At 72.8% G+C, this 49,065-nt stretch carries 45 protein-coding genes and 1 pseudogene; 23 read left to right on the plus strand and 23 right to left on the minus strand.

All coding sequences use genetic code 11. From position 1 onward, the window contains the following. Positions 1 to 132: 132 nt before the first annotated feature. Both NFX44_RS31950 and NFX44_RS31955 read right to left on the minus strand, forming a co-directional pair. Complete coding sequence (locus NFX44_RS31950) at positions 133 to 1,002, minus strand: hypothetical protein (RefSeq protein ID WP_262287326.1); 870 nt, start codon at positions 1,000 to 1,002, stop codon at positions 133 to 135. A 39-nt stretch (positions 1,003 to 1,041) separates the two neighbouring features. Next, positions 1,042 to 2,883 carry a phosphoenolpyruvate carboxykinase (GTP) gene (locus NFX44_RS31955; protein ID WP_262287327.1) on the minus strand — a complete coding sequence of 614 codons (1,842 nt, stop codon included), beginning with the start codon at positions 2,881 to 2,883 and terminating at the stop codon, positions 1,042 to 1,044. A gap of 136 nt (positions 2,884 to 3,019) precedes the next feature. Here NFX44_RS31955 and NFX44_RS33315 point away from each other — a divergent pair. From NFX44_RS33315 to NFX44_RS31965, 3 genes and pseudogenes are all read left to right on the plus strand, one after another. Then, positions 3,020 to 3,115, plus strand: a pseudogene (locus NFX44_RS33315) (GtrA family protein); the annotation flags it as partial. A 272-nt stretch (positions 3,116 to 3,387) separates the two neighbouring features. Further along, on the plus strand, positions 3,388 to 3,924 hold the full coding sequence (locus NFX44_RS31960; RefSeq protein WP_313724666.1) for a GtrA family protein: 537 nt from the start codon (positions 3,388 to 3,390) through the stop codon (positions 3,922 to 3,924). A 63-nt stretch (positions 3,925 to 3,987) separates the two neighbouring features. Continuing rightward, positions 3,988 to 4,692, plus strand: coding sequence for a GtrA family protein (locus NFX44_RS31965; RefSeq protein WP_262287329.1), 705 nt, complete (start codon positions 3,988 to 3,990; stop codon positions 4,690 to 4,692). A 52-nt stretch (positions 4,693 to 4,744) separates the two neighbouring features. Here the strand turns inward: NFX44_RS31965 and NFX44_RS31970 are convergent, their stop codons facing one another. Then, positions 4,745 to 5,317: a PH domain-containing protein gene (locus NFX44_RS31970; protein ID WP_262287330.1), complete on the minus strand. Its 573-nt coding sequence runs from the start codon at positions 5,315 to 5,317 to the stop codon at positions 4,745 to 4,747. 95 nt (positions 5,318 to 5,412) lie between these two features. Further along, positions 5,413 to 6,288: a biotin--[acetyl-CoA-carboxylase] ligase gene (locus NFX44_RS31975; RefSeq protein ID WP_262287331.1), complete on the minus strand. Its 876-nt coding sequence runs from the start codon at positions 6,286 to 6,288 to the stop codon at positions 5,413 to 5,415. A gap of 96 nt (positions 6,289 to 6,384) precedes the next feature. Here NFX44_RS31975 and NFX44_RS31980 point away from each other — a divergent pair, with 96 nt between their 5' ends. Continuing rightward, a complete protein-coding gene (locus tag NFX44_RS31980; protein WP_262287332.1) occupies positions 6,385 to 7,968 on the plus strand; it encodes an acyl-CoA carboxylase subunit beta in 1,584 nt (527 codons plus the stop codon). A 52-nt stretch (positions 7,969 to 8,020) separates the two neighbouring features. Here NFX44_RS31980 and NFX44_RS31985 read toward each other — a convergent pair whose 3' ends face one another. The 4 genes from NFX44_RS31985 to NFX44_RS32000 all read right to left on the minus strand — a co-directional run bounded on the left by NFX44_RS31985 (position 8,021) and on the right by NFX44_RS32000 (position 11,321). After that, positions 8,021 to 8,905, minus strand: a complete 885-nt coding sequence (locus NFX44_RS31985) for a hypothetical protein (RefSeq protein ID WP_262287333.1) — start codon at positions 8,903 to 8,905, stop codon at positions 8,021 to 8,023. Further along, positions 8,898 to 9,398, minus strand: a complete 501-nt coding sequence (locus tag NFX44_RS31990) for a SigE family RNA polymerase sigma factor (RefSeq protein ID WP_262287334.1) — start codon at positions 9,396 to 9,398, stop codon at positions 8,898 to 8,900. The genes NFX44_RS31985 and NFX44_RS31990 overlap by 8 nt, the downstream gene beginning before the upstream one ends. 63 nt (positions 9,399 to 9,461) lie before the next feature. Next, positions 9,462 to 10,436, minus strand: coding sequence for a ketopantoate reductase family protein (locus NFX44_RS31995; RefSeq protein ID WP_262287365.1), 975 nt, complete (start codon positions 10,434 to 10,436; stop codon positions 9,462 to 9,464). A 141-nt stretch (positions 10,437 to 10,577) separates the two neighbouring features. Continuing rightward, entirely contained in the window at positions 10,578 to 11,321 is a 744-nt protein-coding gene (locus NFX44_RS32000) for a M50 family metallopeptidase (RefSeq protein ID WP_262287335.1), read from the minus strand. Between the two features lie 164 nt (positions 11,322 to 11,485). On the opposite strand from NFX44_RS32000, the gene NFX44_RS32005 reads away from it, so the two are divergent. Then, complete coding sequence (locus NFX44_RS32005; RefSeq protein ID WP_262287336.1) at positions 11,486 to 12,238, plus strand: GH25 family lysozyme; 753 nt, start codon at positions 11,486 to 11,488, stop codon at positions 12,236 to 12,238. 96 nt (positions 12,239 to 12,334) lie between these two features. Here NFX44_RS32005 and NFX44_RS32010 read toward each other — a convergent pair whose 3' ends face one another. Together NFX44_RS32010 and NFX44_RS32015 are read right to left on the minus strand one after the other, a co-directional pair. After that, positions 12,335 to 12,565, minus strand: a complete 231-nt coding sequence (locus NFX44_RS32010; RefSeq protein WP_262287337.1) for a hypothetical protein — start codon at positions 12,563 to 12,565, stop codon at positions 12,335 to 12,337. An 88-nt stretch (positions 12,566 to 12,653) separates the two neighbouring features. After that, positions 12,654 to 14,648, minus strand: coding sequence for a serine/threonine-protein kinase (locus tag NFX44_RS32015; RefSeq protein WP_262287338.1), 1,995 nt, complete (start codon positions 14,646 to 14,648; stop codon positions 12,654 to 12,656). 92 nt (positions 14,649 to 14,740) lie between these two features. Between NFX44_RS32015 and NFX44_RS32020 the strand changes: the two genes are divergently transcribed. The 6 genes from NFX44_RS32020 to NFX44_RS32045 all read left to right on the plus strand — a co-directional run bounded on the left by NFX44_RS32020 (position 14,741) and on the right by NFX44_RS32045 (position 19,330). After that, entirely contained in the window at positions 14,741 to 14,953 is a 213-nt protein-coding gene (locus NFX44_RS32020) for an acyl-CoA carboxylase epsilon subunit (RefSeq protein ID WP_262287339.1), read from the plus strand. Between the two features lie 100 nt (positions 14,954 to 15,053). Further along, positions 15,054 to 15,506 carry a hypothetical protein gene (locus NFX44_RS32025; protein WP_262287340.1) on the plus strand — a complete coding sequence of 151 codons (453 nt, stop codon included), beginning with the start codon at positions 15,054 to 15,056 and terminating at the stop codon, positions 15,504 to 15,506. Next, positions 15,503 to 16,876, plus strand: a complete 1,374-nt coding sequence (locus NFX44_RS32030; protein WP_262287341.1) for a hypothetical protein — start codon at positions 15,503 to 15,505, stop codon at positions 16,874 to 16,876. Before NFX44_RS32025 ends, NFX44_RS32030 begins: the two co-directional genes overlap by 4 nt. A 68-nt stretch (positions 16,877 to 16,944) precedes the next feature. Then, a complete protein-coding gene (locus NFX44_RS32035) occupies positions 16,945 to 18,000 on the plus strand; it encodes a S8 family serine peptidase (RefSeq protein WP_262287366.1) in 1,056 nt (351 codons plus the stop codon). Between the two features lie 10 nt (positions 18,001 to 18,010). Continuing rightward, entirely contained in the window at positions 18,011 to 18,667 is a 657-nt protein-coding gene (locus NFX44_RS32040; RefSeq protein ID WP_262287342.1) for a nucleoside triphosphate pyrophosphatase, read from the plus strand. Positions 18,668 to 18,676: 9 nt separating this feature from the next. Continuing rightward, a complete protein-coding gene (locus NFX44_RS32045; RefSeq protein WP_262287343.1) occupies positions 18,677 to 19,330 on the plus strand; it encodes an O-methyltransferase in 654 nt (217 codons plus the stop codon). Positions 19,331 to 19,352: 22 nt separating this feature from the next. On the opposite strand, the gene NFX44_RS32050 is transcribed toward NFX44_RS32045, so the two are convergent. The 4 genes from NFX44_RS32050 to NFX44_RS32065 all read right to left on the minus strand — a co-directional run bounded on the left by NFX44_RS32050 (position 19,353) and on the right by NFX44_RS32065 (position 23,169). Further along, positions 19,353 to 20,648 (minus strand): sugar MFS transporter, encoded by a 1,296-nt coding sequence (locus NFX44_RS32050; RefSeq protein WP_262287344.1) that lies wholly within the window; start codon positions 20,646 to 20,648, stop codon positions 19,353 to 19,355. Positions 20,649 to 20,712: 64 nt separating this feature from the next. Further along, positions 20,713 to 21,468 carry an ABC transporter permease gene (locus NFX44_RS32055; protein WP_262287345.1) on the minus strand — a complete coding sequence of 252 codons (756 nt, stop codon included), beginning with the start codon at positions 21,466 to 21,468 and terminating at the stop codon, positions 20,713 to 20,715. Between the two features lie 17 nt (positions 21,469 to 21,485). Next, positions 21,486 to 22,445 (minus strand): ATP-binding cassette domain-containing protein, encoded by a 960-nt coding sequence (locus tag NFX44_RS32060; RefSeq protein WP_262287346.1) that lies wholly within the window; start codon positions 22,443 to 22,445, stop codon positions 21,486 to 21,488. A gap of 121 nt (positions 22,446 to 22,566) precedes the next feature. Then, entirely contained in the window at positions 22,567 to 23,169 is a 603-nt protein-coding gene (locus tag NFX44_RS32065) for a PadR family transcriptional regulator (protein WP_262287367.1), read from the minus strand. Positions 23,170 to 23,300: 131 nt separating this feature from the next. On the opposite strand from NFX44_RS32065, the gene NFX44_RS32070 reads away from it, so the two are divergent. Together NFX44_RS32070 and NFX44_RS32075 are read left to right on the plus strand one after the other, a co-directional pair. Beyond that, a complete protein-coding gene (locus NFX44_RS32070) occupies positions 23,301 to 25,052 on the plus strand; it encodes a biotin carboxylase N-terminal domain-containing protein (protein ID WP_262287347.1) in 1,752 nt (583 codons plus the stop codon). Positions 25,053 to 25,134: 82 nt separating this feature from the next. Then, positions 25,135 to 26,574, plus strand: a complete 1,440-nt coding sequence (locus tag NFX44_RS32075) for a GuaB1 family IMP dehydrogenase-related protein (protein WP_262287348.1) — start codon at positions 25,135 to 25,137, stop codon at positions 26,572 to 26,574. A 36-nt stretch (positions 26,575 to 26,610) separates the two neighbouring features. Here NFX44_RS32075 and NFX44_RS32080 read toward each other — a convergent pair whose 3' ends face one another. After that, entirely contained in the window at positions 26,611 to 27,159 is a 549-nt protein-coding gene (locus NFX44_RS32080; RefSeq protein ID WP_262287349.1) for a TetR/AcrR family transcriptional regulator, read from the minus strand. Positions 27,160 to 27,272: 113 nt separating this feature from the next. Between NFX44_RS32080 and NFX44_RS32085 the strand changes: the two genes are divergently transcribed. The 3 genes from NFX44_RS32085 to NFX44_RS32095 all read left to right on the plus strand — a co-directional run bounded on the left by NFX44_RS32085 (position 27,273) and on the right by NFX44_RS32095 (position 31,656). Further along, positions 27,273 to 27,794, plus strand: a complete 522-nt coding sequence (locus tag NFX44_RS32085) for a MarR family winged helix-turn-helix transcriptional regulator (protein WP_262287368.1) — start codon at positions 27,273 to 27,275, stop codon at positions 27,792 to 27,794. Next, the gene (locus tag NFX44_RS32090; protein ID WP_262287350.1) at positions 27,788 to 29,521 is read left to right on the plus strand and encodes an ABC transporter ATP-binding protein; all 1,734 of its coding nucleotides are present in this window, start codon (positions 27,788 to 27,790) and stop codon (positions 29,519 to 29,521) included. The genes NFX44_RS32085 and NFX44_RS32090 overlap by 7 nt, the downstream gene beginning before the upstream one ends. 104 nt (positions 29,522 to 29,625) lie before the next feature. Then, complete coding sequence (locus NFX44_RS32095; RefSeq protein ID WP_262287369.1) at positions 29,626 to 31,656, plus strand: ABC transporter ATP-binding protein; 2,031 nt, start codon at positions 29,626 to 29,628, stop codon at positions 31,654 to 31,656. Between the two features lie 46 nt (positions 31,657 to 31,702). Here the strand turns inward: NFX44_RS32095 and thrS are convergent, their stop codons facing one another. Beyond that, positions 31,703 to 32,920, minus strand: coding sequence for a threonine--tRNA ligase (thrS, locus tag NFX44_RS32100; RefSeq protein WP_262287351.1), 1,218 nt, complete (start codon positions 32,918 to 32,920; stop codon positions 31,703 to 31,705). Between the two features lie 523 nt (positions 32,921 to 33,443). On the opposite strand from thrS, the gene NFX44_RS32105 reads away from it, so the two are divergent. From NFX44_RS32105 to NFX44_RS32115, 3 genes are all read left to right on the plus strand, one after another. Then, entirely contained in the window at positions 33,444 to 34,115 is a 672-nt protein-coding gene (locus tag NFX44_RS32105) for a DedA family protein (RefSeq protein WP_262287352.1), read from the plus strand. Further along, positions 34,112 to 34,291, plus strand: a complete 180-nt coding sequence (locus NFX44_RS32110; RefSeq protein WP_262287353.1) for a hypothetical protein — start codon at positions 34,112 to 34,114, stop codon at positions 34,289 to 34,291. Before NFX44_RS32105 ends, NFX44_RS32110 begins: the two co-directional genes overlap by 4 nt. A gap of 72 nt (positions 34,292 to 34,363) precedes the next feature. Continuing rightward, positions 34,364 to 35,047 (plus strand): DUF998 domain-containing protein, encoded by a 684-nt coding sequence (locus NFX44_RS32115; protein ID WP_262287354.1) that lies wholly within the window; start codon positions 34,364 to 34,366, stop codon positions 35,045 to 35,047. Here NFX44_RS32115 and NFX44_RS32120 read toward each other — a convergent pair. Then, complete coding sequence (locus NFX44_RS32120; RefSeq protein WP_262287355.1) at positions 35,025 to 36,428, minus strand: NAD(P)H-quinone dehydrogenase; 1,404 nt, start codon at positions 36,426 to 36,428, stop codon at positions 35,025 to 35,027. The genes NFX44_RS32115 and NFX44_RS32120 overlap by 23 nt on opposite strands. A gap of 165 nt (positions 36,429 to 36,593) precedes the next feature. Between NFX44_RS32120 and NFX44_RS32125 the strand changes: the two genes are divergently transcribed. After that, positions 36,594 to 37,049 carry a gamma-glutamylcyclotransferase gene (locus tag NFX44_RS32125; RefSeq protein WP_154229937.1) on the plus strand — a complete coding sequence of 152 codons (456 nt, stop codon included), beginning with the start codon at positions 36,594 to 36,596 and terminating at the stop codon, positions 37,047 to 37,049. Positions 37,050 to 37,121: 72 nt separating this feature from the next. Here the strand turns inward: NFX44_RS32125 and NFX44_RS32130 are convergent, their stop codons facing one another. Genes NFX44_RS32130 through NFX44_RS32145 form a run of 4 tightly spaced genes read right to left on the minus strand, consistent with a single transcriptional unit; the run spans position 37,122 to position 40,488 of the window. Further along, positions 37,122 to 38,084, minus strand: a complete 963-nt coding sequence (locus NFX44_RS32130; protein ID WP_262287356.1) for a GNAT family N-acetyltransferase — start codon at positions 38,082 to 38,084, stop codon at positions 37,122 to 37,124. A 42-nt stretch (positions 38,085 to 38,126) separates the two neighbouring features. Next, positions 38,127 to 38,867 (minus strand): hypothetical protein, encoded by a 741-nt coding sequence (locus NFX44_RS32135; protein ID WP_262287357.1) that lies wholly within the window; start codon positions 38,865 to 38,867, stop codon positions 38,127 to 38,129. A gap of 43 nt (positions 38,868 to 38,910) precedes the next feature. Continuing rightward, complete coding sequence (locus tag NFX44_RS32140; RefSeq protein ID WP_262287358.1) at positions 38,911 to 39,852, minus strand: hypothetical protein; 942 nt, start codon at positions 39,850 to 39,852, stop codon at positions 38,911 to 38,913. A gap of 6 nt (positions 39,853 to 39,858) precedes the next feature. After that, positions 39,859 to 40,488 (minus strand): MBL fold metallo-hydrolase, encoded by a 630-nt coding sequence (locus NFX44_RS32145; protein ID WP_262287359.1) that lies wholly within the window; start codon positions 40,486 to 40,488, stop codon positions 39,859 to 39,861. Between the two features lie 121 nt (positions 40,489 to 40,609). Between NFX44_RS32145 and NFX44_RS32150 the strand changes: the two genes are divergently transcribed. Then, entirely contained in the window at positions 40,610 to 41,572 is a 963-nt protein-coding gene (locus NFX44_RS32150) for a DUF4349 domain-containing protein (RefSeq protein ID WP_262287360.1), read from the plus strand. On the opposite strand, the gene NFX44_RS32155 is transcribed toward NFX44_RS32150, so the two are convergent. Both NFX44_RS32155 and NFX44_RS32160 read right to left on the minus strand, forming a co-directional pair. Continuing rightward, complete coding sequence (locus NFX44_RS32155) at positions 41,529 to 42,788, minus strand: amidohydrolase (protein WP_262287361.1); 1,260 nt, start codon at positions 42,786 to 42,788, stop codon at positions 41,529 to 41,531. The genes NFX44_RS32150 and NFX44_RS32155 overlap by 44 nt on opposite strands. A 639-nt stretch (positions 42,789 to 43,427) precedes the next feature. After that, positions 43,428 to 45,011 carry a methylmalonyl-CoA mutase gene (locus NFX44_RS32160; RefSeq protein WP_262287362.1) on the minus strand — a complete coding sequence of 528 codons (1,584 nt, stop codon included), beginning with the start codon at positions 45,009 to 45,011 and terminating at the stop codon, positions 43,428 to 43,430. Positions 45,012 to 45,215: 204 nt separating this feature from the next. Between NFX44_RS32160 and NFX44_RS32165 the strand changes: the two genes are divergently transcribed. Further along, entirely contained in the window at positions 45,216 to 47,252 is a 2,037-nt protein-coding gene (locus NFX44_RS32165) for a serine/threonine-protein kinase (RefSeq protein WP_262287363.1), read from the plus strand. Between the two features lie 49 nt (positions 47,253 to 47,301). Beyond that, entirely contained in the window at positions 47,302 to 48,966 is a 1,665-nt protein-coding gene (locus NFX44_RS32170; protein ID WP_262287364.1) for a phospho-sugar mutase, read from the plus strand. Positions 48,967 to 49,065 lie beyond the last annotated feature (99 nt).

The following is a 49,065-nucleotide window of genomic DNA, read 5'->3' on the forward strand; positions in this document are numbered from 1 at the left end:
TCGTACTCGTCCCCCACCCCGCCATCCTCCCCCGCCCCAACCCCCATTCGGGTCCCGCCGCGCCCCACCCTCCCGCGTTGATCATGAGGTTGGCGGCAGCAACGGAGATCCATACCGCCGTCAACTTCATGATCACCGGGGTGGGGTGGGTGGGGACGCCGGGGTGGGGGTGGCTCGGTGGAGGGAGTACAGGGTCAGCAGGGCTGCCGTTGCCAGGGGGGCGCCGTCGCGGATGAGGCCGTCGGTGCCGAGGAGCCACCAGCAGAGGGGGAGGTCCACGGCGAGGGTGGTGAGCGTGATGACGACGAGGAGCTTGCGGGCCCACCGGCGCTCGCGCAGCAGGAACGCGGTGCAGAAGAGCACCGCGTAGCTGACCGCGATGCCGGCGGCGAACCAGAACAGCACGGCCGGCACGGCGCTGATCCGCCCGTCCAGAATGGAGCCGGTCGCCACCAGGGCCGGGACCAGCATCAGCGGACTGTAGGTGAACGCGGCGACCCGGGCGGTGAGCAGCCAGCCGGTGACCGGCGGGCGCTTCGGGACGACCTCCCGCCAGGAGATCACGCCGCCCTCGACGACCAGGCCCTTGCGGTGCCGGACCAGGTGCCCACCGACCGCCTCGGAGCGGTAGAGCAGCACCACCACCGCGACGCAGAGCGCGGTGAGCACCGCGAAACCGAGCAGGCCGGGCAGCGGCGGCACACCCGCCCGGGGTACGACCAGCCGCCCCACCGCGAAGACCGTGGTCACCGACAGGATGAGCCCGAACGGCTTCGCCACCACCCGGCCCCGCTTGACGTGCCCGATCAGCAGCAGGAAGCCCAGCGAGCGCAGCATGGCCCAGCCGGTGCGGACGGCGAGCCCGAACTCCTGCTCCGGGGCGTACCAGTAGTTGAGCAGCTCGACCACGACGGTGGCCGCCGCCGTGACGGCGAGCAGGACGGTCAGCGCCCGGACGGCGGACGGCCGCCGGACCTCGACAGGTTCGGCGGCCGTCCTCATGGCATCCCGTGTTGCCCAGCGGGGGCTCGCGTCACACCTTTACTTCTGCGGCGCCGTGTCGAGCCGGGCGCGCAGCGCGTCCAGCTCGGCCCAGAGGACGCCGGGGAGCTTGTCGCCGAACTTCTCGAACCACTCGGTGACCAGCGGCAGCTCGTTGCGCCACTCCTCCGGGTCGACCTTGAGCGCGATCCGCACGTCCTCCGGGGTCATGTCCAGGCCCTCGACGTCGAGCGCGTCCTGGGCCGGAACCATGCCGATCGGGGTCTCGACCGCCTCGGCGCGACCCTCCAGGCGCTCGATGACCCACTTGAGCACCCGCGAGTTCTCGCCGAAGCCCGGCCAGAGGAAGCTGCCCTCGGCGTCCTTGCGGAACCAGTTGACGTAGTAGATCTTCGGCAGCTTGGCCTCGTCGCCGTCGGCGCCCTTGCCCATCTCGATCCAGTGCCGGAAGTAGTCGCCGGCGTGGTAGCCGATGAACGGCAGCATGGCCATCGGGTCGCGGCGGACCACGCCGACGGCGCCGGAGGCAGCGGCGGTGGTCTCCGAGGAGAGCGTCGCGCCCATGTAGACGCCGTGCACCCAGTCGCGGGCCTCGGTGACCAGCGGGACGGTGTCCCGGCGCCGGCCGCCGAACAGGATCGCGTCGATCGGCACGCCGTTCGGGTCGTAGTAGTCGTCGGCGAGGATCGGGCACTGCGTGATCGGGGTGCAGAACCGGCTGTTCGCGTGCGAGGAGAGGCTGTCGCTCTCCGGCGTCCAGTCGTTGCCCTTCCAGTCGATCAGGTGCGCCGGCGGCTCACCCATGCCCTCCCACCAGATGTCGCCGTCGTCGGTGAGGGCCACGTTGGTGAAGACGGAGTTGCCGCGGTCCAGCGTCCGCATGGCGTTGGCGTTGGTCTTCCAGTCGGTCCCCGGCGCGACGCCGAAGAGGCCGTACTCCGGGTTGATCGCGTAGAGGCGGCCGTCCGGGCCGAACCGCATCCAGGCGATGTCGTCGCCGATGGTCTCGACCTTCCAGCCCGGGATGGTCGGCTCCAGCATGGCCAGGTTGGTCTTGCCGCAGGCGGACGGGAAGGCGCCCGCGATGTGGTAGACCCGGCCCTCCGGCGAGGTGATCTTGAGGATCAGCATGTGCTCGGCGAGCCAGCCCTCGTCGCGGCCCATGACGCTGGCGATCCGCAGCGAGTAGCACTTCTTGCCGAGCAGCGAGTTGCCGCCGTAGCCGGAGCCGAAGGACCAGATCTCCCGGCTCTCCGGGAAGTGCGAGATGTACTTGGTGTCGTTGCACGGCCAGGCCACGTCCTGCTGGCCGGGCTCGAGCGGGGCGCCGATCGAGTGCAGCGCGTGCACGAAGTCGGCGTCGTCGCCCATCGCCTCGAGGATCTTCTGACCCATCCGGGTCATGATGCGCATCGAGGCGACCACGTACGGGCTGTCGGTGATCTCGACGCCGAACATCGGGCTCTTCGCCTCGACCGGTCCCATGCAGAACGGGATGACGTACATGGTGCGACCGCGCATGGACCCGCGGTACAGCTCCGTCATCGTCCGCTTCATCTCGGCCGGCGCCATCCAGTTGTTGGTGGGGCCGGCGTCCGCCTCGTCGACGGAGCAGATGAAGGTGCGCTCCTCGACCCGCGCGACGTCCGTCGGGTCCGTCCGCGCGTAGAACGAGTTGGGCTTCTTCTCGGGGTTCAGCCGGATCAGGGTGCCCTTTTCGACGAGTTCGTCGGTGAGGCGGCGCCACTCCTCGTCGGACCCGTCCACCCAGACCACCCGGTCGGGGGTGGTCAGTTCCGCGACCTCACGTACCCAGGCGAGCAGTTTGGGGTGGGACGTCGGGGCCTGATCGATACCCCGAACAGTAGCCGGAGCAACCATGTCACATCTCCTTGTGGTCGACGCTGACCGATGTATGGGATGCACGAGTTCTGGCGAGCCGGTGCGTCGCCTTCGTGGAAACCTGGGATTGGGCTCAGCGTAAACCGGGCTGCCTCCCCAGTCAGTGGGACTGGTTGTGAAGAACTGCACAAGGTACGGCCACGCTGCGGCATCGCGATCTCTTACCCGCTTTCGCGCGCAGTTTCACGCAAATCTTGCGGAGAACCTTCGACGGCCCGGTTCGCCGCCGGCCCCGCCGAGACGCCCCACGGGTGGAAGTCGGCCACCATGACCCGAACGACGATTCGGTGATCCGCTCCACAATTTCGCCACTCGCGGTTACGCTGCGCTCACGGATACCGGAAACGGACGGCGGTCACCGGAAGGGGCGCGGGACGCGCCGGGCCGCCCGGGAGCGGCGCGCCGGGGCGGCGGACCGCCGACTCGCCGTTGCGGCCCGTCCCCGCAGCGCGCACCCGGTACTCTCGGCGGGTGGCCGCGACGATGACCGGGGACCAACCGGGGGCTCCGCAGACCCGTCGAGGTCTGATCGGGACCCTGATCGACCGCTTCGGTCACCTGGTCCGTGAGATGAGCAAGTTCGCCACGGTGGGTGGCTTCGCCTTCCTCGTCGACCTCGCGCTCTTCAACTACCTGGCGAGCGTGCGGCACATGCCGCCGGTGGCGGCCAAGACCGTCTCGACCGTGATCGCGGCCACCCTGGCGTTCCTCGGCAACCGGTTCTGGACCTGGCGGCACCGCCAGCGCTCCCACCCGGCCCGGGAGTACGCGCTGTTCTTCTTCTTCAACGGGGTGGGCCTCGGCATCGCGGTGGGCTGCCTCGCGATCAGCCGCTACGGCCTCGGCGCGGTGTGGCCCGAGGTGTTCCAGACCCCGCTGGCCGACAACATCGCCAGCTTCATCGTCGGCACCGGCCTGGGGACGCTGTTCCGGTTCTGGTCGTACCGACGGTTCGTTTTCGTCGAGGCGGGAAATCCGCCCGTTCCGGCGACGAGCCGCGACCGAGAGTCCGGGGCGTGACCCACCGCCCATCCCGTCCTGCCGGGCCCAGCCGGCCCTGCCCACTGCCCTAAGGTGTTCCGCATGCCTCTTGTCCGTCTGCTGCCCGAGCGCTGGCAGAAGTTCATCCACGAGGCGCTCAAATTCGGCATCGTCGGCGGCGTCAACACCGTCATCAATTACGCGGTGTTCAATGCGCTGGCACTCACGGTTTTCCGCAACGGCCAGCTGAAGGCGACCGTCATCGCGACCATCGTCGCGACGATCACGTCATATCTGATGAACCGGCACTGGACGTACCGGGATCGGCCGAAATCGGCGCTTCGCCGCGAGTACGTCCTGTTCTTCCTCTTCAACGGCGCCGGCCTGTTCATCGAACTGGGCGTCCTGGCGCTGGCCAAGTACGGCCTCGGCGTACACAGCCTGCTCGCGTTGAACGTGGCGAAGACCGGCGGCGTCCTGCTGGCCACCCTGTTCCGCTTCTGGTCCTACCGGACGTTCGTGTTCCAGCCGGTGCCCAAGCACGCCGACAAGACCTGGCACGCCATCCCGCGCGACGAGTGGGACAACGTGGCCGAGATGGACCCGGTGGCCGAGATGGCCGAGTCGGTCAGCGAGCTGGAGGAGACCGAGCGACCGCTCGGCGAACGCCCCGTGGGCGACTACCCACCACAGCAGGTCCGTCCGGCACCGGCCGACGCCGGCCTGGGCCGCGCCCTCGGCGCCGACCTGGATGCGGAGCTGGCCGCCGAACTCCAGCCCACCCCGCGCCGGGCCCCGCGCCGCTGACTCCGCCCCGTCGTTCCGGCGCCCACCCAGCGGGCGCCGGAACGCGCAGGGATCAGGCGGAGGGGTCGCGCAGCGGCTTGCCCTCGGTCATGTCGGCCAGGATCTCGCGCATCTCGCCGTCGCCCAGGCTGTGCCGGTCGTGGTGGGCCTCGACCAGCTCGTAGAGCCTGGTCTGGACCTTGTCGACGTGCGGCACGTCGGTGAGCACCGACTGCCCGCGCTCACCGGCGGACTCGATGGTCAGCGTGCCGCAGCCGAGCATCCGCTCCACGAACTTCTGGTGCATGGCGTGGTCGTTGATCCGGGTCAGCGGCAGGTCCCGCCGGTTGCGGGAGAATACCCCCTCCTGGAGCAGCACCCGCTCGTTGGTGAAGAGGTAGTGGGTGGTGCGCCAGACCAGGAACGGCCACAGCCCCAGCCAGAACACCAGCACCAGGCCGAGCGCGGCGATCACGTAGAGCGCGATGGTGCCGCCGTCGCCGTCGGGCAGGAGGACCCAGCCCGCGACCACCGCCGCGACGGCGAGCACCAGCACCAGGATCGGCCGGATCAGGGCCTTCCAGTGCGGGTGGAGATGCAGCACGACGTGCTCGTCCTCGGTGAGCACGTCTTCGGGGAACGCCACGGGAACCTCCTCGGCACAACAGGACGCGCTGACCGTAACCGGTCGGCGCACGTCCCCGGATCAGCCGCGCGGCGGGTGTTGGCGGGGCCGTCCTCTCACCGCAGGTGCAGCACGTCGCCCGCGGCCAGGCGGAGCTGGCCCTCGGGGCCATCCACCAGCAGCTGCCCGTCCGGGTCGACGCCGGTGGCGGTGCCGCGCACCTCCCGGCCGTCCGGGAGCAGCACCCGCACCTCCCGGCCGACCGTGGCGCAGGCCGCCAGGTACGCGTCCCGCAGGCCGCTGGCGACCGCATCGCCCCCGGCGTCGCGCCAGCGCTCGTACCAGTCGGCGAGCGAGCGCAGCAGGGCGCGCAGCAGCGGGTCCCGGTCGGTGGCGGCGGCACCGGCGAGCTGGAGCGAGGTGGCCGGCAGCCCGGTCGGGTTCTCCGGCAGCTCGTCGGCGCGCAGGGTCACGTTGAGGCCGATTCCCACCACGATCGCGGGCGGCTGGTCCGGCCCCGCGCCGGGCACCGCCTCGGCGAGCACCCCGGCGCACTTCGCGCCGTCGAGCAGCAGGTCGTTCGGCCACTTGAGCCGGGCGTCCAGCTCGGCCAGCAGGGCCACCGCCTCGACCAGCGCGACGCCGGCCAGCAGCGGCAGCCAGCCGTACCCCTGCGGTGGCACGGGCGACCAGCCGCGCTCCGCGTCGGCCTCACCGGGCCGGAGCAGGACGCTGGTCGCGAGGCCGGCCCGGGGCGGCGACTGCCACACCCGGCCGCGCCGGCCCCGGCCGGCGGTCTGCCGCTCGGCGACCACCACGAGGCCCTCCGGTTCGCCGGCCCGGGCGGCCTCGGCCACGTCGGCGTTGGTCGAGCCGGTCTCGGCGCGCAGCTCCAGCCGGCGCCAGGGCCCGTTCGGGGCGACCAGCGCGCGTTGCAGCCGGGCCGCGGACAGCGGCGGGCGGTCCAGATCGGTGTACGGCGAGCCGGGCATCCCGCCAGCCTACGGCCCGCGCGCCGGCCGGTCGTCCGGAAGCGGTGAGGCGCACTGCACAGCGTCACCCACCTGAACCATCGTTATATTCCCTGGGTGACTACCGAGACCGGGATCAACATCCACACGACCGCCGGCAGGCTGGCGGACCTGGAGCGACGGCTCGACGAGGCGGTGCACGCCGGGTCGGCGCGCGCGGTCGAGAAGCAGCACGCGCGGGGCAAGAAGACCGCTCGGGAGCGGATCGAGATGCTCCTCGACGAGGGCTCCTTCGTCGAGATGGACGAATTCGCCCGGCACCGCTCGACCAACTTCGGGCTGGAGAAGACCCGCCCGTACGGGGACGGGGTGGTGACCGGCTACGGCACGGTGGACAGCCGGCAGGTCTGCGTCTTCGCGCAGGACTTCACCGTCTTCGGCGGCTCCCTGGGCGAGGTCTTCGGCGAGAAGATCGTCAAGCTCATGGACCTCGCCATGAAGATCGGCTGCCCGGTCGTCGGCATCAACGACTCGGGCGGCGCGCGGATCCAGGAGGGCGTCGCCTCGCTCGGCCTCTACGGCGAGATCTTCTTCCGCAACGTGCGGGCCAGCGGCGTCATCCCGCAGATCTCGCTGATCATGGGCCCGTGCGCGGGTGGCGCGGTCTACTCCCCGGCGGTCACCGACTTCACCGTGATGGTCGACCAGACCTCGCACATGTTCATCACCGGCCCCGACGTCATCAAGACCGTCACCGGCGAGGACGTGGGCATGGAGGAGTTGGGCGGCGCCCGCACGCACAACGCCCGCAGCGGCAACGCGCACTACCTCGGCACCGACGAGGAGGACGCGATCGAGTATGTCAAGGCGCTGCTGTCGTACCTGCCGTCGAACAACCTCGACGAGCCGGTGGTCTTCGACGCCCCGGCGGAGCTGGAGATCACCGACGAGGACCGGGAGCTGGACACGCTGATCCCGGACTCGGCCAACCAGCCGTACGACATGCACCGGGTCATCGAGCACGTCCTCGACGACGGCGAGTTCCTGGAGGTCCAGCCGCTCTACGCGCAGAACATCGTGGTCGGCTTCGGCCGGGTCGAGGGGCGCCCGGTCGGCGTGGTGGCCAACCAGCCGATGCAGTTCGCCGGCACCCTGGACATCGCCGCGTCGGAGAAGGCGGCCCGGTTCGTGCGCACCTGCGACGCGTTCAACGTCCCGGTGCTGACGTTCGTGGACGTTCCCGGCTTCCTTCCCGGCACCGGGCAGGAGTGGGACGGCATCATCCGGCGGGGCGCGAAGCTCATCTACGCGTACGCCGAGGCCACCGTCCCGAAGGTCACCGTCATCACCCGCAAGGCGTACGGCGGCGCGTACGACGTCATGGGCTCCAAGCACCTGGGCGCGGACCTCAACTTCGCCTGGCCGACCGCGCAGATCGCGGTGATGGGCGCGCAGGGCGCGGTGAACATCCTCTACCGCTCGGACCTGGCCAACGCCGAGGACCCGGCCGCCGTCCGGGCCGAGAAGATCGCCGAGTACGAGGACACCCTGGCCAACCCGTACATCGCCGCCGAGCGCGGGTACGTCGACGGGGTGATCCCGCCGCACGAGACGCGTACCCAGGTCGTGCGGGCGCTGCGGGTGCTGCGCACCAAGCGCGAGACCCTGCCGCCGAAGAAGCACGGCAACATCCCGCTCTGACGCGGACGCCCCGGCGGCCCCCCACCTCCTCAGTCGGTGGGGGGCCGTCGCGTCAGCAGCGCGGGTGGGCGGCGGAACACATCCGGCCGGCCGCCACCACGGCCAGCTTCCGCAGGTCGGCCTCTGTGCCGTCCCGCCCGACCTGGATCACGCTGACGAGGTCGCCGACCCGGAGCACCACCCGGCTGTTCGGCTTGCTCAGATCGCCCAACGGCTTCCCGGTGTCCAGGTTGCGGGCCGGGCCGACCGTGTGCCGCAGCAGCACCGAGTCGTCCCCGGCGAAGTCGTGGTCGACCTCCTGCCAGGACTGGACGACCTGCGCGTTGACCGTCCTGCCCCGCCACTGGGTCGGGCCGCTGAACCGCCACTGGCGGCACGGCGCGAGCAGCTCGCCCATCCCGGCGAAGACCCGGTCGGCCACGTCCGGGGCGACCCGGTAGACGTCCTGCATGGCCAGCACCTGGTCCGTCCGCTGCTCGTCGGCCGCCGGACGCTCGCGCAGGATGGTCACCGACCGGGAGTACCGGGACTGCGCCCAATCCGTCGACAGGCTCTGGTGCTTCCGGCAGTACAGCAGCAGGTCGTCGAGCCGGACGTCCTCGCGGACGCCGGCCTCGGTCAACGGGACCCCGGTCCTGGTCCCAAGGTCCGCCGGCGCCAGCAGCACCTCCGCGGGCACCTCGGTGGCGGTCCAGGGGGTCGCGGTGGGCTCCGCCGACGCCGGCGCGGCGGCCGGCAGCGCGGTGTGTGGAGCGGCCCGCCCGGCCTCCACCAGCGCGGTCCCCGAGGCGACCGCCAGCACGGCCAGCGCCGCCGCCAGCGCCGTGCGCCGGCTGCGGCGCCGGGCCCGCGCCCGCAGCTCCGCCGGCTCCGGCCAGCGCACGGCGTGCAGCTCCCGCTGCATCAGCTCGACGAAGGTCGGGTCATCGTCACGCATCGGCAGCCTCCTCCAGATCCACGACAGCGAGCAGCCCGGCGAGGGCGGCCCGCCCCCGGGAGAGCCGCGCCTTCACCGTGCCGACCGGCGCCTCGGTCTCCCGGGCCACCTCGGCCACCGGCATGCCGCACAGGTAGTAGAGCGCGATGGCCGTGCGCTGCTCCTCGGGGAGCCGGCGCAGCGCGGCCACCACCTCGACGGTGTCGGTGCTCGGCCCCGGGATGCTCTCCTCCGCACCGTGCCGCAGGTAGGCCCGGGCGCGGCTGCGCAGGCTGCGCCAGCGGCTCACCGCGATCCGGCTGGCCACCACCCGCACCCACGCCTCCGGGTCGTCGTACCCGCGCACCGTCGACCAGCGCTGCCAGGCCCGGATATACGCCTCCTGCACGGCGTCCTGGGCCTCGGCGAGGTTGCCGGTGAGCACGTAGACGAAGCCGAGCAGCCGTTGTCGGCTGCCCCGGTAGAACTCGTCGAACCCGTCGACGTCCGGCACCCTGCTACCTCCCCCGTGGCGGTCGCAGGGGAGACGCCTGGCACCCGGGCCGCGGTTGCCCGGTCAGCCGACCAATTTCTCCAGCTCGGCACGGGGGAAGCCGCCGGCCGGGATACGCTCCCGGACCGCCCGGCGGACGGCGGTCTGGACGGCCGCGTTGGCCGGGGTGGGCACCCCGTGCAGCCGGCCGAGCAGCACGATTTCGCCGTTGAGGTGGTCCGCCTCGGCGGAGCCGGCGCCCCGGGCCAGGCTCTGCCAGGTGGAGCCGCCGGCCCGCTCCTCGCCGTCGACCGGCCGGTGCCCCACCCGGTCGCCCCGCTCGGCGGCCTCTTCGGCGCGGGTGGTGTGCGCGATGCCGGCGGCGGCCAGCGCTTCCTCCCCCTCGGCGCGTACCCGGGCGACCAGCGGCTCGGGCACCTCCGGGCCGAGCAGCGCCTGGAGACCGTTGCCGAGGTTGGCCAGGAGCTTGCCGTACTTCCAGCGCATCACGTCGTCGCGGACCGGCGCCACGAACCCGGCGGCGGTCAGGTCCGCGGCGACGGCGCGGCTCGTGTCGTCCGCGCCGGACGGGTAGCGGCCCAGGTGCAGCATCCCCGGGTGCGGGTACCCGTTCGCCACCACCACGCCGGGTTCCAGGTGGGTGGCGGGCAGCCAGACGCAGACCGGGTGCACCCGGGCGAACAGCCGCAGCGCGGCCGGCTCGTTGGCGACGCCGTTCTGCGCCAGCACGACAGGCAGCCGCTCGCCCGCCGTGCCGCCACCCTCGACCGGGGTGTCCACCCAGGTCGCCAGGGCCGCCGCGGTGTCCTGGGACTTGACCGTGAGCACCAGCACGGTGTCCGCCGGCAGCGGGCGGCCGTCCGGTCCGGCCACCGCGGGCAGCCGGCTGGTCACCGTGCCGTCGGGCGTCCGCAGGGTCAGACCCCGCTCCCGGAGCGCGTCCAGGTGCGCGCCGCGGGCCACCAGCGTGACGTCCCGGCCGGCCTCCCCCAGCCGTACGCCGATGGTGCCGCCGACCGCGCCCGCCCCGATGATCATGTATCGCACGCGTCCGATTCTGCCCCTCCCCGCCCCACGCCGCCCGGTGATCCACTGCACACCCGAAAGGTGACGGTCCGGCGAGAGGCTCGGCGGTCGCGCGGCGAAGTCGGCAGCGATCCGGGGCGGGCGTCGCGCCGCTCAGATCGTCAGGCCGGCGTCGGTGAGGATCGGGCCGGTGAGCAGCAGCGCGCCGGCGCCGAGCGCGGCCAGGCTGACCAGCAGGAACACGGTCACCCAGAACAGCGGCGGGAAGGGGGTGAGCCGGGCGAGTTGGTCCGCGTCCGACTCGGGCATCCGCCCCCGGCTGCGCAGCCGTTGCAGCTCGATCACCGGGCGGACGCCACCGAAGAGCAGGAACCAGACCGACGTCCAGGCGAACGCCGCCTGCACCTGCGGCGAGGCGTACCAGGAGACGGCCAGCACCACGCCGCCGGTGACCAGAAGCGACAGCACGCCGAAGACGTTGCGGATCATCACGAGCATGGCCAGCAGCAGCGCCACCGCGACCCAGAGCAGCAGGGTGATCCGGTTGCCGGCGAGCAGCCACGCCCCGGCCAGACCGATCAGCGACGGGGCCACGTATCCGGCGAGCAGGGTGAGGATCATCCCCGGGCCGGAGGGGCGGCCGGCGGAGAGGGTGAGACCGGAGGTGTCCGAGTGCAGCCGGATGCCGCGCAGCTTCCGGCCGGTCAGCAGGGCCACCAGTGCGTGGCCGCCCTCGTGCGCGATGGTCACCGCGTTGCGGGCGATCCGCCAGGGCAGCCGGGTGAAGACCACCACCACCGCGACGACGGCGGTGAGCAGCACCAGCAGCGGCGGCGGGTCCGGCTGGGCGCCGAGCAGTTTGTCCCAGAGGGTGGTGAGGCCGTCGATCAGAGGCATGGGCGGGGAGCCTACCGGCCGGAGCCGTCCCGTTGGAGGGCCCGTCTCGTGGGGGCCGGACAGGCGACGACAACCGTCTATGAAAAATTCTTTAAGCCCTCTTGCGATCTAGGGCACTTACCTCCAAAGATTGGCGTCAATCATTGACGTACTTGGAGGCATCGATGGCTCGTACCAGACTCTCCATGCGCCGGTTGCTCGCCGCCGGCCTGACCGTCGCCGCCACCGCGGCAGCGGCCCTGTTCGCGACCGCCGGACCGGCCGCCGCGGCGACCACCCCCGGCATCGACGTCTCGCGCTACCAGGGCAGCATCAACTGGACCAGCGTGCGCAACGCCGGGATCCAGTTCGCCTTCATCAAGGCCACCGAGGGCACGAGCTACAAGGACCCGAACTTCAACGCGAACTACGTCAACGCCTACAACGCCGGGGTCATCCGCGGGGCGTACCACTTCGCCCGGCCGAACATCTCCGCCGGCTCGACCCAGGCCAACTACCTGGCCTCCAACGGCGGCGCCTGGTCGGCCGACAGCCGCACGCTGCCCGCCGCGCTCGACCTGGAGGGCAACCCCTACGCGGGCGGCTACTGCTACGGCCTGACCACCACCGGCATGCGCAACTGGGTCCAGGACTTCCTCAACACCTACCGGTCCCGCACCGGCCGGTACGCGGTCATCTACACCACCACCAGCTGGTGGAACCAGTGCACCGGCAGCTGGACCGCCCCGTGGGCCAACCACCCGCTGTGGGTCGCCCGGTGGTCCAGCACCGTGGGCACCCTGCCGGCCGGCGCCCCGTTCTGGAGCTTCTGGCAGTACACCAGCAGCGGCGCCGTCTCCGGGATCAGCGGCAACGTCGACCGCAACTACTGGAACGGTGACCGGACCCGGCTGATCGCCCTGGCCAACAACACCTGACCGACCCCCACAGTCGCCAGTCGGCGGCAGCGGGATCGGCTACGACCGAGGTCGATAGCTGGTCCGGCTGCCGCCACTGCCGTCCTGATCGTGCGGTCACGCCCTGCGTCGCGAGCCGACCGGCACGGGGACCGCGCCCCGACCGGCCAGGGTGGTCCGGCGGGCCAGCCGCCACACCGCCACCCCCGCGACGGTGAGGGCGACGACACCGAGCACCGCGACCGGCGCGGAGAGACCGGCGCTGATCAGCAGCAGGACCACGTCCCCGAGCGCGACGAGCATCCACAGTGCCAGCCGGGGACCCGTGTCCTTGCGTCGGTAACCCATGTCGTACCTCCTTCCGTCGTCGCGGTCTCAATACCCCCGAGGACGGAAGGCCATGCGAGTCAGTTTCGCAACGGCGGGATTTGCCGGGTCAGTTCACCCGATCGGGCTTGAACCCCTTGGTGATGATCTCCCAGTTGGCCAGGTTGGCCTGCCAGGCGTCGGCCGGGACCTCCCAGCGCAGGGCGAAGCCCCGGTTGCTGGCGGTGGCCACGCCCCGGTTGCGGACATGGAAGCGGGTGCCGCTGTTGCGCGTCTCCAGCCAGTCCCAATCGGCGCACGTGCGGTAGTAGCCGTCGCAGCGCGTGATCCCGACCAGCTTGTAGTTGTCGACGTAGTTCCGGCGGCTCGACTCCTGCGCCTGCCAGTCGGCGTACGCGTCCTTCTTGGGCGTGGGGGTCCACTGGACGAACAGCACCCGCCGCGCCCCACCGACCTCGTAGAGCACGACGTTGTCGGAGCGGACCCGGGCCTGCCAGCCGTCGGGGACCGGCACCTGGAAGCCGTTCGAGCCCTTGTAGTAGTGCCAGCCGGCGGGCAGGGCGCCGGCAGCGGCCGAGGGCGTCGCCGACGCCGACGGGGTCACGCTGGGCGCGGCACTGGTCGGCGCGGTCGAGGAGGGCGTGTCACTCGTCGCCGGACCGGGCGGGGCCGGCGCCGGGGCCGTCGAGGTGGCGGTGGCCCCGTTCCCGCCCTTCGGGTCGTCGTCGCCGTTGTTCAGCAGCGGCACGGCCACCGCGAGGCCGACCAGCAGCACCAGCACCAGCGCGCCGATCAGCAGGTTGCGCCGGTTGCGCTCCGGCTTCTCCCCCGGGATCACCGCGGCCCGGCCCGTCGACGGCGCCGGGCTCACCGGCTCGGCCAGCACGGAGGTCGGGTTCTTCGGCGGCGCCGGCGGCTCCACCACCGGTTCGCCGTCCAGCCGCGTCTCGTCGAGCGCCGGATCGGCACCGTCCACCCGGGTCTCGTCGACCGCCGGCGCGGCGTCGAGCTTGGTGGTCGCCTCGGCGACCGGCGGGGACACCTTGGCGGTCGGCACGGCGTCCGAGCCGGCCGGCACCTTCGCCGTCTCGTTGGCGACCGCCGCGCCGCCGGCGACGGCGGCCGCGGACGTACCCCCGTCGGGCTTGCGTGGCGCCGGGGTTGCCGGCCGCTCGGCCTGGTCGTCGGCCGGGCGCGGCGCCGGCACCAGCGGCGGCCGCGGCACGCGCGGGCCGTTCGGCCCCGGCCGGCGTACGCCGTCCAGCAGCGAGATGCCCTTGGCCCGCCGCCCCGCGGCCTTGCGCAGCAGGCGCTCCGCGATCTCGGCGGTGATCCGCTCCTCCGGGTCCTTGCGCAGCAGGCCCTGGAGCACCGGCTTCAGCGGCCCGGCGTTCTTCGGCGGCGGCAGCGGCTCGGTGGCGAGCGCGGCCAGGGTCGCGATCGCCGACGGCCGCGCGTAGGGCGACTTGCCCTCGACGGCGGCGTAGAGCGTGGCACCCAGCGACCAGAGGTCGGCCTCCGGCCCGGCCGTGCCGTCCTTCGCCCGCTCCGGCGCGATGTACGCGGGCGAGCCCAGCACCATGCCGGTGCGGGTGACGTTCGGGTCGCCCGGGATGGTGGCGAGGCCGAAGTCGGTGAGCACCACGCGCCCGTCGTCGCCGAGCAGCACGTTGCCCGGCTTCACGTCGCGGTGCATGATGCCGGCCTTGTGCGCGGCCTTCAGCGCGCCCAGCACGCCCAGACCGATCTCCACGGCCTTCGCCGGCGTGACCGGGCCGTCCTCGGCGATGGTGTCCTGCAACGACTTCGACGGCACGTATTCCATGACGATCCACGGATCGCCGTCGGTGCGCAGCACGTCGAAGATGCGGACCACGTTGACGTTGTTGAGCCGGGCGATGGCCCGGGCCTCCCGCAGCGAGCGTTCCCGCATCTCGCGGCGCTCCTCCGGGGTGAGGCTGGGCGGCGGGACGAGTTCCTTGATCGCCACGTCGCGGTGCAGCACCTCGTCGCGCGCCTTCCACACCCGACCCATGCCGCCCTGGCCGAGCGGCGAGATGAGCCGGTACCGATCGGCGACGAGTTGGGGAAGCGCGCTAGACATCGCTGAAGACCGTACCCGTCAGCCCCGACGGCTACACCGGCGGCACGCCACTGTGCGGTGAAGGTCAAGTTCTGGACGCGTACCCTGTCGGCATGTCTGCCGAAGAGCCGCTGTTCCGGATCGTCCGCGGCGTGCCCACCGCCGACGAGCTGGCCGCCCTGGTCGGCGCGATCGTGGTGCGGACCCGACCGGCCGCGGCCACCCCGCCTGCCGCCGTGTCGCAGTGGGCGCGGAGCGCCCGTCCGGCCGGCGCGGCCCCGGCCGCCGGCCCCGGCGCGTGGCGCGCCTCCGGCCTCCCCCGCTGACCCTTCCCGGGTACGCACCCCCGCATCAGGACTGCCGGGATCCGCGCCGAGCGATTAACCTCACTCAGGGAAACCGTGCGGTGACGGGCAGGGAGGGTCGATGATCCCGGAGGACAACCAGCCGGCCGGCTGGCTGCGTGACTACGGCGGCATCGAGGCCGACATCCGACGGATGCGCGAGTTCGCCGACCGGCTCCAGGACGAGGTCAGCCGCAACTACGCCCCCCACCTGTCGTACATCGCCGACGACATGAAGGCTCCCGTCCCCAACCCGGCCGACGCGTTCATCGAGCTGGTCCAGTTCCTCCAGGCCCACCACGAGACCCAGAAGGCCACCGTCACCATGGTCTGGGACCTGGCCCCGGCCACCGGCCGGCTCGCCGGCGCCGCCGGCCAGATCGCCACGACCTACGGCGACTCCGACGCCTTCTCCTCGGCCCGGGTGGCCGACGTGGAACGGGCGTTGGCCACGCCGTCCGCCGCGGCCGCCCGCCCGGTGCCGCCACTGACCGATCCCACGGCATCCGAACAGGGGCGGGTGGTCCTGCCGTGATCGAACGGGGCAGCGGACGCACCTCCGGGCTCACCGACTGGCACCTCATGGACGTGCGCAGCATGTGGGCGTGCCTCCAGGACCAGGACACCACCGGCCAGTGGAAGCAGGTCGCCGGCTGGCGCAAGGTCTGCGACCTCGCCCTGGCCCACGTCAGCCGGCTGCGCGAATACCGGCGCGGGCTCGCCGAGGCGTGGCCGCCGGAGACCAACGCCGCCGCGCGCGCGTACCTCGGTGAACTCGACCAGCTCATCGACCAGGTGCAGCGCACCCACGACGCCGCCGCCGCGAACTACGACGCGCTCGCCGCCGCCACCCGCGCCATCGGCAGCACCCGGGCCGAACTCGAACCGCTCTTCGACGAGTACGCGGAGAAGGTGCGGCAGAAGCAGGCGTACGAGGCGGTGCTCGCCGACCCGAAGGCGGTGGCGGGGAGCCGGATGCCGGAGAAGCCGCCGGTGACGGACGCGGACCTTGAGCAGCTGAACGTGCGGGCGCGGGGGTTGATGACGGGGCTGAGTGGCGAACTCCAACAAGCCCAAGTCATGCTCCAGCGCCCACCAGCACCAATTCGGCCGGGTCGTCAGACCAACGACCCCGACGTGTACGGCGAAGCAGCGCCCATGATTCCTCCCGTCGTCCCGATGCCGGTATCGACGGCAGGAAGCACCAACTCTTCCCGTCGGCCTACAAATGGATCTAGGCAGACACCCTCGCCTTTCAACCCCTCCAGCCCATCGGTGGGAGCCGGACCGGTATTGGGTGGGGCCGGTTCAGGACTAACTCATGTGTCCCCCCAACCAAATCTGCCCAACATCGCACCTCCAACCGCGACGTCCGGCGTGACGGCACCTTCTACACTTCCCCCGAGCGTAGGAATTGGGAAGACTCCCTCCACTCGCCTCGGAGGATCAACGATTCCGCCCAACCGTGGCATGAATGACCTACCGAACAACTCTCCTCGCGTGACGCCACCGAGTACCCCTCGGCCGGTGCCGCCCAACGGAGTGATCGGAGGCCTGCCAGGCGGAGGTGTCGGTCAACCAGTCGGCCCGAGCTCCCCACGCCGCATCAACCCAGTTGGCGGGCTGATCGGTGGAGGTGGCGCTGGCACTTCGCCAACCGGCGCCGCCGGTTCCAGACCGGGCGGAGGACGGGCAACCCAGTTCAGTGCAGCAAACAGCCCCTCCCCAATCGGAGGTTCCCCTTTCACGAGCGGCCGTAGCCCACACGAGCGGGATAAGCAGGGCAGCCAAACGTGGGACCCGGACAACCCCTGGGAGACTGAGAAGGGCGTCAGCCCTGTCGTGCTGCCGCCAGAGGAGGACGGGCCAATTGATCCCGGCCCAGCAATCGGCTTTGACCGGTGAAAGCAGGAGTTTTTCTTGCAGTCTCCGCTCTGGTTTTGTCTGTTGCAGCCTCCCCAGGTCCCCGCACCATCTTCAATAATGCTCCTGACGCCGCTGCTCGCATCCGCGCTGACCAGTGGCACCTGCGTTACTTGAAGGTGCGTGAGGCGAACCAGGTCAGTCAGGGCGATGGAGTGGTAGTTGCCGTCGCCGACACCGGAGTCGATCCACACCGAGACCTTCGCGCGAACCTGCTGGCCGGCACTACAACGATTCCCGGCATGTCCGGCGACGGACGCAGCGATGCCAACAGCCACGGAACAAACATGGCCGGCCTGATCGCCGCCCATGGCCAAAAAGACGGCACCGGCGCGCTGGGGCTAGCCCCACGCGCGAAAATTCTACCAATTAAATCTTCCGGCGCTGACAACATTGGTACCGCAGATGCCTTGGCCGAAGGCATCGAATTCGCAGTTGCGAAGGGCGCGGACGTTATTTGCATCTCCAGCAGCGGAGGGGCAAGCCCGGAATTGATCAGGGCGATCAAGGATGCGGTGTCGGCGGATGTAGTGTTGGTTGCGGCTGCAGGAAATGCGCCGGAAGACCCCTACGTCGGCTACCCGGCCCGGGAGCAGGGAGTGATTGCGGTCGGGGGCACTAACCGGCTAGGCGAGCACGCGCCGATTTCAGTTGCGGGCCCGGAGATCGATGTCGTGGCTCCTGCCGTCGACATCTACAGCACCAGCTACGGCGGCAAGTATTCAAAGGGGACCGGCACCTCGGGGGCCACGGCCATCGTGGCGGGTGCGGCAGCCCTGATCCGGTCCAAGTACCCCAACCTCCCCGCCGAGGAGGTCGCTCACCGCCTGACCGCCACCGCGATCGACAAGGGCCCACCCGGCCGCGACGACGAGTACGGCTACGGGGTCATCGATTTGGTCGCCGCCCTCACCGCCGACGTCCCCCCTCTCGGCTTCGAAACGCCGTCGGTCACGATGCCTCCCGCGAGCGCGGCCGAGAAGGAGGACAACGGCACCGCGCGCGGGCTGGCGACGCTGGGTGTGCTGCTGGCAGCGGGCGGCGGCTACCTGGTCTGGCGGCGGCGTCGACGCGCCGGCGACCCGCCGCCGCGGATCAGCCGGTAGCGTCGGTGGGATGTCGACCTCCGTGCCGCTGCGCCTCGTGCTCGCCTCGCAGAGTCCCGCCCGCCGCAAGCTGCTCCAGGCCGCCGGGATCGAACCCGACGTGCTGGTGAGCGGCGTCGACGAGTCGCAGGTGGTCACCGACCGCGCCGAGGAGCTGTGCCTGGAGCTGGCCCGGCTGAAGGCGGAGGCGGTGCGGGGCCGGCTGCGTCCCGACCCGGACGAGCGGACGCTGGTGCTCGGCTGTGACTCGGTGCTGGCGTTCGACGGGGAGATTCTGGGCAAGCCGGCGGACGCCGCGGACGCCACCCGGCGCTGGCAGCGGATGCGCGGGCGTAGCGGGGTGCTGCACACGGGCCACTGCCTGCTCGACGCGACGCACGAGTCCCGGGCGGAGGGGGTGGCCTCGACCACCGTGCACTTCGCCGACATCAGCGACGCGGAGATCGCCGCGTACGTGGCGACGGGTGAGCCGCTGGCGGTGGCCGGGGCGTTCACCATCGACGGGCTGGGCGGGGCGTTCCTGACCGGCATCGAGGGCGACCCGGGCACCGTGGTGGGGCTGTCCCTGCCTCTGCTGCGCGGTCTCCTCGGCGAGTTGGGGCTGAACATCACCGACCTGTGGACGAAGGTTGCGCCCGGGGGCCAGGACATCGAACATCTCGGCTAACGTCCGGTCATGAGCACGAAGCCGTTGCCGCTGACCCCGGAACTGCACGCGTACCTCGTGGCGCACGGGTCCGCCCCCGACGAGATCGTCCGGGAGCTGGCCGAGGAGACCCGCGCCGCCCTTCCCGCCCAGGCGGACATGCAGGTCGCGCCGGAGCAGGCCGCGTTCCTGACCTTCCTGACCCGGCTGCTCGGCGTCCGGCAGGCGGTGGAGGTGGGCACGTTCACCGGCCTCTCCTCGCTGGCCATCGCCCGGGGCCTCGCCGAGGGCGGCCGGCTGACCTGCTTCGACATTTCGGAGGAGTACACGGGTGTGGCCCGGCGGTACTGGGCGCGGGCGGGCGTCGAGGACCGGATCGAGCTGCGCATCGGCCCGGCGAAGGACACCCTCCACGAGTTGCCGCGGGAGCGTTACCTGGACTTCGCGTTCATCGACGCCGACAAAATCGGTTACCCGGTCTACTGGGACGAGTTGGTGCCCCGGATGCGTCCGGGGGCGGTGATCGCGGTGGACAACACGCTGCGCGGCGGGCGGGTGCTCGCGCCGCAGAACGCCGACGACCGCGCGATCGCCGCCTTCAACGACGAGATCCTCGCCGACGTCCGCGTCGAGGTTGTCATGCTCCCCATCGCCGACGGCGTGACCCTGGCCCGGGTGCTCTGACCGGGCACAGCCGGTCCGGCGGTCACGCGGCGGCGGCGACCGGGGTGCGGTCGTCGCCGGGTGCGGGCAGGCGCAACGCGCGGCCGAGGCGCACGGTGAGCAGGATGGCCGCGGCGATGAAGCCGGGCAGGAGCAGGAAGGCCAGGTGCGGGCCGACGCCGTCGGCCACCCAGCCGAGCGCGACCGGCGCGATCCCGAAGCCCACCCCCATGGAGTACGACGCCCAGCCGGCCGCCTTGTCGGCGGCCGGCCCGGCGGCGGCGAGGGCGATGGAGATCGCCAGGGGGTAGTGCAGGGCGTTGCCCAGCCCGAGCACGACCAGGCCGGCGACGGCCAGCCAGCCCACCGGGGCGGACCAGAACAGCGCGAACCCGGCCAGGGAGACGGTCAGCGCGCCGAGCAGCAGCGGCACCGGCGGCCAGCGCAGCGCGAGCCGGCCGCCGGCCAGCCGGCCGGCGAACATGCCGCAGACGATCGCGGCGACGGCCGCCGACGCCCCGCCGGCGCTGAGGCCGGCGTGGGTACGGAGCACGTCCGCGGTCCAGAGCGACAGGCAGACCTCGATCGACCCGGTGACCGACATGAGCACCCAGGCGATCCAGTACGCCCGCGGCAGCCGCGCCGAACCGGCTTGGCCGGTGGCCGGACGGGCGCGATCTTGGACAGTGTCCGTTCGAGGCGAACGGGAAGTGCCCAAGATCGGGCGAACGGAGGGCGCGGTCGGGTCGCCGGCAGCCGCGGTAGCGGGGGCGCTTTTCGGCAGGCGTACCCGGAAGGTCACGGCGGCGAGGGCGACCAGGGTGATCAGCCCGACCTCGGCGGCCATCGCGGGCCGCCAGCCGAGACCGGCGTCCACGGTCGCGCCGATGACCAGCGGCGCGAGGATGCCCATGCCGGCGCAGGCGGCGTTGGCCTCGGTGAGTGCGGCCGGTGCGGCGGGCCCGTGGTGGGCGGTGAGCACGACGCTGACTCCGCTGATCACCATCATGCCGAAGGTGGCGATCACCGCGACGGCGGCGAGGGTGGCGGGCAGCGGGTGGAGCAGGCCGAGCGCGGTGACACCGACGGCCACGCCGGCGAGGCCGAGCCAGATGGCCGGGCCACGGCCGACGCGGCGGGCCGCGGGCGCGAAGAGCGCGCCGCCGGCCAGCGCGCCGACCGCGATGCCGGTGCTGTGCAGCCCGGCCACGGCGGCGCTGGTGCCCTGCTCGTCCCGGAGCAGCGGGACGACGGGGCCGAACCCGTAGAGGAAGAAGCCCCACATTCCCAGCTGGGCGTAGGTCAGCCAGGTCGTCCGGTCACGGGTGAGGCGGGGCACCGGCCTCACGCTACGCGCGCGCGGCCGGCACCCCGCCCTGGTTGAGAGGCAGCTCTCGTCCGCCTCAGCGAACGCTGCGCGCGAACTGCCGGGCGGCCCAGACCACCCCGGCGACGGCCAGCACCGCGATGATCGTCAACCCCTGCCAGACCTTGTCGTTGGCCAGGTCACCGGCGAAGAGCGCCCGGGTGCCGTCGACCGCCCAGGAGAACGGGTTCCAGTCGGCGACGCCCTGGAGCCAGCCGGGGGCGTACATGAGCGGCAGCAGGATGCCGGAGAGCAGCAGCACCGGCTGGGCGACGGTGTTCATCAGCGGGGCGAGCGCGTCCTCGCTCTTGACCTTGAGTGCGACGCCGTAGGAGACGGCCGAGGTCATCAGCGCGATGAGGGCCAGCATCAGGTACGCGAGCAGCAGGTAGCCGATGAAGACGCGCAGGTCGAACAGGAGTGCCAGCAGGGTGATGATGATCGCCTGCGCGATCAGCGAGACCACGTCCCGCAGCGAGCGGCCGAGCAGCAGGGCGAGCCGGCTGACCGGGGTGACCCGGGACCGCTCGATGACCCCGGCGCGCAGCTCGGCGATCAGGCCGAAGCCCTGGAACAGGCCGCCGAAGATGGCTAGCAGCACGAGCAGGCCGGGTACGAAGATCTTGTACGCCTCGGCCTGGGTCGACACCCGCAGCGCGGGCTTGAGCAGCGGGGCGAAGAGGAGCAGGTACATCACCGGCTGGAAGACGCCGACGAAGACCCACACGGGGTTGCGCAGCAGCAGCTGGATCTGGCGCTGGAAGATCAGCCAGGTGTCGCGGGCGAGTTTCATGACAGTGCTCCCGATGCTCAGGACTCGCGCAGCGAGCGGCCGGTCTTGGTGAGGAAGACGTCGTCGAGGCTGGGGCGGTGCAGCTCGATCGAGCGCAGCTCCAGCCCGGCGTGGTCGAGGCGGCGCAGCACCTGCGGGATGGCGGTGGCGCCCTCGTCGACGTAGAGGCGCAGGCCGCCCTCGTCGGCGGTCTCCAGCTTGCTGACGTACGCCTCGGTGTCGAGCAGCTCGGCGGCCTGCGGGGTGGCGGCGGCGTCGAGGCCGACCAGCACCACCTCGCCGGAGATCTCGCGCTTCAGCTCGGCCGGGGTGCCCTCCGCGACCACCTCGCCGTGATCCATGATCGCGATCCGGTCGCAGAGCGCATCGGCCTCGTCGAGGTAGTGCGTGGTGATGAAGACCGTCATGCCCTCGGCGCGCAGCCGGCGGATCTCGTCCCACATGTGCGCCCGGCTCTGCGGGTCGAGGCCGGTGGTCGGCTCGTCCAGGAACACGATCTTCGGCTCGTGGATGATGCCGAGCGCGATCTCGACCCGCCGGCGCTGGCCGCCGGAGTAGGTCTTGCACTTGCGGTCGGCGTACTCGCTGAGCTGGAAGGCGTCCAGCGCGCGGGTGGCGCGGCGGTTCGCCTCGGCCTTGGAGATGCCGTAGAGCCGGGCGTGCAGCACCAGTTCCTCGCGGGCGGTGGACTCGTCCCACGTGCTGCCACCCTGGGCCACGTAGCCGATGCGCCGGCGCACCTCGGCCGGGTCCTTGCGCAGGTCGGCGCCGGCGATGGTGGCCTCGCCGCCGTCCGGCTCGATGAGGGTGGCGAGCATCCGCAGGGTGGTCGTCTTGCCGGCGCCGTTGGGGCCGAGGAAGCCGAAGATCTCCCCCTCGGCCACCTCGAGGTTGACGCCACGGACCGCGTCCACGGTCTTCGTCTCGCGACCCGCGCGGGAGCGGAACGACTTCCGCAGCCCCCTGGTCTCGATCATGTCTGCTCCTGGTCCTCCGGGCCGGACGCGACCGGCCGCCGATGGTCCGCGAGGAGGACGCACGGCTTCCCCACGGCTCGCGCAGAGACTAACGCGATATAACTCTTGTGGTCAACGTTGATTATTCCGCGTTGGGAGCGGCGCCATCCGTCCAGCCCGACCATCCCTCGGCCTGCTCCAGCCCAGCAGGCAGGTACGACACTCCGGACTCGATCCGCTCGGCGATCCGCTCGCACCAGGCCATGTCGGCCTCGGCTCGCGCCAGCCAGAGCTCGAACATCCAGCCGACGTGCACCGGCTTGCGGTTGCGCACCCAGTCCGAGTCCAACGAGGCGCGCATCGACTCGACGCCGGCGCGGATCAGGTTCGCCCGGTTGCGCAGCGCCGCGGCGGCCTCGTCGCGCGGCATGGCCGGCAGGAACGAGAAGGCCGCCACGAACGGGTCCGGCGGCTCGTTGAGCTGCCACCACTGCGCCCGCAGCAGGGTCTCGAACTCCTCGTCCCCCTTCGGCGTCACCTCGTAGGTGGTGCGGGCGGGGCGGGCGCCGACCTGCTCGACGGAGACGGTCCGGAGCAGGCCCTCGTCGGTGAGCTTGCGCAGGGCGTGGTAGATCGAACCGGGCTGCACGTTGGCCCACTTGTCCGCGCTCCAGCTCAGCAGCTCACGGCGTACGTCGTAGCCGTGCACCGGCTGCATCCACCGCACCAGACCCAGAATCATCATCCGCGTTGCCGACACCCGACAAGCGTAATAGCCAAATTTGACTACAGTGCGGCATCCCACACTGAGCGATCGTTAGGGCCGAATCCCCGGCCGATACACTCCCGGCAACGACCTCGGGAGGAGCCACCAAGGTGCGCAAGGTACTCATCGCCAACCGCGGCGAGATCGCCGTCCGCGTCATCCGCGCCTGCCGCGACGCCGGCCTGGCGAGCGTCGCCGTCTACGCGGACTCCGATCGGGACGCCCTGCACGCCACCCTCGCCGACGAGGCGTACGCCCTGGGCGGCGACACGGCGGCCGACAGCTACCTGCGCATCGACAAGCTCATCGACGTGGCCGCCAAGGCGGGCGCCGACGCGGTGCACCCCGGCTACGGCTTCCTCTCCGAGAACGCCGACTTCGCCCAGGCCGTCATCGACGCCGGGCTGACCTGGATCGGCCCCACCCCGCAGGCGATCCGCGACCTCGGCGACAAGGTGACCGCCCGGCACATCGCCCAGCGTGCCGGCGCGCCCCTGGTCCCCGGCACCCCGGACCCGGTGGGCAACGCCGACGAGGTGATGGCCTTCGCCGTCGACCACGGCCTGCCGGTCGCCATCAAGGCGGCCTTCGGCGGCGGCGGGCGCGGCCTCAAGGTGGCCCGCACCATGGAGGAGATCCCGCACCTGTTCGAGTCGGCCACCCGCGAGGCGGTCGCCGCGTTCGGCCGGGGCGAGTGCTTCGTCGAGCGCTACCTGGACCAGCCCCGCCACGTCGAGGCGCAGGTCCTGGCCGACCAGCACGGCAACGTGATCGTGGTGGGCACCCGCGACTGCTCGCTCCAGCGCCGGCACCAGAAGCTGGTCGAGGAGGCCCCCGCGCCGTTCCTCACCGAGGCCCAGCGCCGGCAGATCCACGACAGCGCCAAGGCGATCTGCCGGGAGGCCGGCTACCACGGCGCCGGCACGGTGGAATACCTGGTCGGCGCGGACGGCACCATCTCCTTCCTGGAGGTCAACACCCGGCTCCAGGTGGAGCACCCGGTGACCGAGGAGACGGCCGGCATCGACCTGGTCCGCGAGCAGTTCCGCATCGCCGACGGCGAGAAGCTGCGGTTCACCGAGGACCCGACGCCGCGCGGGCACGCGATCGAGTTCCGGATCAACGGTGAGGACCCGGGCCGCAACTTCCTGCCCGCCCCGGGCACCATCACGGCGCTGCGGCTGCCCACCGGCCCGGGCGTCCGGGTGGACACCGGCATCTCGGCCGGCGACGTGATCGGCGGCAACTTCGACTCGCTGCTGGCCAAGGTGATCATCGTCGGTGAGACCCGCACCGAGGCGCTGGAGCGGGCCCGCCGCGCGCTGGACGAGATGGTCGTCGAGGGCATGGCCACCGCGCTGCCGTTCCACCGCCTGGTGGTCCGCGACGAGGCGTTCACCGCCGAGCCGTTCACCGTGCACACCCGGTGGATCGAGACCGGGTGGAACAACACGGTCCCGGCCTTCACCGCCCCGGCCGGCGCCGTGGAGGGCCCGGCCGAGCGCGAGACCGTCGTGGTCGAGGTGGGCGGCAAGCGGCTGGAGGTCACCCTCCCGGCCGGCCTCGGCGCGGGTACGGCGGTCGCCGCGCCCGTCGGGAAGAAGCCGGCCCGCCGGGGCGGCGGCGCCAAGGCCGGCGCGGCGGTCAGCGGAGACGCGCTCACCTCGCCGATGCAGGGCACCATCGTCAAGATCGCCGTGGCGGACGGGGACACCGTCGCCGAGGGCGACCTCGTGGTGGTCCTGGAGGCGATGAAGATGGAGCAGCCGCTGCACGCCCACAAGGCCGGCACGGTCAGCGGCCTGTCGGCCGAGGTCGGCGCCGTGATCACCGCCGGCGCCGCCATCTGCACCATCTCCTGACGTCCGCGGCGGTCCCGCCGGCCGGGGGTGGTTTGGGCCACCAGCGGCGGCGGGACCGGCCGCGAGCAGGAATGATGGCCGGGTGCGGTTCCTTCATGGCGCGGTCCCCGCGCACGACCTGACCTACAACGACGTCTTCATGGCGCCCAACCGTTCCGAGGTGGGCTCCCGGCTGGACGTCGACCTCGCCTCGGCCGACGGCACCGGCACCACCATCCCGCTGGTCGTGTCGAACATGACCGCGGTGGCCGGCCGGCGGATGGCCGAGACGGTGGCCCGGCGCGGAGCCGTCGCGGTGATCCCGCAGGACATCCCGATCGAGGTGGTGGCGAACGTCGTCGCCTGGGTCAAGCAGCGGCACCTGGTGCACGACACCGCGATCACGCTCGGCCCCACGGACACCGTGGGCGACGCCATCCACCTGCTGCCCAAGCGGTCGCACGGCGCGGTGATCGTGGTGGACGAGGCCGGCCGCCCGCTCGGCGTGGTCACCGAGGCGGACACCGTCGGGGTGGACCGCTTCGCCCAGCTCCGGCACGTGATGTCCACCGAGCTGCACACCGTGCCGGCCGACGCGGACCCGCGTACCGGCTTCGACCGGCTCTCGGCGGGCCGGCGGCGGCTCGCCCCGGTGGTGGACGCCGAGGGCCGCCTGGTCGGGGTGCTGACCCGGTCGGGCGCGCTGCGCGCCACGCTCTACAAGCCGGCCGTGGACGACCGGGGCCGGCTGCGCGTCGCCGCCGCGGTGGGCATCAACGGCGACGTGACCGGCAAGGCGGCCGCCCTGCTGGAGGCCGGGGTGGACACCCTGGTGGTGGACACCGCGCACGGGCACCAGGAGCGGATGATCTCGGCGCTGCGGATGGTCCGCAAGCTCGACCCCGGGGTGCCGGTGGCGGCGGGCAACGTGGTCACCGCCGACGGCGTACGGGACCTCGTCGAGGCGGGCGCCGACATCATCAAGGTCGGCGTCGGGCCGGGCGCCATGTGCACCACCCGGATGATGACCGGCGTGGGCCGCCCGCAGTTCTCCGCGGTGCTCGACTGCGCCACGGCGGCCCGCTCGCTGGGCCGGCACGTGTGGGCCGACGGTGGCGTACGGCACCCGCGGGACGTGGCGCTGGCGCTCGCGGCGGGCGCCTCGAACGTCATGATCGGCTCCTGGTTCGCCGGCACCTACGAGTCGCCCGGCGATCTCTACACCGACGCGGACGGCCGGCGCTACAAGGAGAGCTTCGGCATGGCCTCGGCCCGCGCGGTGAGCGCCCGGACCGCCGAGGACAGCGCGTTCGACCGGGCCCGGAAGGCGATCTTCGAGGAGGGCATCTCCTCGGCCCGGATGTACCTGGACCCGAACCGGCCCGGCGTCGAGGACCTGATCGACGAGATCATCTCCGGGGTGCGCAGCGCGTTCACCTACGCGGGCGCGCGCAGCCTGGAGGAGTTCCACGAGCGGGCGCTGGTCGGTGTGCAGAGCACCGCCGGTTACACCGAGGGCATGCCGCTGCCGACGAGCTGGTGACCCGGGGGCCGGGTCCCCTGCCGAGGGGCCCGGCCCTCAGGGAAAGAGCCGGCTGATCACGGTGCGGGCGGCGGCCTCCGGGTCCGGGCCGACGCGGGGCGGCAGGGCGCCGGAGAGCCAGAGCGTGGCGAAGCCGTGCACGATCGACCAGGCCGCGAGCGCGTCGACGTCCGGCCCGCGCCCGGTGCGCCGGGCCACGCCGGTGCGCAGCAGCTCGCCGGCCCGGGTCCGGGCGGCCACCACCGCCGGGTCGTCGGGGCGGTAGAGGTCGGGGCGGAACATCACCTCGAAGTGCGCCCGGTGCCGGACCGCGAACCCCACGTACGCCACCCCGGTGTCGACGAGTTCGTCGCCGGCGTCGCGCAGCGCCTCGGCCAGCAGCTCGAAGCCCTGCGCGGCGAGCGCGGTGAGCAGCCCGGCCTTGTCGCCGAAATGGTGGGCGGGGGCGGCGTGCGAGACGCCGGCCCGCCGGGCCAGGTCGCGGAGGCTCAGCGCGGCCGGGCCGGACTCCGCCATCGCCTCCACCGCCGCGTCGAGCAGGGCGCGGCGCAGGTCGCCGTGGTGGTACGCGCGGGACTGGGTCATACGCGCCACTCTAACTTGCCATTGACAAGATTCCCTCCGGTGGCCGAGGTTCGGCTGACCGCGTAAATAGTTTGGGGCCTTACCGTCCGGGAGCTAACCTAACGCCCGTGAACATGGGACCGCTCGTCCGCTTCCCCGACGCCCTCCAGCACGCGCCGCTCGGCCGGCTCATCTCGATCGCCGGCCACATCGTGGAGCAGCACTGGGGTCGCTACCTCGCCGAACACCACGGGCTCACCTCCGCCGGCATGCGGGTGCTGCTCGTCCTGCTGCGGGCCGGCGACAGCACCCACCGGGAGATGGCCGAGCGGTGCTTCGTCCGGCCGGCCACCCTCACCGGCATCGTCGACACCCTGGAGCGCGACGGCTTCGTGGCCCGGCGGCGGGACCCCCACGACCGGCGCAGCGTGCAGCTCAGCCTGACCGACAAGGGCCGGGAGCACGCCCTCGCCATCATCGACCTGATCCACAGCAACCGACCGCTGACGTCGGTCGACGCGGACCCGGCGAAGCAGGCCGTGATCCGGGAGTTCCTCACGGAAATCATCACGAGCATGTCCGACGGGGACCTTCGCCGGTTGAACCGGAACAGCGAGTCCCACACCGAAGACCCATCCGGGAGCCGTCCGTGCTGATCCGCCTGCTCCGTACCCACCTGCGCCCGTACCGGCGGTTGCTGGCCGCGGTGGTGGCCTTCCAGTTCGTCGGCACGATGGCGTCGCTCTACCTGCCGAGCCTCAACGCCGACATCATCGACCGGGGCGTGGCCGTCGGCGACACCGACCAGATCATGCGTACGGGCGGCTGGATGCTGCTCGTCAGCCTGCTCCAGATCGCCTGCTCGATCATCGCCGTCTACCTGGGCGCGAAGACCGCGATGGGCTTCGGCCGGGACGTCCGGGCCGGCATCTTCGCGCACGTCAACAGCTTCTCGGCCCGCGAGGTGGCCCGGTTCGGGGCGCCGTCGCTGATCACCCGGAACACCAACGACGTCCAGCAGGTGCAGATGCTGGTGTTGATGAGCTGCACCATGCTGGTCGCCGCGCCGATCATGAGCGTCGGCGGCGTGGTGATGGCGCTCCAGGAGGATGTGGGCCTCTCCTGGCTGATGCTGGTCTGCGTGCCGGTCCTGGCCGTCACCCTCGGCCTGATCACCCGGCGGATGGTTCCGGGCTTCCGGCTCATGCAGACCCGGATCGACACGGTCAACCGGGTGCTGCGCGAACAGATCACCGGCATCCGGGTGGTCCGGGCCTTCGTCCGGGAGCCATACGAGACCGAGCGCTTCCGGGTGGCGAACACCGACCTGACCGCGACCGCCCTGCGGATCGGCCGGCTCCAGGCGCTGATCTTCCCGGTGGTCATGCTGGTCCTCAACGTCTCCAGCGTCGCGGTGCTCTGGTTCGGCGCGGAACGGGTGGACTCCGGTCAGATCCAGGTCGGCGCGCTCACCGCCTTCCTGCAGTACCTGATGCAGATCCTCATGGCGGTCATGATGGCCACCTTCATGCTGATGATGGTGCCCCGCGCGGCGGTCTGCTCCGAGCGGATCGTCGAGGTGCTGGACACCGACTCGTCGGTGGTGCCGCCGGTCGAGCCGATGATCGCGATGACCCGCCGCGCGGAACTGGAGTTCCGCCGGGTCTCCTTCCAGTACCCCGGGGCGAGCGCGCCGGTGCTGCACGACATCTCGTTCCGAGCCAGCCCGGGCCGGACCACGGCCATCATCGGCTCCACGGGCGCCGGCAAGACGACCCTGCTCACCCTGATCCCCCGGCTGGTCGACCCGACCGCCGGCGCCGTGCTGGTCGACGGGGTGGACGTGCGGCTGCTGGAACCCGACGAGGTGTGGCGCCGCATCGGGCTGGTGCCGCAGCGGCCGTACCTGTTCAGCGGCACCGTCGCCAGCAACCTCCGCTACGGCAACCCGGACGCGACCGACGCCGAGCTGTGGGCGGCGCTGGAGATCGCCCAGGCCCGGGACTTCGTGGCGGAGATGCCGGGCGGCCTGGAGGCGCCGATCGCGCAGGGCGGCACGAACGTCTCCGGCGGCCAGCGGCAACGGCTGGCGATCGCCCGCGCGCTGGTCCGCGAGCCGGAGATCTACCTGTTCGACGATTCCTTCTCCGCGCTCGACCTCGGCACGGACGCCCGGCTGCGGGCCGCGCTGAAGCCGGTCACCGCGGACGCGGTGGTGGTGATCGTGGCGCAGCGGGTCTCCACGATCATCGACGCCGATCAGATCATCGTGCTCGAGGACGGGGGCGTCGTCGGAATGGGACGACATGACGACCTGCTGGTGACCTGCCCGACGTACGCCGAGATCGTGGCGTCCCAGCAGACCGCGGAGGTGACCGCGTGAGCGGCGTACCGGGGCAGAAGCCGTCGCCGGAGGCGAAGGCCGACGCGGCGCCGCCGCAGCGGCTGCCCGCGGCCGGGCGGCGCGGCGGCGGTGGGCCGCCGTGGATGGGCGCCGCCATGCCGGCGGAGAAGTCGATGAACTTCGGGCCGTCCGCCCGCCGGCTGCTGGGCCGCCTCCGGCCGCACCGGTTCTCGCTGGCCGCCATCATCACCCTGGCGGTGGCCAGCGTCGGGGCGAGCGTGATCGGGCCGAAGATCCTCGGGCACGCCACCGACCTCATCTTCGCGGGAGTGGTCGGCCGGCAGATCCCCGCCGGCACCACCCAGGAGCAGGCGGTGGCCGCGGCCCGGGCCGCCGGCAACGACAACTTCGCCGACATGCTGGCCCGGATGGACATCGTGCCCGGCGCGGGCATCGACTTCACGGCGCTGGGCCGCACCATCACCCTGGCGCTCGCCCTCTACCTGGGCGCCAGCCTGCTGATGTGGTGGCAGGGCTGGCTGCTCAACGGGGTGGTGCAGCGCACCGTCCTGCGGCTGCGCGCCGACGTGGAGGAGAAGCTCAACCGGCTGCCGCTGCCCTACTTCGACAAGCAGCCCCGGGGCGAGCTGCTGAGCCGGGTCACCAACGACATCGACAACATCTCGCAGACCCTGTCGCAGACGCTCAGCCAACTGCTCAGCGCGCTGCTCACCGTGGTCGGCGTGCTGGCCATGATGGTGTGGATCTCGCCGCTGCTGGCCCTCGTCGCCCTGGTCGCGGTGCCGCTGTCGGTGGTCGTCACCCAGCAGATCGCCAAGCGGTCGCAGCGCCGGTTCATCGCGCAGTGGCGGCACACCGGTGAGCTGAACGGCCTCATCGAGGAGACGTACACCGGCCACGAGCTGGTCAAGGTCTTCGGCCGGCAGCGCGAGGTGCAGGCCGCCTTCGCAGCCAAGAACGAGGAGCTGTTCCGGGCCAGCTTCGGGGCCCAGTTCATCTCCGGGATCATCATGCCGGCGATGATGTTCGTGGGGAACCTCAGCTACGTCGCGATCGCCGTGGTCGGCGGGCTCCGGGTGGCCTCCGGGTCGATGAGCCTGGGCGACGTGCAGGCGTTCATCCAGTACTCGCGGCAGTTCACCCAGCCGCTCACCCAGATCGCCTCGATGGCCAACCTGCTCCAGTCCGGGGTGGCCTCGGCCGAGCGCGTGTTCGAGGTGCTCGACGCCGAGGAGCAGGCCCCGGACCGGCCCGCGCCGCCCCGGGTCACCGGCCGGGTCGAGTTCGAGCACGTCAGCTTCCGCTACGACCCGGACAAGCCGCTGATCGACGACCTCTCGCTGGTGGCCGAGCCCGGGCACACGGTGGCCATCGTGGGCCCGACCGGCGCCGGCAAGACCACCCTGGTCAACCTGATCATGCGGTTCTACGAGCTGGACGCCGGCCGGATCACCCTGGACGGGGTGGACATCAGCTCGCTGCGCCGCGACGAGCTGCGCGGCCGGATCGGCATGGTGCTCCAGGACACGTGGCTCTTCGGCGGCACCATCCGGGACAACATCGCGTACGGGCGGCCGACCGCCACCGAGGAGGAGATCCTGGCCGCGGCCCGGGCCACCTTCGTGGACCGGTTCGTGCGCAGCCTGCCCGACGGCTACGACACGGTGATCGACGAGGAGGGCAGCAACGTCAGCGCCGGCGAGAAGCAGCTCATCACCATCGCCCGGGCGTTCCTCGCCGAACCGTCGCTGCTCATCCTCGACGAGGCGACCAGCTCGGTCGACACCCGCACCGAGGTGCTGCTCCAGCGGGCCATGGCGGCGCTGCGCACCGAGCGGACCAGCTTCGTCATCGCGCACCGGCTCTCCACCATCCGCGACGCCGACCTGATCCTCATGATGGACCAGGGCCGGATCGTCGAGCAGGGCACGCACGACGAACTGGTCGCCGCGAACGGCGCCTACGCCGAGCTCTACCGGTCGCAGTTCACGGCGGCGGTGGTCGAGGAGGAGGCCGCCGCGCCGCTGCCGGTGGGCGGGCCGCCCGGACGGCCCGGCGGCGGACCGCCGGGAGGGCCCGGCAGGCCGCCCGGAGGGCCCGGCGGGCCCGGCGGACCGCCCGGAAAGCCGGCGGCCGCGCCGGCCGGGCGCTGACGTGGACGCCACGAGGGGCGACCCGGCCGGAGCGGGCCGTGTGCGGTCAGGCCGGCGGGAGCAGGTCGGCCGAGCGGGCGGCCACCACGCCGGCGACCAGCGCCAGCGCGTCGGCCACCGGCATCGGGTCGAGCCCGCGTCCGTCGCGCAGGCGCAGCGAGACCGCGCCCTCGGCCGCCTCCCGGGGGCCGATCACCCCGAGGTACGGGACCCTGCGGCGGGCCGCGTCGCGGATCCGGGACCCCAGCGAGCCGGCCAGGTCGACCTCGGCCCGCAGGCCGGCCGCCTCGGCCCGGCCGGCCAGCTCGACGGCCGCGTCGGCCTGCCCGTCGTCGACCGGGAGCAGCACCAGCTGCACCGGGGCGTACCAGGCCGGGAAGGCGCCCGCGTGCACCTCGATGAGGTACGCGAACAGCCGCTCCATGCTGCCGACCAGGCTCCGGTGCACCATGACCGGTCGCTTCCGGCGCCCGTCCGCGTCGGTGTACGACAGGTCGAACCGCTCCGGCTTGTCGAAGTCGAGCTGGATGGTGGAGATGGTCGACTCCCGGCCGGCCGCGTCGACGATCTGAATGTCGATCTTCGGGCCGTAGAAGGCGGCCTCGCCGGGGCCCTCGTGGTAGTCCACCCCGTCGAGCGCGGCGCGGAGCAGCTCCTCGGCCCGCGCCCAGTCGGCGTCGTCGCCCACGTACTTCTCCCCCGGCCCGCGCAGCGACAGCCGGAACCCGGCCGGCCGGACGCCGAGCGCGGCGTGCGCCTCGCGGATCAGCCGCAGGATCTCGCGCACCTCGTCGCCGACCTGCTCCAGCGCGCAGAAGTTGTGCGCGTCGTTGAGCGAGATGGCGCGCACCCGGGACAGCCCGCCCAGCACGCCCGAGCGCTCCGCCCGGTACATGCCGCCGATCTCCGCGACCCGCAGCGGCAGCTCCCGGTACGAGCGACCCCGGGCGCGGAAGACCAGCGCGTGGTGCGGGCAGAGCGCGGGGCGCAGCACGAACTCGTCGTCGGCGCTCAGCCGCATGGGCGGGAACATGTCGTCGGCGAAGTAGCCGAGGTGGCCCGACAGCTCGAACAGCTCGCGCTTGCCCAGCGGGGGCGAGTAGACGTGCCGGTAGCCGGCCCGGCGCTCCAGCTCCCGCACGTACTCCTCGACGGCGTGCCGGGCGGCGGCGCCGGCCGGCAGCCAGATCGGCAGCCCGGCACCGGCCAGCGGGTCCGAGACGAACAGCTCCAGGTCCCGGCCGAGCCTGCGGTGGTCGATCATGTCGCTCTCCTTGATCGGGTACGACCCGGAGGCGAACTGACCCGGAACGCCGCGAGGCCCCGGAGCGGATCGCCCCGGGGCCTCGTCGACGGAAACGTCAGTGCGGCGCGCCGGGGATACCCGGCGTCGTGGTCAGCACCGCGCTACGCATGCGGCGACGGTACGCGCGGCGACGCGGCGGACGCACCTCGATTTCGCGACGCACCCGGATCCGGTGCGGTGGGGGCGGGTCGCCGGCACGGGACCTGCCGGCGACCCGCGGCGGCCCGGCCGTCGGGAACGGGGGACCCGACGTCTCCGGGGCCGCGCGCCGCCAACGGTACGCCGCGGATCGGGGATCCGCCGCCCGCCCCGACGCTCGGCGACGCCCCGGCGGCCGGTCACATGCGGCGGCGCCGCATCGTCGAACACCAGTGGCCTGCGGGTGTCGGCCGTCACCGCCGGGCAGGGCCGCTCGCGGTGACGCGGGACACGGCGTCAGGCTCGGTGCGGTCTGACGGGGAACTCCGGCGAGGTGGCGGTCGTGGCCGAACTCATCTCTGACGTCGCGTCGCCCACCTGGGCGTACGCGCTGCTGCTCACCCTGCTGATCGCCGACGCCTTCGTGCCGGTGGTGCCGACCCAGGTCGTCATGATCACCAGCGGGGCACTGACCGTGTACGGCGGGCTCAGCCTGCCGCTGACCATCGCGGTCGGCGCGCTCGGCGTCTTCGCCGGCGACCTCGCCTGCTATCTGCTGGGGCGGACCGCCCCGACCCGCCGCGCGCCGCGACACGCGACCCCGGGACGGGCCCGCCGGGCCGCCGCCCGGGTCACCCGCGGGCTGCGCGAACCGGGGCCACTGGTGATCCTGCTCTGCCGGTTCGTGCCCGGGGGGCGGATGGCGGCCTGCTTCTCGGCCGGCCGCAGCCGCTACCCCTACCGCCTCTTCGTCCTCTACGAGGCCGCCGCGGCCATCTGCTGGGCCGCGTACGGGACGCTGGTCGGTCACCTCGGCGGGGCGGCGCTGACCGAGTCGGCGTGGAGGCTGCTGCTGATCGGCGGTGCCGCGGCGGCCGGGTTCGCGGGGGCGGGCTGGGCCATGACGGTGATCAGTGCCCGCCACTCCCGCACGGCCGGCGAGACGACGGCCATCCCGCTGGCGGACGCACCGTTTCCGGAACACCTCATCAGCCTGAAAGAAGACCAGCCATGACCCACGAAGTGAACCCGCGCGACGCCAGAGCCCGGGCCACGAGGGTCGACCCCACCTGGGACGAGCCGCATCGGGTGGCTCGGCGTGCCCATCTGCGGGAGCAGATGCTCGCCTCGGTCAGCGGCGTGCAGCTCGCCGAGATCCGCGAGGACCCGCCCACCCCCGACAGCCGGTAGGGGGCGACCCCCGGACCGAAGTGGGTGGTGGTCCCGGATCCGTTTCGGGCGGTTCCGGCGACAGGCTGAGGCATGCCTGGAACCCGGAGCAGTGGTCTGCTGGCCCTCGGCGGGATCGCCCTGGCGGCGGTGCTCACCGTCGTCGGTCACCTCGAGGTGAACGACAACCTGAATCCCTGGTCGCTGACCGTCAGCGACTTCGCCGTCTCCGACCGGGGCGGCGTCATCGACACGGCCATGGCGGTGCTCGCGGCGGCCACGCTCGTCCTCCTGCCGGCGCTGCGCCGGGCCGGCGCGGGCCGCCTCGCGGGGGCGCTGCTGGTGGCCTGGTCGGCCGGCCTGATGGCCGCCGCCGTGGTGCCCACCAACGAACCCGGCCTGCCCATGGACGCCGCCGCCTACGTGCACCGGTACGCCTCGGTGGTGGCCTTCCTGGCCCTGCCCGTCGCCGGCTGGTTGCTCGCCCGGCGGCTCGGCGGGCGGGCAGCCCGGTGGGTGCGCGGGCTCGCCCTGACCAGTCTCGTGCTGGCCGCGGCGATGGTCTGGTCCGCCTACCCCGGCGACCGGCTGCTGATCGGCCTCGCCGAGCGCCTGCTCATCCTCACCGAGGTCGCCCTGCTCGCGGTGGTCGCCGGCACCCTGGTCCGCCGCGAGACCGGCGAGGTGGCGGTTCCCCGACTCCGGGAACACCCCCACCTCGCCGAGCTGGCGGTGCCGGCCCGGCAGCGCGAGGTCACTCCAGCTCGTGGAGCATGAGCTGGCGGGCGGCCTCGGTGATCGAGCCGGACAGGCTCGGGTAGATCGTGATGGTCTGGGCCAGCTCGTTGACGGTGAGGTTGTTCTCCACCGCCATGGTGATCGGCAGGATCAACTCGCTGGCCTTGGGGGCCACCACCACGCCGCCGATCACCTGGCCGCTGGCCGGCCGGCAGAAGAGCTTCACGAAGCCGTCGGCCAGGTCCGCCATCTTCGCCCGGGCGTTGCCGGAGAGCGGCAGCATCACCTGGCGGGCCGGGACCTTGCCGGCGTCGACCTCGTCCTGCGAGACGCCGACGGTGGCCAGCTCCGGGTCGGTGAAGACGTTCGCCGCGACGGTACGCAGCCGCAGCGGCCGGACCGCCTCGCCGAGCGCGTGCCACATGGCGATCCGGCCCTGCATGGCGGCGACGCTGGCCAGCGGCAGCACCCCGGTGCAGTCGCCGGCCGCGTAGATGCCGGGGACGTTGGTCCGGGAGACCCGGTCGACCGTGACGTAGCCGCCCCGGGCCAGCTCGACGCCGTACTCGGCGAGGCCCAGGTCGCCGGTGTTGGGGATCGAGCCGACCGCGATCAGCGCGTGCGAACCGGCGACCACCCGGCCGTCGGCGAGCACCACCTCGACGCCGTCGTCGATCCGGCGGACCGCCTCGGCGCGCGAGTTGTTGAGGATGGTCATGCCCCGGTTGCGGAACACCCGCTCGATCGCGGACGCGGCGTCGGCGTCCTCGTGCGGCATGACCCGGTCCCGGCTGGACACCAGGGTGACGTCGACCCCCATGGCCAGGTAGGCGCTGGCGAACTCGGCGCCGGTCACGCCGGAACCGACCACGATCAGGTGCTCGGGCAGCTCGGGCAGGTCGTACACCTGGCGCCAGGTCAGGATGCGCTCGCCGTCGGGGAGGGCGGTGGGGAGCTGGCGCGGGGTGGCGCCGGTGGCGATCAGCACGGTGGTGGCGGCGATCGAGTACTCCTCGCCACCGCCGGCCGGCGTGACGATCACCCGGTGGGTGTGACCGAGGGTGTCCTCGCCGAGCCGGGCGGAGCCGGCGACGAACTCGACACCGGCCTTGACCAGCTTGGTGTGGATGTCGGCGGACTGGGCCAGGGCGAGCCGCTTGACCCGCTCGTGCACGGTCCGGGCGTCGACCGTGACGGCCTCCAGGCCGTCCGAGTGCACCCCGAACTCCTCGGTGTCGCGGTAGCCGGTGACCACCTCCGAGCTGGCGATGAAGGTCTTGGACGGCACGCAGTCGGAGAGCACGCAGGCGCCGCCGGCCCCCTCCGCCTCGACCACGGTGACATCAGCGTCCAGCTGGGCGGCGACCAGGGCCGCCTCGTAGCCGGCCGGCCCCCCGCCGATGATCACGATCTGGCTCACGGAGCCATCCTTTCGTTCGCGACTGCGGGGCTCCGCTCCGCTGCACTCCTCGCGCTCACCGCGCTCGCCCCCGATCAATGCTCACAGTGACTTTCTTCTCCCCGTCGCGCTCGACACGCACCGTCGTATTCTCCCCCACCCGTCGGCCGGGCTATCGTCATCGCCGTGCGTCTTTACGCCGCTTACGGCTCAAACCTGGACCCCGCCCGCATGCGTGCCTACTGTCCGCATTCGCCGATGGTGGACACCGGTTGGCTGGAGGGGTGGCGGCTCACCTTCGCGGGCGAGGACGTCATCGGCTGGGAGGGCTCGGTCAGCACCGTGGTCGAGTCGCCGGGCGACCGGGTCTTCGTGGCGCTCTACGACATCCACCCGTACGACGCGGCCCAGCTCGACGAGATCGAGGGTGTGACCTCCGGGACGTACCGGAAGCTGACCGTGCGCGTCTCGACGCTCGACGGGGACGTGACCGCCTGGGTCTACGTCTTCGACGGGTACGAGGGCGGCCTGCCGACGTCGTGGTACCTGTCGGAGATCGCGAACGCGGCGGAGAAGGCGGGCGCGCCGGACGACTACGTCACCGAGCTGCGGTCCCGCCCCACCGGCACCGCGTCCGCGTAGCGCGTCTCCCACGCCTCCAGTCTGCTCCGGCCGGTTCCCCGGCCGGGCGGCGGCCCCGCGGCGGGTCGCGTATCACACACCCGTGGCGGGGACGCTCCGCTCGTACATGTCGGTCCAGCGCGCGTCGGCCAGCCCCACCGAGCGGTAGAGCGTGACCGGGGCGGTCGGGTTGGCCAGGTCGACACCGAGGCCGGCCCCCGCCCGGCCCTTGGCCGCGTAGACGGCGAAGGCCCGGCGCAGCAGCGCCGCCCCCACCCCGCGCCGCCGGTACGCGGGCAGCACGGACAGCGTCCGCACCCAGCCCATGCCCTGGTCGAGTGCCTGGTCGGAGGACTGGAGGGCGCCGGCCGGCGCGCCGTCGACCTCGGCCAGGAACCACTCGTCCCACACCTTGCCGTACGACGGGAGCTGCTCGCGCCACTGGTCGAAGTCGACCGGCTCGTAGTCCGGGGTGTCCCGGAACGCGGTGTCGAAGATCCGGTGGAACAGCCGCAGGTCGGCCTCGTCGTCGGCGCGCAGCGGCCGGACGGTCACCCCGGCCGGGGGCGCCGGCTCGGCGGGCAGGTCGGCCAGCGAACGGGTCATCCGGATGTACCGCTTGAGCCGGGTGAAGCCGGCCTCGACCAGCTCCTCCGCCCAGCGCGTCTCCGGCGCGAAGACGGCGGTCCGGGCGGTGAGGGCGGGCAGCCCGCGTTCGGCGGCCCGCTCGGCGACCCGGTCGAGCAGCCGGGCCAGCAGCGGGGCGCGCAGGTCGGCGCCCCGGTCGGGGTCGACGTAGACCTCGACGAACTCCCGGCCCACCCCGGTGGGGTTGCTCAGGATGGTCCAGCCCACCGCGGTGCCGTCCGGGTCGGTGACCAGCCACGAGTCCCGGGCCATGTCGACGAAGGGCGCGGTCAGGGCGTCCCGGACGTCGTCGGCGTCGAAGTCGGGGTAGCCGACCGCGAACGTGTCGGAGGCGTGCACCACCGTCAGGATCGCGGGCACGTCGTCGAGGGTGGGGCGGCGGGCGGTCCAACCGGCGGGGATCGTCACGCGGCAGATCCTGACAGCCGCCCCGGCGGGCGCGCTCCCCATTTATCCGCCGCGGACGTGCAGTCGCGCGGCGGTGAGCAGGTTGAGCAGTTCGGCGCCCTCGCCGGGGCCGAGCGCCCGGAACGCCGGGGAGACCAGCCGGTCGGTCACCGCCTCGGCCCAGAGCCGCCGCCGCACCAGCGGCCCCACCGGCGGGTACGGCGGCGACCAGCCGCACGCCGCCGCGCCGGCGTCCCCCTCGGGCCCGGCCAGCACCGCCTCCAGCGGTGTCATCCCGGCGGCCCGCACCGCCAGCAGGTACGCCCCGGCGAAGTGCTCGCGGAGCAGCAGCAGCGCGACCGCCGCCCGGGCGCCGGGTGTGGGGTCGTCGACCGGCATGGCCCGCCAGGCGGCGAACAGCGGCATGCCGCTGCCGTCCGCCGCGTCGACCGCCCGGCGCAGCAGCGTGGCGAGGCGGGACGTCTCCGGGGCGTCGCCCAGGCGGGTGGCGCCCCAGCGGCAGCACTCGGCCAGGTTCGCGCCCGCCACCTCGATCGGTGGGACGGTCCGCACGGCGGCGTCCCAGCCGTCGGCGACCGCTTCCGGGGCGATGAAGCCGAGCGCGGCGGCGACCGTCTCGGCACGCACGTCGCCGAGCGCGCCGGCCCGCCCGGTGATGTAGAAGGCCCAGCCGGAGATGCCCAGCAGCCGGGCCCGGCGCAGCGTCGACGGGCAGCGGGAGAACGCCTCCCCGAGCTCCAGCACCAGCGGCTTGCTGGCGGCGGCGACCTGCTCCGGGGTCATCGGCGGCACCCCACCGGCCGTCCACCGTGGTCATCCATCACGATCAGTCTGCCTCGTGGCCACCCTCCGCGGCATCCCCCTCTTCGGCGTCCAGCGCCTCCAACGCGGCCTCCACCTCCCCGGTGCGCCGGCGGGCGGCGGTGAGCGAGCGTTCCGCGCCGCGGCGGGCCAGCTTGGCCCGGCTCAGCTCCTGCTCGGCCACCGCCCGGCGGCGTTCCAGCTCCGCCAGTTCGGTCTCGATCCGGTCCAGCGTCGCCACGCCGTCCCGTTCGGCGTCGGTGGCCCCGGTCAGCTCCGCCTCGGCCCGGTCCTGGTCGTCGCGAGCCTTGGCCAGCTCGCGTTCCACGGCCCGGCGGCGCTTCGCCCGCTCGGCCCGGGCCGCCCGCTCGGCGGCCCGCTGGTCGCGCGTCCGCCGGGTCTCGGTCCGCTCGGCCGCCCGGTCAGGTACGGCGGGCTCCTCCTCGCCGCCCCCGGTCACCAACCGGAGCTGTGGCCGGGGCACCTCACCGAACCCGGCGTAGTGGCTGGGCCGCAGCAGCCGGCCGGCGCGTACCTGCTCGGCCACCTCGGTGTCGGAGAGCGCCGCGTTCAGCGTCGCCTCGACCTCGCCGAGCGGCAGCTTCCCGGCCGGCGGGGCGTTCGGCTCGGCGGCGGCCAGCTTGCGTACCTCGGCGACGAGCGCGCCCACGACGGCCCGGCGCTGCGCGGAGAGTTCGCGGAGCTTGCCGCCGCGCAGGTCCCGCTGCGCCGAGCGGAGCGACTCGGCGAGCTGCGCCAGGTCGGCGACCAGCTCCGGGCGGCGGATGGCCAGCAGGTTGACCAGCCAGGCGGCGACGGTGGGACGGCGCAGCTTGCCGATCTCCCGGGCGGCCTTCGGGTCGCCGGCGCGGCGTGCCTCGGCGACGGCCTCGTCCCGGGCCGCGACGAAGCGGTCCGGCGGCGTCGCGTAGAGCCGCTGGACCAGGTCGGGGGGTGGACCGGGCATGCTCGCTCAGGCGTCGATCCGGGTGCCCGGTTCCAGCCGCTGGTACTCGGTCTTCGACAGCGCGGTGTACTGCCGGTTGAGCATGCCGAAGCCGTTGTCGTTGAGCAGCGCGTCGTGCAGCGCGAACGCCCGGCGCGGGGCTACGGCCCGGATGAAGTCGACCACCTCGGAGAACTTCGACCAGGGCGCGTGGATCGGGGCGAAGAGGGTGTCCACCTGGATGTCGTCGGGGACGACCAGCGAATCGCCCGGGTGGTAGACCACGTCGTTGAACACGTAGCCCAGGTTCTGGACGACCGGGATGTCCGGGTGGATGACGGCGTGCTGGCCGCCGTACGCGCGGACCGCCACCCCGGCCGGGGTGAACGACTCACCGGGCGTGATCACGGTCAGCGCCTCGGCCGCGTCGCCGAGCACCCCGGCGAGCGAGGCCGGGCCGTGGACCGGGACGGGCCGCCGGTCCAGCGCCCGGGTCAGCGCCTCGACGTTCACGTGGTCCGGGTGCTCGTGGGTGATCAGCACCGCGTCCACCCCGTCCAGCGCTTCGGGCTCGCTGAAGACTCCGGGGTCCACGACCAGCACTCCCCCGTCGTGCTCCAGCCGTAGGCAGGAGTGGGCGTACTTGGTGACCTGCATCGTGACTCCTCGATTATCGAATCGTGACGTCCTCAGCGCAGTCTGCCGGAACCGGCGCGGTGTCGCGTCGCGTCCGACGTATCGGTCCCGCAGCGGGGCCGCGGAGGATCGGAGCGCGGACATGAGGATACGGGACAGCCGGCGCCGGGGCCGGGCGCTCGCGGCGGCCGGGCTGCTGCTGGTGCTGGGCGCGGGTGCGTGCAGCGCGGACGGCGGGACGAACGACACCGCGGGTTCGGCCGGGCAGCCGCAGGCCGCCACGGGCGGGGACGCGGCGGCCCGGGACCAGGCCGCACCCGAGAAGGCACAGCCCGGTGCGGGGGGCGCGGACCTGCGGGTCGACCAGCGGGCGATCATCTACACCGGAACGCTCCAGGTGCGGGTGGACGACGTGGAGCGGGCGGCCCGCGAGGCGAGCACGGCGGCGACGGCGGCCGGTGGCTTCGTCGGCGGCGACCAGCGCAACAGCGACGCGGCGGACGCCCGGGCCGAACTGACCCTGCGGGTGCCGGCGGACCGGTTCACGACCGTCCTGGAGGCGCTGGTCAAGCTCGGCGAGCAGGAGCGGCGCGAGGTGCGGACCGAGGACGTCACCGAGGAGACGGTGGACCTGGACGCCCGGATCGCCACCCAGCGCGCCCGGGTGGACAGCGCCCGGCGGCTGCTGGCGCGGGCCACCTCGATCAACGACCTCGTCACGCTGGAGAACGAGGTGGGCCGCCGGGAGGCGGACCTGGCCTCGCTGGAGGCGAAGAAGCGGCGGCTCGCCGACCTGACCGCGCTCTCCACCATCACGGTGACCTTCCTCGGCCCGGAGGCCGCGGCCACCGAGGACGAGGAGGACCTCGGCTTCCTGGCCGGGCTGCGGGGCGGCTGGTCGGCGTTCCTGGGCTCGCTGCGGGTGGCGCTCACCGTGCTGGGCGCGGTGCTGCCGTTCGCGGTGGCGATCGGCGTGCCGGTGGCCCTCGTGCTGACCCTGGCCCGCCGGCGCGCTCGCCGTACGCCGCCGGGCGGCCCGGCGCTGCCGGACGGTCCGGTGCCTAGCGGGCCGCCGCCAGTGCCCGCAGCGCGGTCTGGACCATGAGGCGCACGCCGACCGGGATGGCGCGCTCGTCGACGTCGAACGACGCCCGGTGCAGGTCCACGTTGGGCCCGTTCCGGCCGACGCCGAGGCGGGCGAGCGCGCCGGGCACGTGCTCCAGGTACCAGGAGAAGTCCTCGCCGCCCATGCTCTGCGGGGTCTCGGCGATGCCCTCCGGCCCGAGCGCGGCCGCGGTCGCGGCGGTGAACACGCCGATGGCCCGGGCGTCATTGGTGACCGGCGGCCGGCCGCGCAGGTACTCCAGGTCGACCGTGGCGCCGGTGGGGGCGAGGACGTCCCGCACCACCTGAGCCACGATCTTCGGGGCCTGGTCCCAGGTGTCCCGGTCCATCACCCGCAGGGTGCCGGCGGCGCAGGCCTCGGAGGGGATGACGTTGTAGCGGGTGCCGGCCGAGGCGTGGCCGAACACCAGCAGCAGCCCGCTGTTGGCCGGCACCCGGCGGCTGACCAGGGTCGGCACCTCGGTGACCAGCCGGCCGAGCGCGTCGACCAGGTCGACGGTCAGGTGCGGGCGGGCGGTGTGTCCGCCCGGGCCGGTGAGCCGGACGGTGACGTTGTCGGCGGCGGCGGTGATCGGACCGACCCGCAGGCCGACCTTGCCGACCGGCAGGTTCGGGTCGCAGTGCACGGCGAAGATCTGCACCACGTCGTCCAGGCCGCCGGCCTCGATGACCTCCAGCGAGCCGCAGGGCAGGATCTCCTCGGCCGGCTGGAAGATGAGCCGCACCCGGCCGTCGAGCTGACCGAGGTCGGCGAGCTGGGCCAGCAGCATGCCCACGCCGAGCATCACGGTGGTGTGCACGTCGTGGCCGCAGGCGTGGCAGACGCCGTCCACGGTGGACCGGTACGGCACGTCCTTCGGGTCGCTCAGCGGCAGCGCGTCGATGTCGGCGCGGAGCGCGATCACCGGGCCGTCGGGCCGCCCGTCGATGTCGCAGATGACGCCGTTGCCCTTCGGCAGCAGGCGCGGCTTCAGCCCGGCGAGGGAGAGCTCCCGGTGCACGAGGGCGGCCGTCTCGAACTCCTCGCCCGACAGCTCAGGGTGGGAGTGGATGTGACGTCGGGTGGCGATGAGGCCCGGTACGCGCAGCGCGAGCAGATGGTCGAGCTCCAGGGGCAGGGGCTGGGACCCGGTCGGCGCCTCCGGCCAGGACGACGCCAGCGGGCTGCCCGAGGGCAGCGTCAACGCACTCGTCACGTCGAATTCTCGATCACTAGAGATGGAAGGATCATCGGGGAGAACAGCAGACAGCCTAGACCTCCGGCGGTGACGCTGCGCAACGTCTTTCGCGTAGCGGTCGGACCGCGCAGCGTCACGAATGCCCTGGTGGGAGGGCCCGAATATCTGCGGGACAGCAGGTAGATCGCGGTCGAACGCCGTCATCTGCCCCACACCTCCTACAACGCGTAACCGCTTCAACGGTCACCAAAACACTGGTCGTCGTTCCGAATTGTCGCATTAGTCGCGACAATTAACTGCCGCTCGGACAATTGCGCGACAACGGTCGGCTGTGGGACGACTCCTCACGGTGACATGTCGCCCCCGCGTGCGACCGCACAGGCTGTCCGTCCCGTTCACCCGGCCGGGTTACCCGCAATCCCGGTCCGCACACGCGGGCCGGGACTGGCCACGCTGCCCGACGGCTCCGGGAGCGGCGCCCGGGCGGCGTCGCCCGGGGAGGATCCGCACCGAGCCGTCACCGCCCCGCCGCATGCGGGGAGACCACCGACTCTACGCCGCCGCACCAGTGTCCGCCCAGCTCAGGGCGGTCGGGAACACGACGGCGGCCCGCGCCGGACACCGCGTCGGGTGCCGGCCGGGCCGCCGTCGTCGCCGTCAGAACCGGTCGCTCGGCCGGTGGATCCCCCACACGTCGCGCAGCGTCCCGCACACCTCACCGACGGTGGCCCGGGCGCGCAGCGCCTCCTTCATCGGGTAGAGCACGTTGGCGTCGCCCTCGGCCGCGGCCCGCAACTCGGCCAGCGCGCGCTCGACGGCACCGGAGTCCCGCTGGGCGCGCAGCTTGGCCAGCCGCTCCGCCTGGCCGACCTCGATCGTCGGGTCCACCCGCAGCGGCTCGTACGGCTCCTCCTCGTCGATCCGGAACCGGTTGAGCCCGACCACCACCCGCTCACCCGAGTCGATCTCCTGGGCGATCCGGTACGCGGACTGCTCGATCTCCCGCTTCTGGAAGCCCGCCTCGATGGCGTCCACCGCCGAACCGTGGTCGAAGACCCGCTGCATCAGCTCGTCGGCGGCCGTCTCCAGCTCGGCGGTCATCGCCTCCACCACGTACGACCCGGCGAACGGGTCGACCGTGGCGGTCAGGTCCGTCTCGTACGCCAGCACCTGCTGGGTGCGCAGCGCCAGCCGGGCCGCCTTCTCGGTGGGCAGCGCGATCGCCTCGTCGAAGCTGTTGGTGTGCAGCGACTGGGTGCCACCGAGCACCGCGCCCAGGCCCTGGACCGCCACCCGGACCAGGTTCACCTCCGGCTGCTGGGCGGTGAGCTGCACGCCGGCGGTCTGGGTGTGGAACCGCAGCATCATGGACTTCGGGTTCTTCGCCCCGAACTCGTCGCGCATGAGCCGGGCCCAGATGCGCCGGGCCGCCCGGAACTTGGCAACCTCCTCCAGCAGGGTGGTGCGCGCCACGAAGAAGAACGACAGCCGGGGCGCGAAGTCGTCCACGGCCAGCCCGGCGGCGAGCGCCGCCCGGACGTACTCCACGCCGTTGGCCAGGGTGAACGCGATCTCCTGCGTGGGCGACGCGCCGGCCTCGGCCATGTGGTAACCGGAGATGGAGATGGTGTTCCACTTCGGCACCTCGGCCCGGCAGTAGGCGAAGGTGTCGGCGACCAGCCGCAGCGAGGGCTTCGGCGGGAAGATGTACGTCCCCCGGGCGATGTACTCCTTGAGGATGTCGTTCTGGATGGTGCCGTTGAGCGCCGAGCCCGGCACCCCGGACTCCTCCGCCACGAGCTGGTAGAGCAGCAGCAGCACCGAGCCGGGCGCGTTGATGGTCATCGAGGTGGAGACCTTGTCCAGCGGGATGCCGTCGAAGAGCGTCCGCATGTCCTCGATGGAGTCGATGGCGACGCCGACCTTGCCCACCTCGCCGTGCGCGATCGGGTCGTCGGAGTCATACCCCATCTGGGTGGGCAGGTCGAAGGCGACGGAGAGACCCATGGTGCCGGCGCGCAGCAGCTGGTGGTAGCGGGCGTTGCTCTCCGTGGCGGTGCCGAAGCCGGCGTACTGCCGCATGGTCCACGGTCGCGACGTGTACATCGTCGGGTAGACGCCACGGGTGTACGGGAACTCGCCCGGGCCGCCCAGCCGGGAGTCCAGGTCCTCCGGAAGGTCCGCCGCCGTGTAGACGCCCTTGATCGGGAAACCCGACTCGCTTGACCGCGCTTCGCTCATTACCGGATGGTAGGACGCGGTCGCCGTTCGTTGGGTGAGGGATACCGCACACCGCGGCGGCGCGCGGCGACCGGAGGTGAGTAGCTGGCCACATACCGTCGAGTAGGTAAACGTCCGCCGCGTCGGGTTTCGCATCGGGCGTCGGAACCAGCAAGATAGTGGGGTTGTGTCCCAGCCCCCTCGATATCCCCCGGTGGCTTTTCTGTGACTCAGATCCCGACGTGGAGCGGCGGACCCGCCAGTCCCCCCACTGGACGCGCAGCACCCGGCACCACCATCGGTGGCCGCTACTCGCTGCGCTCGCCGGTCGGCAACGGCGGCATGGGCACGGTCTGGCGCGCGACAGACACCCTGCTGCGCCGCGACGTGGCGGTGAAGGAGGTCGTCCTCCCGCCGGGGCTCGCCCCCAGCGACCGCGACGCACTGTACGAGCGGACCCTCCGCGAGGCCCGCGCGGCCGCCGCGATCCAGCATCCCGCCGTGGTCCAGGTCTACGACGTGGTCACCGAGGGTGGCCGCCCGTGGATCGTGATGGAGCTGCTGGACGCCCGCAGCCTGGCCGACATGGTGATCGAGGACGGGCCGGTCGCGCCCCGCGCGGTCGCCAAGATCGGCATCGCCCTGCTCGGCGCCCTGGAGGTCGCGCACGCGATCGGCGTGCTGCACCGCGACGTCAAGCCGGCCAACGTGCTGATCTGCACCGACGGCCGGTGCGTGCTGACCGACTTCGGCGTGGCCCGGATGCCCACCGACGTGCAGCTCACCACTCCCGGCATGGTGCTCGGCTCGCCGCACTTCATCTCGCCCGAGCGGGCCATGGGCCAGGAGTTCGGCCCGCCCAGCGACCTCTTCTCGCTCGGTGTGACGCTCTACACCGCGGTGGAGGGGCGTCCCCCGTTCGACAAGGGCGACCCGATCGAGACCATGCACGCGGTGGTCGAGGACCCGCCGGCCACGCCGCAGCGCAGCGGCCCGCTGACCCGCGTGCTGATGGGCCTGCTGGAGAAGGATCCCGCCCGCCGGCTGGACGTGCACACCGCCCGGGGCATGCTGCGCGAGCTGCTCGCCGGCCCGCTGACCAGCACCGCCACGGCGGTCAACTCGGTCACCGACCCGTACGCCGTGGTGCCGGTGCAGCGGCCGTCGACCCCGCCGGCGATCATCACGCCCGAACCGAAGCCGGGCGCCCAGATCGGCGGCCGGGCGATGATCGGGCCCGGCGAGTCGCTGACCGACCGGCTCGCCGCCCTGCGCCGGGGCGAGCGCCCGGACTCCACGCCGGCCGGTTCCGCCGCGCTCGACGAGACCAGCGCCGACGCGCTGGCCGGTCCGCTGCACACCCCGACCGGGGCGATGTCCGCGTCCGGCGCGGCCCCGGAGGCCACCCAGCGCATCTCACCCGACGCCACCCAGCGGCTCGGCCACACCGCCGGCCCGGACGCCACCCAGCGGGTGTCCGGCCACCCGGACGCCACCCAGCCGGTCTACGGCCGGGGCGCCGACGCCACCCAGCCGGTGTACGGCGGCAACCAGTGGTCGGTGCCGGGCACCGGCCAGCCGTGGACGACGTCCCCGGGCGGCGCGCCGGCCGACGGAGGCGCGCTCGGCCGGGCCAAGGGTGCCGGCGGCCAGCTCCTCGGCCGGGTCCGCAGCTGGCCGCGCAAGGTCCAGCTCGCCGCCGCAGGCGGCGTGGCCGTCCTGCTGCTGGTCGGCGTGATCGCGCTGACCAGCGGCGGCGACGACGCGCCCCCGCCGATCGTGGGCGCGCTGCCCAGCGCGACGGCCGAGGCTCCCCCGGTGGAGATGCAAGCGCAGTCGGTCAAGGGCGTCAACGTGCAGGTGCCGAAGGGCTGGGACCGCAAGACCGGCGGCGTCTTCGTCGACTTCGTCGACCCGGGGACCGCGGGCCGCAAGGTGCGCATCCTCGCCGAGGACTGGAACGGCACCTCGGTCAGCTGGGCCGAGTTCGCCTCCCGCAACCTGCGTGACAAGAGCAAGTCGTGCGCCAAGCCCTACGAGCAGCTGGGGATGAGCGAGTCGACGCTCGCCGGCAAGCCGGCCGCCGGGTTCGAGTACACCTGCGGCGACGGCGACGCGAAGCGACACGGCATGTGGCGCGGCGTGGTGCAGGACGGCAAGGTCTACTCGTTCTACCTGACCTCGAACGAGGCCGACTTCGCCGCGAGCAAGCCGATCTTCGAGGCGATGGCGCGGTCGTTCCAGCTCACCGGAGCCAACTGAGTCGAGGCCGACGGCCGGTGGTGATCCGCCGCCATGCTTTCATGAGGCAATGGCGGCGGACACCACTGACCTTGACGACCTTCGCGCCCGGGCCGAGCGCTGGCTCGACGACGACCCCGACCCGGCCGATCGGGACGAGCTGCGCGCCGTCCTCGACGGGCTGCCCGGCAGCGCGCCCGAGCTGGCCGACCGGTTCGCCGGCCCGCTGACCTTCGGCACCGCCGGGCTGCGCGGCCCGCTGCGGGCCGGCCCGAACGGGATGAACCTCGCGGTGGTCACCCAGGCCGCCGCCGGGCTGATCGGCTGGCTCGCCGCCCAGGGCGGCGAGGGTCCGCTGGTGATCGGGTACGACGCCCGGCGCGGTTCGCTGGCCTTCGCCGAGCGCACCGCGCAGGTGGCCACCGGCGCGGGTCGCCCCGCGCTGCTGCTGCCACGACCGCTGCCCACCCCGGTGCTGGCCTTCGCGGTGCGGCACCTCGGCGCGGTGGCCGGCGTGATGGTCACGGCCAGCCACAACCCGCCCCAGGACAACGGCTACAAGGTCTACCTGGGCGCGCAGCTCGGCGGGGAGCTGGGCGCCGGCGCGCAGATCGTGCCGCCGGCCGACGCGGGCATCGAGGCGGCCATCCGGGCGGTCGGCCCCCTGGCCGGGGTGCCGCTCGGCCCGGCCGGCCAGGTGCTCGGCGACGACCTGGTCGCCGCGTACGTGGAGCGGGCCGCCGCGGTGGTCGATCCGGCCGGCCCGCGGGACCTCAAGGTGGCGTACACGCCGCTGCACGGGGTGGGCGCCGCCGTGCTGACCGCCGCCTTCGCGCGCGCCGGTTTCGCGACGCCCGGCGTGGTGCCCGAGCAGGCCGAGCCCGATCCGGCCTTCCCGACGGTCAACTTCCCGAACCCGGAGGAGCCGGGCGCGGTGGACAAGCTGGTCGCGCTGGCCGGCAGCACCGGCGCGGACATCGCCATCGCCAACGACCCGGACGCGGACCGGTGCGCGGTGGCCGTGCCGGCGGACGGGTCGTGGCGGATGCTGCGCGGCGACGAGGTGGGCGCGCTGCTCGCCGACCACCTGATGCGGCGCGGCGTGACCGGCCTGTACGCCACCACGATCGTCTCCTCGTCCCTGCTCCGGGCCATGGCCGCGGCGCGGGGCCTGCCCTACGACGAGACGCTGACCGGGTTCAAGTGGATCGTCCGGGCCGGGGGCGGCCGGGAACCGCTGGTCTTCGGTTACGAGGAGGCGCTCGGCTACTGCGTCGCGCCGGAGCACGTCCGGGACAAGGACGGCATCACCGCCGCGCTGACCGTCGCCGAGCTGGCCGCCTTCCTGAAGTCCGAGGGCCGGACGCTGACCGACCGGCTGGACGAGCTGGCCGCCGAGTTCGGCGTGCACCACACCGACCAGCTCTCGGCCCGGGTGGACGACCTGCGGCTGATCGCCGGAATGATGACCCGCCTCCGGGCGGCCACGCCGAATTCGCTGCTCGGGCACCCGGTCACCGAGGCGCTCGACCTGCTCCCCGAGGCGGACGTGGTGATCCTGCGCACCGATGCCGCCCGGGTGGTGATCCGCCCCTCCGGCACCGAGCCGAAGCTCAAGGCGTACCTGGAGGTGGTGGAGCCGGTGACGGGCGGCGACGTCCCCGCGGCCCGCCGCCGCGCCCACGCCGCAGTGACGGAACTGCGCGGGGAGATCGCCAAAGCCCTCGGCCTCTGAACCCGCGCCCGTCCCCGCGTTGATCATGAAGTTAGCGGCAGAGAAAGCGGTTTCCGCCGCCGCTAACTTCATGATCGCCGGGGCAGGGCGGGGCGGGGG

Source organism: Micromonospora sp. MA102, assembly GCF_025460765.1.
GTDB classification, from domain to species: domain Bacteria; phylum Actinomycetota; class Actinomycetes; order Mycobacteriales; family Micromonosporaceae; genus Micromonospora; species Micromonospora halotolerans.

Coding starts and splice junctions, on each gene's coding strand:
- NFX44_RS31950 (WP_262287326.1), bottom strand. CDS start 1,002: ATGAGGACGGCCGCCGAACCTGTCGAGGTCCGGCGGCCGTCCGCCGTC.
- NFX44_RS31955 (WP_262287327.1), bottom strand. CDS start 2,883: ATGGTTGCTCCGGCTACTGTTCGGGGTATCGATCAGGCCCCGACGTCC.
- NFX44_RS31960 (WP_313724666.1), top strand. CDS start 3,388: ATGACCGGGGACCAACCGGGGGCTCCGCAGACCCGTCGAGGTCTGATC.
- NFX44_RS31965 (WP_262287329.1), top strand. CDS start 3,988: ATGCCTCTTGTCCGTCTGCTGCCCGAGCGCTGGCAGAAGTTCATCCAC.
- NFX44_RS31975 (WP_262287331.1), bottom strand. CDS start 6,288: ATGCCCGGCTCGCCGTACACCGATCTGGACCGCCCGCCGCTGTCCGCG.
- NFX44_RS31985 (WP_262287333.1), bottom strand. CDS start 8,905: ATGCGTGACGATGACCCGACCTTCGTCGAGCTGATGCAGCGGGAGCTG.
- NFX44_RS31995 (WP_262287365.1), bottom strand. CDS start 10,436: ATGATCATCGGGGCGGGCGCGGTCGGCGGCACCATCGGCGTACGGCTG.
- NFX44_RS32000 (WP_262287335.1), bottom strand. CDS start 11,321: ATGCCTCTGATCGACGGCCTCACCACCCTCTGGGACAAACTGCTCGGC.
- NFX44_RS32005 (WP_262287336.1), top strand. CDS start 11,486: ATGGCTCGTACCAGACTCTCCATGCGCCGGTTGCTCGCCGCCGGCCTG.
- NFX44_RS32010 (WP_262287337.1), bottom strand. CDS start 12,565: ATGGGTTACCGACGCAAGGACACGGGTCCCCGGCTGGCACTGTGGATG.
- NFX44_RS32015 (WP_262287338.1), bottom strand. CDS start 14,648: ATGTCTAGCGCGCTTCCCCAACTCGTCGCCGATCGGTACCGGCTCATC.
- NFX44_RS32020 (WP_262287339.1), top strand. CDS start 14,741: ATGTCTGCCGAAGAGCCGCTGTTCCGGATCGTCCGCGGCGTGCCCACC.
- NFX44_RS32025 (WP_262287340.1), top strand. CDS start 15,054: ATGATCCCGGAGGACAACCAGCCGGCCGGCTGGCTGCGTGACTACGGC.
- NFX44_RS32040 (WP_262287342.1), top strand. CDS start 18,011: ATGTCGACCTCCGTGCCGCTGCGCCTCGTGCTCGCCTCGCAGAGTCCC.
- NFX44_RS32045 (WP_262287343.1), top strand. CDS start 18,677: ATGAGCACGAAGCCGTTGCCGCTGACCCCGGAACTGCACGCGTACCTC.
- NFX44_RS32055 (WP_262287345.1), bottom strand. CDS start 21,468: ATGAAACTCGCCCGCGACACCTGGCTGATCTTCCAGCGCCAGATCCAG.
- NFX44_RS32060 (WP_262287346.1), bottom strand. CDS start 22,445: ATGATCGAGACCAGGGGGCTGCGGAAGTCGTTCCGCTCCCGCGCGGGT.
- NFX44_RS32065 (WP_262287367.1), bottom strand. CDS start 23,169: ATGATGATTCTGGGTCTGGTGCGGTGGATGCAGCCGGTGCACGGCTAC.
- NFX44_RS32080 (WP_262287349.1), bottom strand. CDS start 27,159: ATGACCCAGTCCCGCGCGTACCACCACGGCGACCTGCGCCGCGCCCTG.
- NFX44_RS32085 (WP_262287368.1), top strand. CDS start 27,273: ATGGGACCGCTCGTCCGCTTCCCCGACGCCCTCCAGCACGCGCCGCTC.
- NFX44_RS32095 (WP_262287369.1), top strand. CDS start 29,626: ATGGGCGCCGCCATGCCGGCGGAGAAGTCGATGAACTTCGGGCCGTCC.
- thrS (WP_262287351.1), bottom strand. CDS start 32,920: ATGATCGACCACCGCAGGCTCGGCCGGGACCTGGAGCTGTTCGTCTCG.
- NFX44_RS32110 (WP_262287353.1), top strand. CDS start 34,112: ATGACCCACGAAGTGAACCCGCGCGACGCCAGAGCCCGGGCCACGAGG.
- NFX44_RS32115 (WP_262287354.1), top strand. CDS start 34,364: ATGCCTGGAACCCGGAGCAGTGGTCTGCTGGCCCTCGGCGGGATCGCC.
- NFX44_RS32135 (WP_262287357.1), bottom strand. CDS start 38,867: ATGACCCCGGAGCAGGTCGCCGCCGCCAGCAAGCCGCTGGTGCTGGAG.
- NFX44_RS32140 (WP_262287358.1), bottom strand. CDS start 39,852: ATGCCCGGTCCACCCCCCGACCTGGTCCAGCGGCTCTACGCGACGCCG.
- NFX44_RS32145 (WP_262287359.1), bottom strand. CDS start 40,488: ATGCAGGTCACCAAGTACGCCCACTCCTGCCTACGGCTGGAGCACGAC.
- NFX44_RS32150 (WP_262287360.1), top strand. CDS start 40,610: ATGAGGATACGGGACAGCCGGCGCCGGGGCCGGGCGCTCGCGGCGGCC.
- NFX44_RS32160 (WP_262287362.1), bottom strand. CDS start 45,011: ATGAGCGAAGCGCGGTCAAGCGAGTCGGGTTTCCCGATCAAGGGCGTC.
- NFX44_RS32170 (WP_262287364.1), top strand. CDS start 47,302: ATGGCGGCGGACACCACTGACCTTGACGACCTTCGCGCCCGGGCCGAG.